Here is a 55947-nt window from a genome sequence, read left to right on the forward strand (position 1 = left end):
CTGCGTTTTGCGCCCGAATCCATTGCACCCTCCTGATAAGAAGCCAGAAGGTGTAAACCTTATTCAGGACGAGACACGGACAAAAAAAAAGCCCGACCAAAAGGTCGGGCTCTTTATAAGTGAAGCAGCCGGATTAGACCAGCTTCTCCAGCTCGGGTACGGCTTCGAACAGATCCGCCACCAGGCCGTAATCGGCCACCTGGAAGATCGGCGCTTCTTCGTCCTTATTGATCGCAACGATCACTTTGGAGTCTTTCATGCCGGCCAGGTGCTGGATCGCGCCGGAGATACCGACCGCGATGTACAGCTGTGGCGCAACGATCTTGCCGGTCTGACCGACCTGCATGTCGTTCGGTACGAAACCTGCGTCGACCGCGGCGCGGGAAGCACCGACGGCAGCGCCCAGCTTGTCGGCCAGGGCGTACAGGTGTTTGAAGTTGTCGCCGTTCTGCATGCCGCGGCCGCCGGAAACGACGATCTTGGCAGCGGTCAGCTCAGGACGATCGGACTTGGCCAGCTCTTCGCTGACGAAGCTGGAAGTGCCAGCGTTGTGAGCAGCGGCAACCGATTCAACGGCAGCCGATCCACCTTCAGCGGCGACCGGGTCGAAACCGGTGGCACGCACGGTGATCACTTTGATCGCAGCGGTCGATTGCACGGTAGCGATGGCGTTACCGGCGTAGATCGGGCGCTTGAAGGTGTCAGCGCTTTCTACCGAGATGATCTCGGAGATCTGGTCAACGTCCAGCTGGGCAGCAACGCGCGGCAGGATGTTTTTGCCGTTGGAAGTAGCGGCAGCCAGGATGTGGCTGTAGCCAGCTCCCAGTTCGGCCACCAGCGGAGCAACGTTTTCCGGCAACTGATGCGCGTAAGCGGCAGTATCAGCATTCAGGACTTTGCTCACGCCCGCGATTTTCGCAGCGGCTTCAGCCACGGCGCCAGCGCCCTGGCCGGCAACCAGAACGTGGATGTCGCCGCCGATTTTGGCAGCGGCAGCCACGGTGTTCAGGGTGGCCGGAGCCAGCACCTTGTTGTCGTGTTCGGCGATTACCAAGATAGTCATGATCAGATTACCTTCGCTTCGTTTTTCAGTTTCTCGACCAGTTCAGCCACCGACTTGACCTTGATGCCCGCGCTGCGTGCAGCCGGCGCTTCGACTTTCAGGGTCTTGTTGGTGGAGGCGGTGGAAACGCCCAAAGCGTCCGGAGTCAGCGTCTCGAGAGGCTTCTTCTTGGCTTTCATGATGTTTGGCAGGGACGCGTAGCGCGGCTCGTTCAAACGCAGGTCGGTGGTGACGATCGCCGGCAGTTTCAGCGAAACGGTCTGCGCGCCGCCGTCGATTTCGCGGGTCACGGCAACGCTGTCGCCGGAGACTTCGACTTTCGAGGCGAAAGTGCCCTGACCGTAGCCGCTCAGTGCAGCGAGCATCTGGCCGGTCTGGTTGTTGTCGCTGTCGATGGCCTGTTTGCCCAGGATCACCAGCTGAGGCTGTTCCTTGTCGACCACGGCCTTGAGCAGCTTGGCCACGGCCAGGGAAGTCAGGTCTTCAGCGGATTCGACGAGGATGGCGCGGTCGGCACCCAGAGCCAGTGCGGTACGCAGCTGTTCCTGAGCGGTGGACGGGCCGATGGAGACGACGACGATTTCAGTCGCAACGCCTTTTTCTTTCAGGCGTACGGCTTCTTCCACTGCGATTTCGCAGAACGGGTTCATCGACATCTTGACGTTGGCGAGGTCTACGCCGGAATTGTCCGCCTTGACGCGAACCTTGACGTTGTAATCCACAACGCGTTTGACAGCTACAAGAACCTTCATGGATTCCTCGTTACTCTCCGGTGAAAAGAAAGTCGCCTAGGCGAACCTGGCGGTTGATGCTCATCGGGCACAAGGGCACCTCTAAAAACGCCGGCTGAGCGGGATGACCGTTCGTCAGTCGTGACCGACGAGTCATGCCGCTTCGCGGTGTGTAAACTGCGCGCCGAACCTGCGCTGCGCATCACCGGTTACCGCCTACGCCCTGTCTTTAGAGGTGCTCTTGAAACCACCATTCAGCCTACGGCGAGCGCAAAACCGCCCGTATCTTGACCGGAACGCCCATTCTGGTCAATACGCCAAAATGCCCTGTCATAAGCCGCGCTTCTTTGATTTCTCTGGGCTGGAGCCGATTCAAACAAACGTTTGTATTGGACGCTAAGAGTGGTGTAGATATAATGCGCCGCCTAGAGAGAAAGGTGGTTTGCCCATTATTACCCTTGACGTTAACGTAAAGGCAATAACGGATACGACACCGAACCTCCAAATTAGAAAAAAAACTGTTGAGCCTTGAGTAGGAGATAGCCTGTGGAACGCGAATACATGGAATTCGACGTGGTCATCGTCGGTGCCGGCCCCGCTGGCCTGTCCGCCGCCTGCCGTCTGAAGCAGAAGGCCGCCGAAGCCGGTAAGGAAATCAGCGTCTGCGTGGTCGAAAAAGGCTCCGAAGTCGGCGCACACATCCTGTCCGGTGCCGTATTCGAACCACGGGCCCTGAACGAACTGTTCCCGGACTGGAAAGAACTCGGCGCCCCGCTGAACACGCCCGTCACCCGCGATGACATCTTCGTGCTGAAAAACGCCGAAAGCGCGCAAAAAATCCCTGATTTCTTTGTGCCCAAGACCATGCACAACGAAGGCAACTACATTATTTCCCTCGGCAACCTGTGCCGCTGGCTCGCTCAGCAGGCCGAGAACCTGGGCGTGGAAATCTACCCGGGCTTCGCCGCTCAGGAAGCGCTGATCGATGAAAACGGCGTGGTACGCGGGATCATCACCGGCGACCTCGGTGTCGACCGCGAAGGTCATCCGAAAGAAGGCCTGTACACTCCGGGCATGGAACTGCGTGGCAAATACACGCTGTTCGCCGAAGGTTGCCGTGGCCATATCGGCAAGCAACTGATCAAGCGCTATAACCTGGACAGCGAAGCCGACGCCCAGCACTACGGCATCGGCCTGAAGGAAATCTGGGAAATCGACCCGGCCAAACACCAGCCAGGCCTGGTGGTCCACACCGCCGGTTGGCCGATGGACATCATGGGCACCGAGAACACCGGCGGCTCCTTCCTCTATCACTTGGAAAACAACCAGGTGGTGGTCGGTCTGATCGTCGATCTTTCCTACAGCAACACCTACCTGTCGCCGTTCGACGAATTCCAGCGCCTCAAGCATCACCCGGTGCTCAAGCAATATCTGGAAGGCGGCAAGCGCATCAGCTACGGCGCGCGCGCGATCTGCAAGGGTGGCCTGAACTCGCTGCCGAAAATGGTCTTCAAGGGCGGCGCGTTGATCGGTTGTGACCTTGGCACCCTGAACTTCGCCAAGATCAAGGGCAGCCACACCGCGATGAAGTCCGGCATGCTCGCCGCTGAATCCGTGGCTGACGCGCTGTTCGCAGAAAAGGACGGCACCGAAGAACTGACCACCTACGTCGACGCCTTCAAGAAGAGCTGGCTCTACGAGGAGCTGTTCGCCAGCCGCAACTTCGGCCCGGCGATCCACAAGTTCGGCGCCATCGTCGGCGGCGGTTTCAACTGGCTGGACCAGAACATCTTCGGCGGCAAACTGCCGTTCACCCTGCACGACACCAAGCCGGACTACGCCTGCCTCAAGCTCGCGGCCGACTGCAAGAAGATCGACTACCCGAAACCCGACGGCAAGATCAGCTTCGACAAGCTGAGCTCGGTGTTCATCTCCGGTACCAACCATGAAGAAGAACAACCGTGCCACCTGAAACTGACCGACCCGACCATCCCGCTGAGCAAGAACCTGCCGCTGTACGACGAACCTGCACAGCGCTATTGCCCGGCCGGTGTATATGAAGTGATCACCAAGGAAGACGGCGAGAAGCGCTTCCAGATCAACGCCCAGAACTGCGTGCACTGCAAGACCTGTGACATCAAGGACCCTTCGCAGAACATCACTTGGGTTGCGCCGGAAGGCGCCGGCGGTCCGACCTACCCGAACATGTAAGTCGATCCGCTGAACATCAAGGCTCCCTTTATGGGGGCCTTTTTGTTGCCCGCGATTTGTACAGGATCAAGCCGCGCGCTCATCCCCCGGACTGCGTTCGAAATAACGTTTGTACTCGCGGCTGAACTGCGACGTGCTCTGATACCCCACCCGATGCGCCACCTGCGCCACTCCCAGTCCTTCGGCGATCAACAACGTCTGCGCCTTCAACAAACGCAAACGCTTCAGATACTGCACCGGCGACAGCAACGTGCTGCGTTTGAAATGCTCATGAAAGGTCGACACGCTCATGTTCGCGCAACTGGCCAGCGTCTCGACGTTCAACGGTTCGGTGTAATGCGCATGCAGATGACTGATCGAAGCCGCGACCCGCGCGAACTGCCCCTGCTGCTCGACCAGCGCGCGCAGCACATCAGCCTGAGGTCCGCGCAACGCGACGAACAACAACTCCCGCACCCGCGCCGGGCCGAGAATCTGGCATTCCAGCGGATCGTGCAGACAACGTAGCAAGCGTTCGACACAACCACGCATGTCATCGTCGAGCACCACCGAGGTCATCGACTCCGGTGTCTGCGCCGGAATATGTCGCCCCGGCGCCAGCCCCATGGCCAGCACCAGTTCACCGAGCAGCACCCGGTCGATCGCCACCGACACGCCGAGCAACGGCGCGTCCAGCAACGCATAGGTTTCGCACTCGAACGGCACCGGCAAGGCCTGGATCAGGTAATGCCCGGCGCCGTACTCCATGGTGCGCGGCCCCAGATACGCCAGTTTGCTGCCCTGGGCGATGATCATCAGGCTCGGCTCATAAATGTGCGGGCCACGGGCGACGTCGCAACTGGCGCGCAACACCTGCACGCCCGGCAGCCCGGTCTGGCTGTAACCATCGCGCAGCGCCAGCGGTTCGATCAGCGAAACCAGGGTGGCGTTGGCATCAAGGTGACGGGTCAATTGCATCGGGTGGCTCTTCAAAAAAAATCACGAAAAAAGGGATGAAAGCATCATCGCAGATCCTTTTGCCAATGCGACCGATCAACCCCGCATGCCGGAGGATTAGGCATGACACCCGGAGGAATCGCCATGGCCGGACAAGCGTACGGCGCCCAGAATGCGCCGCCTCACTTGTCACTGCTTTTGCGAGGTTTCACATGTACACCGCCATCGGCTATGCCGCTCAAACGGCCACCACGCCCCTCGCCCCGATGAAGTTCGAACGCCGCAGCCCTCGGGCCGACGACGTCGCCATCGAAATCCTGTACTGCGGCGTCTGCCACTCCGACATCCACCAGGCGCGCAACGAATGGGGCATCGCCGTTTACCCGTTGATGCCCGGCCACGAGATCGTCGGAAAAGTCACCGCCGTTGGTGCGAATGTCACTAAACACAAGGTAGGCGATCTGGTTGGCGTCGGTTGCATGGTCGACTCCTGCCGCACCTGCGAAGCCTGCCAGTCGAACCTCGAGCAATACTGCCTCGAAGGCCCGACCATGACCTATGCCACCCCGGACCGGGTCGATGGAACAAACACCATGGGCGGTTATTCGGACAGCATCGTGGTCAGCGAACACTTCGTGGTGCGCATTCCCGAGAAGCTGAACCTGGCGGCCGCTGCACCGATTCTCTGCGCCGGCATCACCACCTACTCGCCGCTCAAGCACTACGGCGTGAAGGCCGGCGACAAGGTCGGGATTCTCGGCATGGGCGGCCTCGGCCACATGGGCATCAAGTTCGCCAAGGCCATGGGCGCCGAAGTGACGCTGTTCACCCGTTCGGCAAGCAAGGCCGAGGAAGGTCGTCGTCAGGGCGCCGATCACGTGATCGTCTCCACCGACGAAGAGCAGATGAAAGCCGCTGCCGGTCGTTTCGACTTCCTGCTCGACACGATTCCGGTGCAGCACGATCTGAATCCGTACCTCGACACCCTGCGCTTCGACGGTGTGCACATACTGGTGGGGCTGATCGAACCGATCGATCCGCCGGTCCACGCCGCCAAGTTGGTATTGGGTCGCCGGGTACTGGCCGGCTCGTTGATCGGTGGCGTTGCCGAAACCCAGGAAGTCCTGGATTTCTGCGCTGAGCACAACATCAGCTGCGACATCGAAATGCTCGACATCCGCCAGATCAACGAAGCCTACGCCCGCATGATCGCCGGTGATGTGAAGTATCGCTTCGTCATCGACATGGCGACTCTGAAGCTCTGATTCCTCAGACCTTCAAGCCAAGTTCTGCCGAGAGCCGGGCCGTGACCCCTTTGATCAGGGGAATCAGCTCGGCCATTTTTTCCAGCGGCATGTACGGCACGGTGCTGGCGATGCTGATCGCTGCGACGATGCGCTTGCTCGCGTCGCGGATCGGCGCCGCCACGCAGCGGATCGACGGTTCGTTGTCTTCCAGATCGAACGCGTAGCCGCCGGCCACGTACTCGGTCATCCGCTGCTCCATCTGCTCCCACGACTGCTGGGGATGCTGCGGCCAGAACTGACTTTTCCCACCCGCCGGCAGGCTGATGTCGTACAGGCGCTGCCAGTCCTGCGGCGCGTCATCCAGCATCAAGGCTTTGCCGATCCCGGTCCGCGCCAACGGCATGCGATGGCCGACCCGCGAACGCATTTCCGGACCGTTGCGCCCCGGATTCTTCAACAGGTACAGCACCTCGTCGCCTTCGCGAATCCCCAGGTGAACGGTGTCGCCGGTCAGCGCCGACAACTCGTCCAGATACGGCCCGGCCAGGGTCACCAGCGGCAATTCTTCACGCGCCTGAAAACCCAGTTCGATCAACTTCGGCCCCAGCAGATAACCGACTTGCGGCACGACGCGCAGGTAGCGCTCATCCACCAGACAACTGGCCAGACGATGGGTGGTGCTGCGCGTGGTACCGATCAGGCGGGCAATCTCTTTGAGATCACGGGCGCCACTGGCGACGGCCTGCACCACACCCAACCCGCGAAGCAGGGTCTGGGTGCCGGTCGGCGCGGCGTCCTTGGCGGTTTTTGGGGCGTCTTCCTGCATATCCAGCCTTTAGCGTTGAGCGAGGGAACGGGCGGCATTATGGTCGCCCGACATAGCCGACTACAACTTGATGCGCTCGACCTTGCCTACCAGCAGCACGTAGGACAAAGCACCGATCAATGCCAGAACCGCGATGTAGGTGATCGCCGGGGCGAACGAATCACCGCTGGCGAGGAAGCCGATGACAATCGGCGTGGCAATCGCCGACAGGTTGCCGATGAAGTTGAACACCCCGCCGGTCAAACCCAGCAATCGCGCCGGCGCCAGTGTCGAGACCAGCGACCAGGTAATCGACGCCAATCCGTTGCCGAAAAACGCCAGGGCCAAAAAGGCAATCACCAGCGGCGTCGATTCAACGAAGTTGGCGCCGATGATCGAGGTGGAGATCAACAGCCCGCCAATGATCGGCAACTTGCGCGCAAACCCGACGGTGCAGCCGCGACGGATCAGGAAGTCGGAAAAGAACCCGGAACACAGCACGCCGATGAACGCGGCGAGAAACGGCAGCGACGCCAGCAGACCGGACTTGATGAAGTCCATGCCGCGGTATTTCACCAGGTAGGTCGGGAACCACGTCAGGAAAAACCACAGCGTCGAGTTCAGGCAGAACTGGCCGAGGTAGATCCCCCACAGCTTGCGTTTGCTGAGGACAATGCCGAGATCGGTCCAGCTGAATTTCGCCTTCACCTCGGCGGTTTCGGCGGCGATGTCCACCAACCCGCCGCCCTCGCGGATCAGGTCGATTTCCGCTTCGTTGGCGCCTTTGAAATCACGCGGTTCGCGATACACCGCGTACCAGATCGCCGCCCAGATGATGCCCACCGCGCCGGTCGCGACAAATACCATGTGCCAGCCAAATTCATGTTGCAGCCACGCCAGCACCGGGGTCAGGAACGCCAGCCCGACAAACTGCCCGGAGGTGTAGAACCCGATGGCCGTGGCCCGCTCACGCTCGGGGAACCAGGTCGTCACCACGCGGCTGTTGATCGGATACGCCGGCGCTTCCAGCGCACCGACCGCCATGCGCAGTACGAACAGCGCGATGAAACTGGCGGCGAAACCGAGCATCACCGTGGCCAGCGACCACAGCAACAGTGCGACGCTATAAAGGATGCGCGGCGGCACCCGGTCCACCAGCCAGCCGCCGGGGATTTGCATGGCGGCGTAAGTCCAGCCGAAGGCCGAGAAGATCAGCCCGACGTGCACCGGATCGATGCCCAGATCCGTCGTCAGTGCAGGGGCGGCAATCGACAGGTTGCTGCGGTCGAGGTAGTTGATGACCACGGTGATGAACAGCAACACCATGATGAAAAATCGCTTGCGGCTGGGCGTGACTAACGTCGCTTGCCCGGTGAGGGTTTGCGGTGGCATGGGGAGCGCCTCTTCTTATGTTTATTGAGGTCGAGGGTTGTTGGCGAGATCGTTCCCACGCTCCGCGTGGGAATGCAGCCCGGGACGCTCTGCGTCCCAAGAGCGGACGCAGAGCGTCCATTGAGGCATTCCCACGCGGAGCGTGGGAACGATCGCTTAGAAGGAAATCAGCGACTCACCACTCGGCAAAACTGCCATCGGCATGACGCCAGATCGGGTTGCGCCAGCGGTGGCCGACCGCCGCGCGTTCGATCACGTATTCCTCGTTGATCTCGATCCCCAGGCCCGGGCCGTTGGGGATCTTCACGAAGCCTTTGTCGTAATCGAACACCCGTGGATCCTTCACATAGTCGAGCAGGTCATTGCTCTCGTTGTAATGGATGCCCAGGCTCTGCTCCTGGATAAACGCGTTGTAACAAGCGGCGTCCAGTTGCAGACACGCCGCCAGTGCAATCGGCCCCAGCGGGCAGTGCAGTGCCAGCGCCACGTCGTAGGCTTCGGCCATGTTGGCGATTTTGCGAGTCTCGGTGATGCCACCGGCGTGGGACGCATCCGGCTGGATGATGTCGACGTAACCTTCGCTCAACACACGTTTAAAGTCCCACCGCGAAAACAGCCGCTCGCCGAGGGCAATCGGGGTGCTGGTCAGCGGAGCCAGTTCCTTCAGCGCTTCATAGTTTTCGCTGAGCACCGGCTCTTCGATGAACATCAGTTTGTACGGGTCGAGTTCCTTCATCAGGACCTTGGCCATCGGTTTGTGCACCCGGCCATGGAAGTCGACACCGATGCCGACGTTCGGCCCCACCGCATCGCGCACGGCGGCAACGTTGGCCAGCGCCAGATCGACTTTTTCGAAGGTATCGAGAAACTGCAGCTCCTCGGTGCCGTTCATTTTCACCGCTGTAAAACCACGACCCACCGCTTCTTTCGCCGCCCGCGCAGTGTCCGCCGGACGGTCGCCGCCGATCCACGAATACACACGGATCTTGTCCCGCACCTGACCGCCGAGCAGATCGCTGACCGACACGCCCAGCGCCTTGCCCTTGATATCCCACAGCGCCTGATCGATGCCGGCCAGCGCGCTCATATGGATCGCGCCGCCCCGGTAGAAGCCGCCGCGGTACAGCACGGTCCAGATGTCTTCGATATTGCGTGGGTCTTTGCCGATCAGGTAGTCGGACAATTCCTCGACCGCTGCAGCAACCGTGTGGGCCCGGCCCTCGACCACGGGCTCGCCCCAACCGGTCACGCCCTCGTCGGTTTCGACTTTCAGGAAGCACCAGCGCGGCGGGACGATGAAGGTGGTGAGTTTGGTGATTTTCATCTGCTTGTCTCTCTTGTTAGATGCAGCGCACGCAGCGCCGGAAAAGTCTTAGCGAAGGGCTTTCCAGGCCGCCACGTAGGCCTTGGCATTGGCCGCCACTTGCTCAGTCGTCATGCCCGGCTTGAACAGCCCAGACCCGAGGCCGAAGCCTTTGACGCCGGCGTCGATGAACGCCTGCATGTTGTCCGGCGTGATGCCGCCGACCGGGGCCAGAATCGTCCCGACCGGCAACACCGCCAGCCAGGCTTTCACCACTGCCGGGCCCATCTGTTCGGCCGGGAACAGCTTGAGAATGTCCGCCCCCTCCTCCAGCGCCGCAAAGGCTTCGGTCGGCGTGGCGACGCCCGGCGACAGGTACAGCCCCGCCGCTTTCGCGGCCCGCAGCACCTTGGCATCGCTGTGGGGCATGACGATCACCTGGCCGCCGGCCTCTTTCACCCGTTCGACCTGTTCCGGGGTCAGCACCGTGCCGGCACCGATCAGGCAATCGGCAGGCAAGGTCTTACGCAGGATACGAATGCTTTCGTACGGCGCGGGGGAATTGAGCGGTACTTCGATGACGCGAAATCCGGCCGCGTACAGGACTTCTCCGACAGATGCGGCTTCCTGCGGATGCAGGCCGCGCAGGATCGCGATCAGACCGTTTTGCGCCAGTGCTTGCTTGAGCATGTCAGGCCTCCAGTCAGGGTTAACGGGATGAGGAATCGATCAGTCCGGCGGCGAGCGCCAGTTGCCACAGACCACGCTCGGTGGCTTGCTCGGCCAGGGTCACCTGGGCGAAACCGCAGGCGTCGAGGGCCCGGCTGTAACGGGCGCACAACTGCGCGTTGCCGATGAGGATGATCGAAGGAAGATGTTTGCTGTTGCGCCGGCGTCGTTGCACGGCGGCCAATGCTGTCAGCTCGTGGCCGATCAGCAGGCCGGACAGATAGTCCGGTTGCGCGGTGGCGCTGAGTTCGCCGGTCAGGCCCAGGCTGCGGGCGCTGAACAGGGTCGACAGCACGCCGATCTCGCCCTCCGCCGATAACGCCACCTGCACGCCGCGCTCGAAGGCATCGGCGTCGAACGTCGCGCTGTGCTGTTGGGTACGGCCGAGAATGCTGTGCTCGCTGAGCACGGCGAACACTTCGCCGGTCATGAAGGTGTCGAAGCGGGTGATGCAGCCATCGGCCACTTCCACCCATTTCGAATGACTGCCGGGCAGGCCGATCAGCAGATCATTGCCCGCCTCGACCGGCAGCTTCTGCAGGACGCCGAGGACCTGGGTTTCCTCGCCGCGCATCACGTTCGGCAGCGTCGAGCGCTGAATCACACCCGGCACGATGTGCACATCGACACCGCGAAGACTGCGTACGGTTTGCAGGGATTTTCCGAGATCGGCGACGTTGGCCGGCGTATCGCGGTAGGACGCTTCGCGCCAGCCCTGGGCGCTGCCAACCATGCCGCAGGCAATCACCGGCAAGCCGGGTTGCGCGTCGAGCCAGTCGCCGCACGCCTCGTCGAACGCCAGTTCAAAACCCTCGGCGCATTCGCGACCGTTGATGACCCGTGGCGTCTTCGGCAACTGCATGATCCCGAACGACAGCGAACGCTGCGCCAGCACCTGCCCGCCCGCCGCGAGTTTGTAAGCACGTAGTGAGGTCGTCCCCCAATCGAGCGCGATCAATTGCGCCAGCATCGCTTCACCTGTTTTGTTATTGGCAGTGAGTGAGCTGGACTATAGACCTCTCAGGCTGGAAATCTCAATATGTAATTTTGCATCCCATATTTTGGGATTCGAATTCCTAAAAAATCGGACAGCTCGCTGAGCAGCAATCGCAGCCCGTTTAAAATTTATCGATCTCTCTTAATAGATCTGCCGTTGGAACCTTCATGTCCTCCGACAAATATATTTTATAGGAGTAGGAATTAATTCTGACCTTACAGACAATAGACTCTCGGCCCACTAATAAAGACCTCAATGCCTCACCCGCAATGATTTTTTCACTGGTATCGTTTTTTCTTTCGAAAAATAAAACATCCGCTCTGAATATCGGCCCGGCACTTGAAATTTCAGGCTCGATAAAACCCTCTCCATATCTACCCGCAGAGTGAGGTGCCGAAAAATCAAAATCGCCCTCAAAAGAGCACAGCAGCGTCTGGCTTATTCTTGATTTGAAAAGATTGACAACATCAACATCGGACGAGAAACGCACCTGATAAATGCCCCTATCCAAATAACGTTCAACACCAACGTATTGTAAATGAGCAATGGGCTTATCATGATTCATCGCACAGGAAGTGCAAAGCAAGAAAGCCATGCATAAAATTATATTACGCACATTTCCGTCCTTTAAAATGAGTAACAACAACCTGCATCAAAGCGTCTCTGGCCGATATCCCACTTTGCAGGGCTGATGTGTAGATAACCCAGGCATCGGCGTGATTCACATTCACTCGACCGTTCATATTGGGCCCATTTTTCATATCCCATTGCTCTCCAAAATCGGCTACGAGATCGGAAAAATTCCAGTCTTTGGCATCGGCTCTGACGTTAACCCAATATTCCGCCTTCGGCTTCGGCTCTTGACGGTAGATGTTAGAAACCCCCCACACGATTTTTCCTTCGCCAACCGGATCGAGTGTAACCAGACACGGAATTCGATACCCCTTATCAGTCAATACAGCTGACAGGTGCGCACCATTCCATCCGCCCAAGCTATGCCCAATGATATATACAGGCGTGGTCACATCAGTAATTTTCTCCAACACATTCTTTTTCAGATCATCATCACTAATAAAATAGTTATAACCAATATGGTGGGCGTCATAATTATCAGAACAAATACCCTCAGCCTCCATATCCCTGAAAAACACCTTCATGACGTCAGCAACGTTATTATTGGGGCCTGTGCCGTAATAACTTTCTTTATCACCCGCACCACCCACAAAAAACAGAACAATCTTTTTGGGAGTGATCGTGGCCTGCTTGACTGTTCCGTCCGTTTTGCAGGTCAGATCGTGGGTCACGACCAGTCTTTTACACCCTTTCAGAGCAGGATTTTCAGCGGTCATATATTCCTACTCCACGAACAGCTTGATCGACTCAGGCAAATGCGAACTCACCGTATGGGTGAAGCCCGCGTCATTGGTTACGCCGTGCTCCACGCTCCCATCAGCGCGTTGAATCGCGTAAGGGTGATTTGGCATAGGCTCACCAGTAATTTCGTTAATCACCTGCATCCGATCATTGAAATGCACCGGCATCGGCAGCAACCCACTAAACGCAGCCCCTCCCCCGCTCTGGCCAATAATCACCGTCCCCGACCCACCGACCACGACATTGCCATGTCCACCGGTGCTGTCGAGCATCGCCGCATTCAGGCCGTTGATGAAGACCGTGGCGGAAACACCGCCGGTAATCGGGCTGCCGCACGCCGATTTATCGGTCATGCGCGCAGCGGGGAGTCCGTCGAAGAACACGTCCGGCGAACCAGAGACGATCGGGTTGTTGCCGTGGCCCGGCAGTGGGCAGGCGGTTGGGTCGGTGACGCGTGCAGCGGGTTTACCACTCAATTCAAAGCTCCTTGCTTCAGAGGTTTCGGATGAGGCTGATAGAGGTCGACGTCGGTCGCGGCGAAACGCCAGCGGTTGTCGACCGAATCAAACAGCGCGTGACAATGCTCGCGGCTGTTCGGGGGGGTGAGGGTTTGCAGTTGTTGCCAGGCTTCGTCGGCAAACCAGTTCAACTCGGCAGTTGTGGCGTCATCGAGTTGGTTGAGCCAGGTGTTGTAGCCGGTCAGTCGATGCTGGTCGTAGGTGGTTTGCAGCAGCTCGGCCATTTGCGGGCCGAAATCCAGATAGCGCTCGGCTGTCCAGCGGCCGGTTTCCGAATAGACATACCAGCCCATCGGCGACAGCACGCCTTGGTGGAAAATCGATTGCCCCGCAGGCGCGACAAAACCGCAGCATACGTGCAGGGTCAGCCAGCCTTGATGGGCATCGATGAATCCGTTCGGATCGAACGTGCGCAGCGGTATCACCCGGTAGTTTTCGTAGCCCGCACTGCGTGTCATCAGCTCGGCATCGAGGCGCGAGACAAACGCACGGATGGCTGTGCCCCCCAAGCGGTTGACGGTGCAGAGGATGTCCACCGGTTGGCGGTTCGGGTTGTCGCTTGAGCCGAGGTTTTTGATCAGGCCATACAGGCGGATCGACGCCCGTAGTCCGCTCATCGCCGGTCACTCGTTGACGCAGCGAAGGCTCCACGGGCGTGGAGAAAGAGTGCCAGAGGCATTGCAGGTGTCGTCCGTGAGCGCGCAAAAATGGCGCGTAGAATGCCGGACCAGAGCGGTTTGGACAATCGAATCAGCAATCAGATTGCCACTATTTGTTCAGCCCTCGGCAAACTCGCGCAATACCTTGCCATCCATGCGGTAACGCACCCACTCTTCCTGCGGCTGGGCGCCGAGGGATTTGTAGAATTCGATGGCCGGGGTGTTCCAGTCCAGCACGCTCCATTCGAAGCGGCCGCAGTCGTTGGCGCAGGCGATTTTCGCGAGGTGGCGCAGCAGGGTTTTGCCGGCGCCACCGCCCCGTTGTTCCGGGGTGATGTAGAGGTCTTCGAGGTACAGGCAGTTGCTGCCCAGCCAGGTCGAATAGCTGAAGAAGAACACCGCAAAACCGATTGGCAAGCCGTCGCGCAGGCAAATCAGGCCATGGGCCGTGGCGCCTTCGCTGAACAGGCTGCGCTCGATGTCGGCGACGCTGGCGATGACTTCGTGACGGGCCTTTTCGAAGTCTGCAAGTTCAGTGATGAACGCGAGGATTTGCGGTGCATCGCTGGGGGTCGCCGGGCGGATTTCGATCGTCATGGACGGGCCTTGTCGGAAAAAGGAAAACGCCATACTAAGGCGGCGCGCGGCGCTCGTCACATGGCAAAGCAAACACTACCCTCCCACAGGGATTTCTGACTGGTCTGAAGGATATTCATGAACGCATTCGAACCACTGGCCTCACTCGCCGGCGAACTGCTGCCCCACGCGCTGGAACCGTCGGAAGACGGCGCTCATGATCTGTCGCATCTGCAACGGGTCTGGCACAACGCGCGCACCTTGCAGGCCGACGAAGGCGGCGACCTTGAAGTGCTGCTCGCGGCCGTGCTGCTGCACGATTGTGTGGCGGTGGAAAAGAACTCGCCGCTGCGCTCACAGGCATCGCGTCTGGCAGCGGAAAAAGCCTCGAAGGTGCTGGCGGACATGCATTGGCCCGAAGCCAAAATCCACGCCGTCACCCACGCCATCGAGGCCCACAGCTTTTCCGCCAACATCACCCCGCTTACCCTCGAAGCGCGACTGATGCACGACGCCGACCGTCTCGATTCCCTCGGCATGCTCGGCGTCGCCCGCACCTTTTACACCGCCGGACGCATGGGCAGCGCGCTGTACGACCCGCAAGATCCCGAGGCCCGGGAAAGGGACTACGACGACAAGAGATTCTGCCTCGACCATTTCCAGACCAAACTGCTGCACCTTGCCGACGGTTTCCACACCGCTGCCGGCCAACGTCTGGCACAGCTCCGTCATCAACGCCTGAAAGGTTTCATGGAGCAATTCAAGGAAGAGATCGGCCTCGAAAGCACTCAGCCCTTCTGAACCGTTCGTCGATCATCAGGCACCAATCTTTCACGAGGACAGACCAAAAGGAGGTAAGGATTTCAATCACTGGAGACACTCTATGATCTCGTCAAGGTTGACTGCGCTCGTATTCGCTACCCTCCTCAGCCCGGCGGTATTCGCCGCCTCGACTACCGCTGCCGGTACCGGGCCGACCGATCCGGTTACCCAGCCAAGAGCCCCCGCCATCAACAGTGCCCCCGGTATGAATACCGACGGTTCGGGTGTACCGCTGATCAATCAGCCACCCGCGACGGGAACCGATCCTCGCACCCAGGGCAGCGATCCCGGTCGCCAGGGCGGCATGAACACCCCCGACGCTCCGGCCGCCCCCGACAACGCCGGTCCCGGCGTCGGCTCGAAAACCACCACGGGTGGTTCGGGCTCTGAAGGCGCAGGACAGTGATCCGTGCTTCATCCACGCAACGTGTCTTATCCACTTCCCTGAAGAGGTAACCATGAACGTCGATAAAAACCTGGAAAAAGAAGTCCTCACCCGCCTGTTGCATGCCCACCCGAGCGGCCTCGGCAAAGAGGTTCTGGACAATTATCGCGGCGAGAAAGTCGTGGCCAGTGCCCTCGCCGCCCTGCAGGAGCGTGGACTGATTCACCACGGACACATCACTTGCAATGAAGCGGGAGAGCATTCGCTGAATCTGCCGATCAAGCTCAGCGCTGCGGGTGTGGAAGCGGCGCGTAAACTCGATACCTGACGCTTGCGGTCACTGGCGCAGGCAGTGGTTGAATGCGCCGCCTGCGCCAGACCTCATGCAGAGATTCATCCAGCCACCAGGAGACTCGCCATGCCTCGTGGAAGCAAAGCCAAATACACTGAAGAACAGAAGCGCAAAGCCGAACACATCGAAGACAGCTATCAGAACAAAGGGATGTCCAAGGACGAAGCCGAGGCCCGCGCTTGGGCGACAGTGAACAAACAGTCCGGCGGCGGCGAGAAGGCCGGAGGTTCCGGGCGTCGGAAACCGGCCAGCGCCAAGGCCGAGGATCGCAAGGAATCAGCGCGGCGCGCGGCGGTGAGTCGTGAGGGACATTCGCGCGACAGCAAGGCTTCACGCGAAGTGCAGACGGTCGACAGCCTGCGCAAGGAGGCCCGGGAGCGGAAAATCCCCGGGCGTTCGTCGATGCGTAAAGATGAGTTGATTGCGGCGTTGCGCAGAGCCGGCTAGGTCCAGACTGGATGTAACGGCTGAAGGCCTTATCGCTGGCAAGCCAGCTCCCACAGAAATCAAAGGGCTCGCAAAAACTGCGCCCCCTACTGAAACCTGTGGGAGCTGGCTTGCCAGCGAGTGCGATCGTTCAGTCAGTGCATTTTTTGCTGATCAGCAAATCAACCTCGGCAGTGCCAGGAGCGGTCGCCGGGCCCCAGCGAGTGACCGCTAACGCAGCCGCAGCGTTGGCGCGCCTTGCGGCTTCGTGAGCGGCCAGTCCTTGCGCCAGCCCGGCGACGAATACGCCGGCATGCGCATCGCCCGCGCCGTTGCTGTCAACTGCCTGCACCTTGAAACCCGGCACATGCTGACGCTCGCCGCGCTGATGAATCCAGCAACCTTGCGGACCGTCGCGCACGACCATCAGCACTTTCTGTGGCAGGTGCACGGCCAAGCGGTCCAACGCGGTTTCGATGTCAGCCGCGCCCGTGAAACGCAGCGCCTCGACGCTGTTGCTGGTCCACACATCGATGCGCGGCAGCAACGCCTGCATCATCGGTGAGTCCGGCGATTCCACCAGCGGGCCCGGATCGAACACCACATTGATCGTCTTCGGCAGCGCCAGCGTCCAGTCCAGCAACGCCTGGGCCTTGCCGCTGTGCAGCAGGCTGTAGCCGCTGACGTAGACGTAGTCCCCCGCCTCGGCGGCAACGCTGTTCAGTTCCGCCGCCGTGACTTCACCTTCGGCGCCGATGTAGGAAATGAAGCTGCGTTCCGCCGACGCATCGGTCAGCGCCACGCAGATGCCGGTGTCGCGTTCTGCAGGCTGTTCGATGCCGATACGGATGCCTTCGGCATTCATCGCCTGCCGCGCCAGATCACCGAAACGACCATTGCCGTGGCGACCCAGATAGACCACCGGCAAGCCGTTGCGCGCGGCGGCAGCCATCACATTGAAGCCGCCGCCGGCTTCGAAACTGGCGGACTGCGCCAGCACGTCGCCGCCGATCTGCGGCAGCGCATCCACGGCCATGACCAGGTCGATGATGACCTGGCCGGTGTGCAACATCTTAGGCATGAGCATTCTCGGATTGCGCAGCGCGGCGATCTCTTGCCCCGCCGAGTACAAAGTAAATGCCGCCGGCGACCACGAACGTCACGATCCAACCGAGGCCGTTGTGGCCCAGCCAGGAGTCGGATAGGAAACCCTTGAACCAGACATTTTCAGCCGTGGTGCCGATGGTGGTGAAACTGAAGCCCAGCACGATGGCGATCGCCCACGCGCCGAATGCGCGCCACTCGATGCCGCCGCTGTACCAGTAGGCGCTGCTCGGGCTGACGTCGAGCAGGTCTTTCGGGCTGTAGTAGTGACGGTGAATCAGGTCGACCACGAAGATCCCGACCCACGCAGTGATCGGCACCGCCAGCAGGGAAATGAAGGTAATGAACGGGCCGTAGAAACTGTCGGCGATCAGCATGAAGTAGATCGAACCGGCGAAGATCGCCACGATGTCGACCACCACCGCGTACACGCGCTTGACCTTCAGGCCGAGGGTCAGCGTGGTCAAACCGGCGGAGTACACCGACAGGTTGTTCGACAACAGCAGACCGCCGAACGCGGTGATCAGATACGGCACGGCCATCCAGGTCGGCAGCATGTCGCGGATCGCCACGATCGGATCAGTCGCCGATGCCAGGTCGTTGTTGCCCACCGAGAGCAGGCCGCCGAGGGTGATCAGCAGCACCAGCGGAATCCCCGCGCCGAACGCCGCCGAAGCCACCAGGCGCACGGCTTTGACGCTGCGATGCTGATAGCGCGACATGTCGGCGCCGGCATTCGCCCAGCCGATCCCGGTGCCGGCGGCCATGGTGCCGATGCCGATGATCATCGCGCTGATCGGCGCCGGCGTGGCGTTGAACACCGCGCTCCAGTCGATGGTCGCGCAGAGGAAGCCGCCCACCAGAATGTTCAGCGCACCGAACACGTAGGTGGCCCACTTCTGGATCACCAGCAACGTGGCGTGGCCGAGGCCGGATACCGACAGGGTCAGCAGCACGAAAATCGCGATGAAGATCAGGGTCAGCACCGGCGCGCTTTTGGCTTCCACCGGCGAGCCGAACAGGATAGAGCAAAGCGACAGCAGCACGAACGCGGCGGTGGTGGTGTTGACGGTTTCCCAGCCCAGGCGCGACATCAGCGACACCAGCGTCGGGCCGATATTGCCGCGTACACCGAAGATTGCCCGCGACAAAGTCAGACTCGGCGCACGACCGCGACGGCCAGCAATCGAGATGATCCCCACCACCGCGAACGAACCGGCAGCGCCGAGGATCGCGACGATGATCGCCTGCCAGATCGCCAGGCCGCGAAACGCAACCAGCGTGGCGCCCAGCGGCAGGCCGAGGATGGAAATGTTGGCAGCAAACCAGACCCAGAACAGTTGCAGCGGATGGCCGTTGCACTCACCTTCCGGCACCGGTTCGATGCCCCGGGTTTCCAGTTGCCCGGCGCTTTGTCCGGCGGTCGATGAACTCATGAGAAATGCTCCTGTTTGCCTTTATTGTGATTGTGGCAATGACGCAGAACGAAAAGACATCCCGCCCTTCCTGGGCCTGTCTGCGCGATCCATTGCGGGTGAATATTCAGGGTTTGCGATGGCGTCAGTCCAATCAGCGCAAGGCCAACAGCCCTGTCACCAACGGTTCCAGCTCCAGACCATTGACGGCCTTCACCGTCTCGATCATCGGCGCCGGCCAGCTCTGCAGGCCCAGGCAGGCCCCGAGCATGGCACCGAGAATCGCGGCGATGGTGTCGGTGTCGCCACCCAGGCTCGCGGCCATGCACAGCGCATCGAACGGCGTCATTTCACCGACCGCGACTTGCTGCGCGAGGGCGAATGACACCACTACCGACTCCTGCGAGGCCACCGAGGTGCCGATCACGTCGTACAGCAGATCCGCGAGCAACACCGGGTCGCTCTCGACACTGATGCTGCGCGCCCAACTGATCCGCGAGGCGATGCGCCCGCCGGCCACCCAGTGCCCGTGAGACTCCGCTTGCTGGGCGATTTGCTGGCCGAGGTTCAGCGCCTCACCCAGATCCAGACCGTTGATGCCGGCCGAGACCACCGCCGCCACCGCCGCCGCGCTGGAAATCCCCAGCGTGGTGTTGTGAGTGACCTGACAGGCCTGCACCACCGCCGCAATGAAGCGCCCGGGGTCGGCGACATCCGCCGCGATGCCCACCGGGGTGATGCGCATCGCGGCGCCGTTGGTGGTGCCGTAGCGCCCGGCCTCTTCCGGCGAGTGGCCGGCGAGAATCATTTCAATCGCACGCTTGGTCGACGGGCCGAGCAAGTCCTGCGAACCCTTGGCCTGCATCTCGGCTTCCCATTCGATCAGCCGTTGCGCGAGCACCGCCGGTTCGATCCGGCCCTTGCCTGCGACCAGTAACTCGCCGACCAGAATCGCCTGTTCGGTGTCATCGGTGATCGAGCCCTTGGGCATGTTCGCGGCAATCGGCTGCAAGGGGCCGGCGTCCTGCAGATCGGTGATCTGGCCGAAGCGCTGCTTGATGGTTTCGCGGTTCAGGGATTGGGTCGGCATGCCCAGCGCGTCGCCCAGTGCCAGGCCGTAAAACGCGCCCAGGGCACGGTCGAGGGCGGTCATTTCGATTCTCCAAATTGCAGGTGCAGACGGAAATGCACCGGGTCGAGCAGGCTTTCGACCTGTTCCATGAAACGGTTTTGCCGGTCGTAGGTGGTGCGCAATGCCTTGAGGAACACCGTGCCCTCCGGACGGCCGAGCAGTTCGGCGTCCACGGCGTTGAGCGGCTCGGCACCGATCCACTGATCGCCGCGCTGGCCGATGTAACCGTAGGCGGCCAGGGTGATGGTCAGGGAGTTGTCGATCAGGCCGACCCGCGGCAGGCTTTCCAGGCCTCCGCTGGCGGGCATCAGAGAGCGTTCAAGGGACACCGCCGTGCCATCGTTGGAACGGCGGCGACGTTCGAGAAGAATGAATTGATCGGAGCCGAAACGTGCAAGCAGATCCGCACGGGTCACGGCCTCCAGACGCAGCACGTCGGTATTGATCATCGCCCCGCTGTCAGCCAGGGCCTGGGCCCAGCCGCTGCGCTGGTCGAGCACTACCCCGTCAAACGTGACGATGGAACCGACTCCGCTTTGCGTAGCGATGTATTTGCGCCGTTTCAGTTCGGCCAGCGCTTCGCGCAACGTGCCACGGCTGACGTTGAATTCCTGAGCCAACTGATGCTCGCCGGGCAACAGAAAGCCGTCCTCCATGAGGCCGCTTTCGATGCGTCGGACGAGCTCGTCGACCACCCGTTGTTTCTTGTCAAATCGTACCTGTCTAATCATGTACAAAGTGATAACCGAAACGGGTTGAGACGGGCAAGGGAAATTTTGGGTGGGGTGACGGAAGGCGGGAAGATCAAGAGCGCCCTCATCGGAACGCCGCCCGCCTAGCCCTCTCCCGGAGGGAGAGGGAACTGAATGGGGGATATTTGGGAGATACGCCGACCTGAGCCCGCTCGCTGAATCCATAATCGACTGAATTCTTCAGGTCAATGTAGAGCGCAAGACACCTCGGTCAGCTCCCTCTCCCTCCGAGAGAGGGCGGGGGGGTGAGGGAGCTTTTGATCTCAGCGCTGTTTCAGACGGTCAATGACAACAGCCAACAACAAAATCGACCCACGAATCACATACTGATAAAACGTGTCGATATTCTTCAGATTCATCGCATTCTCGATAATCGCCAGAATCAAAACCCCGGCAATCACATGCCGGATCATCCCGATCCCACCACTCAGCGACACCCCGCCCAGCACGCAGGCCGAAATCACCGTCAGCTCAAAACCTTGGCCAATCATCGGCTGACCCGAAGTCATCCGCGATGCCAGAATCACCCCTGCCAGTGCACCAATCACCCCATGCACCGCGAAGATGATGATCTTGGTTCGATCAACATTCACCCCCGCCAGCAACGCTGCTTCCTGGTTGCCGCCGATTGCCATGGTGTTGCGCCCGTAGGTCGTGTAATTCAGCAGCCAGCCGAAAAACAGGAAGCAGACGATGGTGATCAGGATCGGCACCGGTACGCCGAACAACTGACCATTACCAAAGACGAAAAACGACTCCTGCGAGACGCCCACCGCTTTGCCGTTGGCAAAGATGTAAGCCAGGCCACGGACGATCTGCATGGTCGCCAGCGTCGTGATCAACGCGTTGACCCGCAACTTGGCGATCACGATGCCGTTGATTAAGCCGACGATCAGGCCCATCACCAGCGCCGCGCTGACACCGAGAAACACGCTGTTGGTGTCGCGCATGACCACCGCCGCAACCACCCCGGCGCAGGCAATCACCGAACCCACCGACAAGTCGAAATGCCCCGACGCCAGGCAATACAACATGGTGCACGCGGCGATCCCGGTAGTGGAGATCGCCAGACCCAGGCCACGCATGTTCAGCGGCGAAAGGAAGTTGTCGATCAGCAGGGTGCAGGCGACAAAAATGCCCACCGCCGCCAGCAGCATCACCCAGTCATCGAGGAAGCGCCGCATATCCAGAGGTTTGCGCTCGGTCGGCAGGGTTTCGTTTTGGGTTGTCATCATAGTCACCTCTCAGTTCGCCACGCCGTCAGCGCGTTGGCGCGGCAAAGCCAGTTGCAGCAGGTTGGATTCGTTGGCCTGGTCGCGGCTGACTTCGCCACGCAGGGCGCCCTCGCACAGCACCAGAATGCGGTCGGAAATACCCATGACTTCCATCAGATCGCTGGACACCACGATCACCGAAATACCGTCGGCGGCCAGGTTATGGATGATCTGGTAGATCTCGGCCTTGGCACCGATGTCGATGCCCCGGGTCGGCTCGTCGAGCAGCAGGACTTTCATCGGCATCGACAGCCAGCGGCCGAGAATGGCTTTCTGCTGATTGCCGCCGGACAGGAACTTGATCTGTTGCCCGGCATGGGGCGTTTTCACTTTCAGGGCCTTGATCTGTTTCTCGGCGTTGCCCTTTTCCCAGATCCCGCGCAGCAGGCAGCCGAGCCCGGAATGCGCACCGCGCGCACTGATGTTGATGTTCTCGGCGACGCTGGCGAGCGGGATGATGCCTTCCTTCTTGCGGTCTTCCGGGCACAACAGAATCCCGGCAGCAATCGCATCGCGGGGCGAACGCAGTTTCAGTTCATGGCCGCGCAATTCCAGGCGTCCGGCGGTGTTGCGCTCCAGACCGCTGAGCAGCCGGAACAGCTCGGTGCGCCCGGCCCCGACCAGTCCGAACAGGCCCAGAATCTCGCCTTTGTGCGCATCGAAACTGATCGGCTCACGCAGGCCCGGGCCGAGCAAGCCATCGACTCTCAGCGCCACGGCACCGCGCGGGCGACCGCGATAATCGTAGATGTCCTGAATGTCGCGCCCGACCATGCAGGTCACCAGTTGATCGTGGGTCAGCTGGCTCATGTCGTCGAAGGTGCGCACGTAGCGACCATCCTTGAACACCGTCACCGCGTCGCAGATGCGGAACACTTCTTCCATGCGGTGGGAGACGTAGAGCACCACTTTGCCCTCGTCGCGCAGCCGACCGATGATCGCCATCAACCGGTCGATTTCCCGCGCCGAGAGGCTGCTGGTCGGTTCGTCAAAAGCAATCACATGGGCGCCACGGGACAGCGCCTTGGCGATTTCCACCAGTTGCCGCTGACCGAGGGACAGGCGTCCGACCTTGGTCTGCGGGTCGATTTCATCGGCCAGGCCTTTGAGGCATGCCAATGCCTGCTGGCGCAGCGCGCCGCGATTGATCAGGCCGAAGCTGGCCGGCAGGTGACCGAGGAACAGGTTCTCGGCCACGGTCATTTCCGGCACCAGATGCAACTCCTGGTGAATCACCGCCACGCCGCTGCCGATGCTGTCGGCGGTGGACTTGAACGCCATCGTCCGCTCGCCGATCTGCAGCTCGCCGCTGCTCGGAATGTAGGCGCCGCCGAGGATTTTCAGCAGGGTCGATTTGCCGGCGCCGTTCTCGCCCATCAAGGCGTGAACCTGTCCGGGGTGAGCGACGAAACTGATGCCGTCCAGCGCCTTCACGCCCGGGAAGGTCTTGCCGATCCCGTTGAAACGCAGGCTGCCGCTGGCGCTGTGTTCTTGTGTCTGTACTTGCGCGTGCATTTAAGCCACCTCATCACACCGTTCAAGCGGCCCGGCTGCCCGGGCCGCCGCTGCCGTCAGTTCCACAGGCCGATCTTCTCCAGCTCCTGCTTGAAGTTGTCGCGGGTGATCAGGGTGACGTCGTCCATCGCGGTGTACTTCGGCGGTTCCTTGCCGGTGGTGACCCACTCGTACATCATCTCGGCGGTCTTGTAGCCTTCGATGTGCGGGCTCGGCAGCATCGAACCGTAGAAGCCACTGTTGGGCTTTTTCAGTTCGCCGATGGCGTCGGTGCCGTTGATGCCGATACCGATCACGTTGGTCGCGGCAAACCCGGCGGCTTCGGTGGCGCGCACGCCGCCGAGCACGGTGTTGTCGTTCATGCCGCCGATGATCAGGTTCTTCGCCGCGCCCGGCAGCTTGACCAGCGCCGAGTTGGTGGCGTCCATGCTGCCCGGTACGTCGAGGGTTTTCAGAGCGGCAGTCAGAATGTGATCTTTCGGCATGCCCGCATCTTCCAGCGCCTTCATCGAGCCGTCGGTGCGCTTCTTGCCGGTGTCGAGTTCGTTGTAGGTGTTGACCACCGCGTAGGTGTCTTTCCAGTCTCAGTTACGCTTTTTCGCCTCGGCGGCCATGGCGGCGCCCTGCTTCTGGCCGACTTCGAAGGCAGCCATGCCGAGGTACGGCACGTCTTCCATGAATTTGCCATTGGCATCGACGAAGCGGTCGTCGACGGCGATCACTTTCAGGTCATTGAGCTTGGCCTTGGCCATGATCGCCGGGCCGAGCGATACGTCCGGCGGGCAGATGACGAAGCCCTTGGCGCCGTTGGCCGCGAGGCTATCGATGGCAGAAAGGGTTTTCTCGCCGTCCGGCACGGCGATCTTGATCAGTTCGAAGCCTTTGTCCTTGGCAGCTTTCTCGGCGAAGGCCCATTCAGTCTGGAACCATGGCTCTTCGGCTTGTTTGACCAGAAAACCGATCTTCACGGCTTCGGCGGCCAGCAGCGAACTGCTCAGGCTGAACGCAGTAACCGCCAGCGCGGTACTGCACAGGGTACGAATCCCGAAACGACGTTTCATAAGCAGACTCCTTGTTATTTTTCTTGAGCGTTATTTGAAAAACGTTAAAGCGGTCGAAGCGTTTCCTGCTAATCATGACGACAATAGTCATATCGTATGATGATTGGATTTCAGGCGGACCTTTCCACCTGAAACCCGCTTTTGTCAGTCGTGGTACATGACCGAGCGACCACCATCGATAGTGATGCACGAGGCGTTGATGAACGGCGCTTCATCACTGGCCAGGAATACAGCAGTCATTGCCACTTCGATCGGTTGGCCGATGCGTTTCGGTGGGTGCAGATCGAAGGCGCGCTGACGTTCGGCGTGTGGGTCGGCGAAGCCGTTCCAGTAATCGACGTTGAGCTGGGTTTCGATGTAGCCCGGCGCAATCGCGTTGACCCGAATACCCTTCGGCGCGTACTCGATGCCCAGCGCGCGGGTCAGGCCGAGCAGGCCATGCTTGGCCACCGGGTACGGGAAGCAGCCGGGAATGATGTTCGTCGAATGGGTCGAGGCGATGTTGATGATGCTGCCGACACCCTGTTCGATCATCTGCGGCAGCACGGCCTTGCAGCCATACCAGGCGCCGTCGAGGTCGATGGCGAAGCAGCGTTTCCAGTCTTCTTCGGTCATTTCCAGCGGATCACGGAATACGTTGACCCCGGCGCAATTCACCAGCACATCGATGCGACCGTGCAGCTCGATGGCCAGTTTGGCCATGGCATGCAGATCCTGCTGACGCGATACATCGGCCTTGATCGCTTGTACATCGGCGCCCTGCTCGCGCCAGTGGGCGGCGACTTTCTCGACCTTTTCGGCCTGGATATCGCTGATCACCAGTTTGGCCTGCTGCGAGGCGAAGGTCGCGACGATTGCTTCGCCGATGCCTTGGGCGGCGCCGGTCAGCAGCACAACCTTGTTTTTCAGACGCTCGCCCTTTGGCGGTGCAGGCACCGGCGGCAAGGAAAGGGGTTCAGCCATGAATCAGGACTCCTGTTCGAAAGCATAAAAAAACCGGGCATCTGACGATGTCCGGTCTGGAAGGCTTATGGAACAAAACAGGCGCGCGCACGCCGCGGTACCGAAACGGCCCGAAGCGCTGACTCCGCTGTGGAGTGCGATGAAAATTCGCTGCATCACTTCACCTGTTTTGTTCTTTTTAAGTGTGAGTGCGTGTTACTGCTGGAGCCGACTATAAACCCGACCGCCAAATAATCTCAATATATAATTTTGCATCCCATATTTTGGGATTTAACTGGCGAATCGCGTACAGAGCTTTCCGGCGACATCCACTTGCAGTGACAGTACGGCGCCGTCCAGCGGATGATTCAGCGGACTTTTGGCGCTGGTGATGTACAGGGTTTTCAGGTCGGCGCCGCCGAATACGCAACTGGTCGGACGACTGATCGGCAGGTCGATCTTGCGGTCAATCTGGCCATCCGGCGTCAGGCGCAGCAGGCAGCTGCCGTCCCAGCGGGCGTTCCACACGCAGCCTTCGGCGTCCATCGCCGAACCGTCCGGGCCGCCGTTCTGATCGGCGCTGTACCAGGGCTGGGCGGTGTCGAGGTTGCCGTCGGTGTGAATAAAATAGCGGTACAAGGTGCTGTCGAGGCTGTCGCCGAACAGCAGCGTGGTGCCGTCGTCGCTCCAGAGCAGCGTGTTGGGAATGCCCAGGCCGCGCAGCAATGGCGTGACCCTCTTATCCGGATCAATCCGGAACAGACCGCCGGAACGACGGGTGATCGGCAGATCCTCGCCCTGCTCGCCGATATTGTTTTGCATGGTGCCGAGCCACAAGCGGCCCTGGCCGTCGCAACGTGCCTCGTTGGCGCGGTTGCCCGGTTGCGGGTCGGCGACGCAGAACAGCGTCAGTCGCGGCTCAAGTCCGGGGGAATCCAGATCGAGCCGGTAGACGCCGCTGCTCAGGGTCACCAGCGCGTCGCCGCTGGCGCAGGGAATGAACGCCGAGACGTGCTCCGGCATCTGCCAGATCTGCACGTTCTGCCCGATCAGCCGCAGCGCCTGCCTGCCGGCGATGTCCACCCAGTACAGCGCCTGGGTTGGCGCGTCCCAGAACGGGCCTTCACCCAGTTGCGCCCGATGTTCTGTCACCGCAGTCCACGTCATGCAACCTCCTGTCTTGTTGTTTTTGTCAGCTGGCTTTCTTGTCGGCCATCACCTGCGGGTAAAACCGCTTGATGGCCAGGTCGGCATTGTCGATCAGGGTCATGCAGGCCCACACCCCGCGCGCGGCATCCCGGGCGGCAATGGCGTCGGCCATGTCTTTGTGAATGGGCAGTGTGCGGCGCAATTCGTCGGGATCAGCCGCCGAGACTTCGAAGGACACGGCGAGCAGCGCACCGAGGGCCGGCACCATTTGCTCGATGAATTGATTGTGGCTGGCGGCGAGAATGCATTCGTGGAAGAACTGGTCGGCGCGGTTGTAATCGATGCCGCTGTCGACCGCCCGTTCCAGCGCGTTGTAGGCCTGCTGCACGGCTTGCACCTGTTCAACGGTCGCCCGCTCGCAGGCCCAGCGCACCGCCATCGGTTCGATGGTGCGGCGCAGGTCGAGCAGGTCATCGACGAAGTTTTCCGGCAGGCCGCTGCGCGACAGCCAGCCCACGACTTGCGGATCGAACAGGTTCCAGCGCTTGATCGGCAGCACCCGCGTGCCAACTTTCGGCCCGACTTCGAGCATGCCTTTGGCGACCAGGGTCTTGATGGCTTCGCGGATCACGGTGCGGCTGACCCCGAGCTGCTCGCCCAGATCGGCCTCGACCTTGATCGCCTGCCCCGGTTTCACCTGGCCGGCAGCAATCCAGGCGCCCAGCCAGTCAACCGTTGATGCGTGAAAACTGCTCGACATGGACACCCCGAAGCCGTTCGCTGTGGGTGCCTACGCTAATCATCATACGATTGAGAGTCAACGACAAAAAACCGCAGCCTGCTTTCACAGACTGCGGCTTTTTTAAGGTTCGAGGCCGATGCGGAAGAACTCGCCGCCGCTCCAGACGCCCAGCCAGCGCTGACCATCGATTTCACGGCTGACTGCCATCTCGACCAATTGGTAGAAAACATTGCGATGGATCAGCGCTTCGAGATTGGTGCGTACATGCACGTAAGGCGCAGGTTCCTGCGTCGCTGGATCGATCTCGACCCGGATCGGATGCTCCGGGCCGGCTTCCGTTGTTTCATCGACGTTGGTGGTAAAGCGCAGCACTTGCGTTTCACCCTCGCCTTCCACCTCGACGGCAATCGCCACGAATGGCGCGTCATCCACTTTGATCCCGACCTTCTCAACCGGGGTAATCAGGAAATAGTCATCGCCATCGCGGCGGATGATGGTGGAGAACAGCTTGACCATCGGCTTGCGCCCGATCGGCGTACCCAAGTAGTACCAGGTGCCGTCGCGGGCGATGCGCATGTCGATGTCGCCGCAGAAATCCGGGTTCCACAAGTGCACCGGCGGCAAGCCTTTGGTTTTGGGGATTTGCCCCAGCAGGTCATTGGCTTTTTGCGGGCCACTCATGGCGTACTCCTTGAATTACTGGTCCCCGACGCCCAGCAGGCTGCGCGCGTACTGCGCAAGCGGTGGGCCGATCAGGTCTTCGGGCTTGTTGTCGTGGAACGTCAGTAAACCGCCACGACTCTTGATCCGTGCAGTATCAATCAAATACTGGGTGCTGGTCTCGATCAACATGATCTGAATCACGCCACCGTCGATACCGAGACGATCCACAGCTTCCTGATCCAGCCATTCATCGGAGTTGCCGATGCGGTCGTCGGCCTTGGCGAAACGGGTGTACAGCAGGTAGTGGGCACCGGCGTCGCGCGCTTCGCCCATTGCCTGGTCGAGGCCTTCCGGCGCGCGTGCGCGGCGGACCATCGGGAAATATTCGACGAAACCCTTGAAGGCCTCTTCGGCGACGACGTTGGGACGCGGGTAAGAACCACCCGGCGGCGCGAACGAGCCTTGCGCGATGTAGATGAACGAATCCGGCTGAATGCGGAAATTGTTTACGCGACGGCTGTCGCTATGATCCAGCAAGCCCGCGTCGCTCATCTGGTAGCGAGTCCCTTCGGCCATGTCACTGACAGTCATACAGCCGCCCAGCGCCAAAACGGCCAGCAGCAAAACCAGGCTACGCATCCTAATCCTCCAGAAGCCGGTGACGGAAAACCGGCGAATGGCCGTAGGATGCAGCTTTTGCGCCAGTCCTTGGAAATGTGCAGGTATCCGCTTTGAAACAGGACTTTTTGTGGCGGGATGCTTAGCCGCCGATGATCTTCATGACGGTCGCGCCGCCGGAGAACGCGACCTCCTGCTTGTCGCCCAGCGCCTTGACCAGCAGTCGCTGCAACGCCGGCAGCGCCTCATGACGTGGTTTGTCGAGCAGGTCTCCGACGTAGTGGCGGTTGCTCGACGACAGGCAGCCATGCAGCCATCCGGTGGACGACAGGCGCAGGCGCGAACAGGTTCGGCAGAACGGCACGCTTTCGTTGGCGATCACGCCGAAATTGCCCAGACCGGGAATCGCATAGCGAACTGCCGTGGCATCCACCGGAGCGTCGGTTTGCGCGTACTCGTAATGTTCGCCGATCAGGCTCAGCAGCTGTTGCAGACTGACGAACTGCTGCAGAAAGGCGTTGGAATCAGTGGCCAGGTGGCCCATGCGCATCAGCTCGATGAAGCGCAGCTCAAAGCCGCGTTCAAGGCAGTAATCGAGCAGCGGCAGCACCTGGTCGAGGTTCTGCCCGCGTAACGGCACCATGTTGACCTTGATCTTCATCCCCGCCGCTGCCGCCTGATCCATGCCATCCAGCACGGTGGCCAGATCGCCGCCACGGGCGATGCTGCGGAACGCGCCGGCGTCCAGGGTATCGAGGGAAACGTTGATGCGCCGCAGGCCGGCATCGACCAGCAGCGGAAGTTTTTTCGCCAGGAGCTGGCCGTTGGTGGTCAGGCTGATGTCTTCCAGGCCCATCCTGCCGACGGCGCTCATGAAAGATTCGAGTTTGGGGCTGACCAGCGGCTCGCCGCCGGTGATGCGCAGACGCTCGATGCCCGCGGCTTCGATCAGATAGGCTACGCCACGCGCCATGGCCTCGGCCGACAGTTCATCCTGCGCAGCCACCAGCCGCTTGCCGTTGGGCACGCAGTAGGTACAGGCGTAATTGCAGGCTGAAGTCAGACTGATCCGCAAATTGCGAAAACGCCTGCCTTGACGGTCAACGATCATGAAGCACTCCGGCGATGGAAAATCGAGCGGCTAAAACTTGACTCACAATTCAAGTTTTAGCAAGCCCTATGCCTGAGTATATTCCTGCGGTACTGCGCCATGTAGCGAAAAACACGGCGCATAAGGCAACTGAATGATTCAGCTGCTTGGCGTTTCAGGGTCGCGCTTGCGCTTGTTGCCCATGCGCACGCCGATATCCATCAGGAACTGGAAGAAACCTTCCTGATCTTCCAGCACATTGCTCCAGAACGGCGAGTGATACAGCGCCACCGCGCCGTGCACCAGCGCCCAGGATGCGCAGTAGTGGAAGTACGGCGGCACGTCTTCGAGCTTGCCTTCACTGATGCGGCCCTTGATGAGCAGCGTCAGGCGTTCGAAGTTCGAGGCACGGATCTTGTGCAACTCCTCGACCATCTCGGGCACCTGATTGCCCTTGACCACCTTCTCTTCCAGGCGATCGAACAGGCGATAGCGCTGCGGGTCGCGCATGCGGAATTCAAAGTAGGCACGGGACAGCGCTTCCTTGTCCTTGTCGACATCGGCCGAGTGCAACAGCTCGTTCAAGTCGCGCTCGTAATCGAGCATCAGGCGCAGATAGATTTCGGCCTTGGACTTGAAGTGCTTGTAGATCGTGCCTTTGCCGATACCCACGGCATCAGCAATCATCTCGACGGTGACACTGTCTTCACCTTGTTCGAGGAACAGCTTGAGCGCGGTATCGAGAATTTCTTGCTCGCGGCGACGAAACTCACGGACCTTACGAGGTTCTTTGTGCATAAGAAAAGGTCTGTAGGGGTCAAAATTCGAAGCCGCGTATTATGCCTAACTTGCGCAAAAATGCACGGATCATCCGACCATATCTGTGTTTCTTGTTCATTTCACGAACGTTTCGAGGGGAATGAGAACATAACCGAAGCGAACGTATTCCAAATTTGTTTAAAAACCCCGGCCAGCCAACTGGACTCGGCGCCAGACTGATCAATACTTGAACTGTCGGGCGACATCTCCCCCAAGTGTCGCGCCGGTAAAGGTACCAAGGGACCGCGTGCCTTTGTTTTACTCCTAATGGTCTTAACCCGGATTCACCCCCCAGAACCCGGGTTTTTTTTGCCTGCGATTCAGGCTTTTACATTCGCCATTGGAAACAGTCGCTTGAAGTTCTCGGTAGTCTGCTCGGCAAAACGCTCGTAGTTCTCGCCGCGCAGCATCGCCAGAAACTCTGCCACTTCCCGCACGTATTGCGGCAGGTTCGGCTTGCCGCGATACGGGATCGGCGCCAGGTACGGTGAATCGGTTTCCACCAGCAGGCGATCGACCGGAACCTTGCTCGCTACATCGCGCAACGCATCGGCATTGCGGAAGGTGACGATGCCCGACAGGGAAATGTAATAACCCATGTCCAGCGCTGCCTTGGCCATGTCCCAGTCTTCGGTGAAGCAATGCAGCACACCGGCCTGGGGCAACGCGGCTTCGCGCAACAACTCGAGCGTGTCGGCACGGGCGCCACGGGTGTGGATGATCACCGGTTTGCCGGTCTGCTGCGCGGCTTGCAGGTGCAGACGGAACGATTCCTGCTGTAACTCGGCGGCTTCCGGCTCGTAGTGATAGTCCAGACCGGTTTCACCGATCGCCACCACTTTCGGGTGATTGAGCTCATGCAGCAGCCAGTCCAGCGCCGGCGCCGCGCCCGGCTGCACATCCAGCGGATGCACGCCGACCGAACAATCGACATCGTCGTAACGCTCGGCCAGGGCTTTGACGTCGGCCGCGTTGTCGGCGCTGACGCCGATGCACAGGAAATGCCCGACGCCGCGTTCGCGGGCCGCATCCAGCGCGGCATCCAGGGAACCGTCGTGAGCGGCGAGGTCGAGGCGATCAAGGTGACAATGGGAATCTACGAGCATAAAAAGGACTGCAACTTACATCGTATGAGTGGGACGGTCGGATTTCAGGGCTCCGGCCAGATGAGTTTCGATGCGACTGCGGGCGGTGTTGTCGCCATCGTTGAATTGCACGCCGACGCCGGCCGCGCGGTTGCCCTGCGCGCCTTTGGGGGTGATCCAGGCGACTTTGCCGGCCACCGGAATCTTCTCCGCCTCGTCCATCAGGTTCAGCAGCATGAACACCTCGTCGCCCAACTTGTAGTTCTTGTTGGTCGGGATGAACAGGCCGCCGTTCTTGATGAACGGCATGTAGGCGGCGTAGAGGACCGACTTGTCCTTGATGGTCAGGGACAAGATGCCGTTGCGCGGCCCCGGGCTGACAGGTTCATTCATGTTGACCTCCACTGCTGATGCTCAGAGTCTAGGTACACATTCTTATCTTTGACCAGGCAAGCTCGCCCATTGCACCAACAACGCTTCCAGCAGCAACGCCGCATTGAGGTTGGCCTTGCTCAGGACTTTCTGGCGCTGGGCGAGAATCCAGTCCTGAATATCCAGCACTTTAGCCTGGGCACTTTTCTGCGCCAGATACTGCACGACCTTGCGCATGTCGGTCAGGCCGAGACCCGATTCATCCTGGGTCAACTGATAGCGCAGGATCAGGCTCGACCAGTCGCAGAACCAGTCGAACAGACGCAGCATCGGAATGTTTTTCCACTCCTCGGCCAGTTGCGTCGGCGATTGTTGCTGCTTGAGCAGCTTCTTCACGCCTTCCACCACCTGCGCGCGCTGTTCACGCACGCCCTGCCCCTGCAACGTGACGGCGGCCAACGGCGAACCGGCGGCCAGGGTCAACAGTTCGACACGTTCGTCTTCGGAGCATTCCGGCAGTGCCTGAGCCAGCCACTGCAGACTCATGGATTCGCTCGGCAGCGGGCAGGCCTGCTGCACGCAGCGGCTTTTGATGGTCGGCAACAACCGGCTCGGCTGGTGGCTGACCAATAACAGCACGGTATCGCCGGACGGCTCTTCAAGGCTCTTGAGCAAGGCGTTGGCGGCGTTGATGTTCATCGACTCCACCGGCTCGATCAGCACCACCTTGCGCCCGCCCAGTTGCGCGGTCTGCACCACGAAACTGACCAGATCGCGCACCTGATCGACCTTGATCGCCTTGTCCGCTTCTTCCGGTTCGAGAATGTAATTGTCCGGGTGGCTGCCGGCCTTGAGCAGCAGGCAGGATTTGCACTCACCGCAGGCTTCAGGCGTCGGACGCTGGCACAGCAGACTGGCCATCAGTCGTTCGGCCAGCGCGCGCTTGCCGATCCCGGCCGGCCCGTGCAGCAGATACGCGTGAGCGTGCTGAGTGCGCCCGGCCAGTTGCTGCCAGAGGCTGTCCTGCCACGGATAGGCCTCAGCCACGGCTCAGCTCCAGCAAGTTCGGAATCAGGGTATCCAGCGATTGTTGAACCTTGGCCAACGGCTGACCGGCATCGATCCGCACGTAGCGCGCCGGATCGGCTTCCGCGCGCTTGAGGAATGCACTGCGCACGGCCTCGAAAAACTCACGGCCTTCCAGCTCGAAACGATCCAGACGACCCCGAGCGCTGGCGCGAGCGAGGCCGATTTCCACCGGCAGATCGAAAATCAGCGTCAGGTCGGGACGCAGGTCGCCCTGCACGAAAGTCTCCAGCGCCGCGATGCGCTCCAGCGACAAGCCGCGACCACCGCCCTGATAGGCGTAAGTCGAATCGGTGAAACGATCACACAACACCACCGCACCACGGGCCAGTGCCGGTCGAATGACTTCAGCCAGATGCTGGGCACGGGCGGCGAACACCAGCAACAGCTCGGTGTCCGGGTTCATCACTTCGTCGACCGGGGCCAGCAACACCTCACGAATGCGCTCGGCCAGCGGCGTACCGCCGGGCTCGCGGGTCAGCACCACTTCAATACCGGCGGCGCGCAGGCGCTCGGCGAGGTATTCGCGGTTGGTGCTTTTGCCGGCGCCTTCCGGGCCTTCCAGGGTAATAAACAAGCCAGTCACAGGCAGTCCTTAATCAAAGTCATTGCGTGTTTGGGGGAGCGGACGCTTCCGGTTCCGGCGTCGGCGCAGGCTCTTGAGCAGGCGGCTGCGGCAACGATTCCGGTGCGGTATCGGGTGAGGCGGCAGGTATCGCCTCCTCGGCTGGCGGCGCGGCCTCGGGCGCGGTCGCCGGCGCCGGGCTCGAGCGGTAATCCGCGCGCCGCTTGAGCTGATATTCGCGCACCGCGTTGTTGTGCGCGTCCAGATCATCGGAGAACACGTGGCTGCCATCGCCCCGGGCCACGAAGTAGAGGCTGGTGCCATCCACCGGATTGAGAGCCGCGTGAATGGCTTCACGTCCGACCATGGCGATCGGCGTCGGCGGCAGGCCGGGAATCATGTAGGTGTTGTACGGCGTGGCTTCCTTGAGATGAGCACGGGTCAGCTTGCCGTTGTAGCGGTCGCCCAGGCCGTAGATCACCGTCGGATCGGTCTGCAACTGCATGCCCAGCGCCATGCGACGTACGAAGACGCCAGCAATCTGGCCACGTTCCTGAGGCACGCCCGTTTCCTTTTCCACCAGCGACGCCATGATCAGCGCCTGATAGGGCTCGGTGTAAGGCACCTCGGCGGAGCGCTTTTCCCACTCCTTGGCCAGCACTTCGTCGAGGCGGTCGAAGGCCTTTTTCAGCAGTTCGGTATCAGTCACACCGCGCACGAAGCGGTAGGTGTCGGGGAAGAAGCGGCCTTCAGGGAACAGACCCTTGTGACCGATTTTGGCCATGACCTCGCTATCACTCAGACCATTGAGAGTCTGTTCGATCTTTTCATCCTTGGCCAGCGCGGCGCGCACTTGATGGAAATTCCAGCCTTCGACCAGCGTCAGGCTGTACTGAACCACATCGCCACGCTTCCACAGGTCGATCAGGCCGTTGACGGTCATGCCCGGTTGCATACGGTACTCGCCCGTATGAATCGGCGTGCCAGCGAGATTGAACCGCCAATAGACCCGCAGCCAGAACGCGTCCTTGATGACGCCATCGGCTTCGAGTCCAAGAAAAGTGCGGGTCGGGGTGGATCCCTTGGGCACATCCAGCAGTTCTTCCTGCGTAATGTTCAGGGGCTGTTCCAGTGCCGAATGAATCTTCCAGGCGCTGGCGCCCAACAGCAGCCCTGCCAGAACCAGTCCGGTTTCCAGCAGCAGCAAAAGTTTACGTCTCACGAATCAGGCATCCAGTAGCGCGCGGGCAATGGTTTGCAGTTTACGGGTGAGCGGGCCAACCGGCCAGCTCAGAGCAGCACAGGCGCGTACCGGCCAGACGCCATACACGCTGTTGCAGACAAAGACTTCATCAGCCCATTGCAGCTGTTCGAGGGGGATGTCGGTGATTTGCACGGGAATGCCCAGGGACTCGGCCTGAAACAATATTTCTGCGCGCATCACCCCGGCCACACCGCAGCGTTTCAGGTCCGCCGTAATCAGCACACCGTCACGTACCAGGAACAGATTGCTGAACACGCCTTCGATCACCCGACCGGCCTGGTCGAGCATCAAACCTTCGGCGTGCTCACTGTCCCGCCATTCGGCGCGGGCAATGACCTGTTCCAGTCGATTGAGGTGTTTGAGCCCGGCGAGCAACGGTTGTTTGGACAAACGCGTGCTGCACGGAAACAGGCGAACGCCCTGCTCGGCGTGGGCCGCTGGATAAGCGGCGGGAGGATTGCCTTGCAGAATACGTCGGCCCTGCGCCGAAGGATCCGGCGCATAACCGCGCAATCCGTCGCCACGGGTGAGGATGAGCTTGAGCACGCCCTCGCCCATCGCGGCAGCATAGGATTGCAGCTCATGGCGAATCAGCTCGACGTCCGTCGCAATGGCCAGACGTGTACAGCCGTCGGCCAGACGCGTCAGATGCCGATCCAGCAGCAACGGCTGGCCGCCTCGCACGGCGATGGTCTCGAACAGACCGTCGCCGTAAGCCAGGCCGCGATCTTTCAGCGACAGAGCGTCAGCCGGCAGACCGTCGACCCAGCAGTCCATCAGCCGGCGAACCGACGGAACGCCAACGTGCCGTTGGTGCCGCCAAATCCGAACGAGTTGGACAGCACGACATCGATGTCCATGTTGCGCGCGGTATGCGGCACGAAATCGAGGTCGCAGCCTTCGTCCGGCTCATCAAGGTTGATGGTTGGCGGCGCCACCTGGCTGTTGATCGCCAGCACGCTGAAGATCGCCTCGACCGCGCCCGCCGCACCCAGCAGGTGACCGGTCATGGACTTGGTGGAGCTGACAGCCAGCTTGTAGGCGTGATCACCGAACACCGACTTGATCGCGTTGGCTTCAGCGAGGTCGCCGGCCGGGGTCGAAGTGCCGTGGGCGTTGATGTATTGCACTTGATCGACGTTGATCTTCGCATCGCGCAGCGCGTTGGTGATGCAGCGTGCAGCACCGGCGCCGTCGGCGGGTGGCGAAGTCATGTGGAAGGCGTCGCCACTGGTGCCGAAGCCGATCAGCTCGGCGTAGATGGTTGCGCCACGGGCCTTGGCGTGCTCGAGTTCTTCGAGCACCAGGGCGCCGGCACCGTCGGACAGCACGAAGCCGTCACGGCCCTTGTCCCACGGACGGCTGGCGCGGGTCGGCTCGTCGTTGCGGGTCGACAGCGCACGGGAAGCACCAAAGCCGCCCATGCCCAGACCGCACGCGGCCATCTCGGCACCGCCGGCAATCATCACGTCGGCTTCGTCGTACATGATGTTGCGCGCCGCCATGCCGATGCAGTGCGTACCGGTGGTACACGCCGTGGCGATGGCGTAGTTAGGCCCCTGTGCACCCAAATGGATGGACAGGAAACCGGAAATCATATTGATGATCGAGCCAGGCACAAAGAACGGAGAAATCCGGCGCGGGCCGGTCTCGTGCAGGGTGCGGCTGGTTTCTTCGATGTTGGTCAGACCGCCGATACCCGAACCCATGGCCACGCCTATGCGTTCACGGTTGGCATCGGTGACTTCCAGACCGGCATTGCGTACGGCTTGAAAGCCGGCCGCCAGACCATACTGAATGAACAGGTCGAGCTTGCGCGCTTCCTTGACCGACAGGTATTCCTCGACATTGAAGCCCTTTACCGAGCCGCCAAAGCGGGTGGAATAGGCAGAAAGGTCGGTGTGTTCGATCAGACCAATGCCACTGCGGCCAGCCAGAATGCCCTGCCAACTGCTCGGCACATCCGTGCCCAGTGGCGACAACATACCCATACCGGTGACTACGACGCGTCTACGCGACACAGCACTCTCCTTTTTCAAATGACGACTTTGCATCAGGCCTAAAGAAAAAACCGCACGCCATGATGGCAGTGCGGTTTTTCCATGACAGCAAGCAACGATTACAAACTATTACGCCTGGTGGCTGGTAACGTAGTCGATTGCAGCTTGTACAGTAGTGATCTTCTCAGCTTCTTCGTCAGGGATTTCGGTCTCGAATTCCTCTTCCAGAGCCATCACCAGCTCAACGGTGTCAAGGGAGTCGGCACCCAGGTCTTCTACGAAGGAAGCGGTGTTGACCACTTCTTCTTCTTTAACACCCAGTTGCTCGGCAACGATTTTCTTGACGCGCTCTTCGATGGTGCTCATACCTTGTTTTCACTCCTAATGGACAAATTCAGGCAGCTGGCCAGTGGGTAAGTGTATAGAAAGACTTTTCAGCTTTTCAACTGAAAGCTTCACTCCTCAAACCCTGCGGCCCTCTGCCTATAAATAGATTGCAGCTTTATAACGGATTTTAGACAGCTCGTATGACATTTTTTTGAAGCAATCCGTCACATTTGAATTACATGTACATCCCGCCGTTAACCGGGATTGTAGCCCCGGTCACGTATGCCGCACCGTCGGATGCAAGAAAAGCGACCACGGACGCGATCTCTTGAGCTTGTCCCAGACGGCCCAGCGGAATCTGCGTCTGCAAGGCTTCACGCTGTGCTTCAGGCAGCTCGCGCGTCATATCGGTGTCGATGAACCCTGGGGTTACCGAGTTGACCGTAATCGAACGCGAACCGACTTCACGCGCCATGGCACGGCTGAAACCTTCCAGCCCGGCCTTGGCGGCTGCATAGTTTACTTGGCCAGCGTTGCCCATGGCACCCACCACCGAGCCAATACTGATAATTCGGCCCCAACGCGCCTTGGTCATGCCGCGCAGAACGCCCTTGGACAGGCGATACAGACTGTTCAGGTTGGTATCGATCACGTCGTACCACTCGTCGTCTTTCATGCGCATCATCAGGTTATCGCGGGTGATGCCGGCATTGTTGACCAGAATCGCTACCGGCGCACCGAACTGCTCCTGGATGCTCGCCAGCACCTTGGTAACCGATTCATCGCTGGTGACGTTCAGTTCGAAACCTGCGCCTTGAATGCCGTTTTCCTTCAGGGTCGCAGCAATACGCTCGGCGCCCGAAGCGGAAGTCGCGGTGCCAACAACGATGGCGCCCTGACGACCCAGTTCCAGTGCGATAGCCTGGCCGATGCCACGGCTTGCGCCGGTGACCAGTGCAACTTTACCTTGCAGACTCATGCAAGCTTCTCCTGATTCAGACAGCCGCTGCGCGAGCAGCAGCGAAAGCGTCTGGGGTATTGAGATTGGAAGTCGAAACGCCTTCGGCGCAACGTTTGTTCAGACCGGCCAGCACTTTGCCAGGGCCACATTCGACCAGGTTGGTCGCGCCTTTGGCGGCCAGGGTCTGGACCGATTCAACCCAGCGAACCGGCTTGTAGAGTTGCTCCAGCAGATCACGCTTGAGGGTTTCCAGATCCGCCGGCACCTGGGCGCTGACGTTCTGTACCACAGGGATCTGCGGCGCCTGCCAGTCGATGGCAGCGATGGACTCGGCGAAGCGCTCGGCAGCCGGGCGCATCAGTTCACAGTGCGACGGCACGCTGACCGGCAGCGGCATGGCGCGCTTGGCGCCACGGGCCTTGCAACCCTCGATGGCGCGTTCAACTGCCGCCTTGGCACCGGCGATCACTACCTGGCCCGGGGAGTTGAAGTTCACCGCGCTGACCACTTCGCCTTGCGCCGCTTCGGCACAGGCAGCGAGAACGTCAGCATCTTCCAGACCGAGGATGGCAGCCATGCCGCCCTGCCCGGCCGGTACGGCTTCCTGCATCAATTGGCCACGGCGCTCGACGAGCTTTACCGCGTCGGCCAGGCTAAGGCTGCCGGCAGCGACCAGCGCGCTGTATTCACCCAGGCTGTGACCGGCAACGAAGGCCGGACGCGCGCCACCTTCAGCCAGCCACAGACGCCACAGGGCGATCGAAGCGGTCAGAATGGCCGGTTGGGTTTTGTCGGTTTGATTGAGCAGCTCTTCCGGGCCCTGCTGGGTCAGTGCCCACAGGTCATAGCCCAGAGCATCGGATGCTTCTTTGAAAGTTTCAAGGATCAGCGGATGTTGCGCGCCCAGCTCGGCCAGCATGCCGAGGGACTGCGAACCCTGTCCTGGAAAGACGAATGCGAGGGAAGCAGACATGTAACAAGCCCCTAATGATCTTGTCGTCGGAAAAATGGCATCCCGCTAGAGGGACGCAAGAAACTGACAGTTGGATGGCCCTTTGAACCGGGCGGTCACATTTAAGCATTGTCCGACGAAAACGCCTAAGACAACAAATCCTCCAGACGGCCGTGCAGGCGCTCGGGAAGATTCTCCTGAATCTCAATCAGCGCTCGCTGAATCGCACTCTGAAACCCCTGAACCCCGGCCGAACCGTGACTTTTCACGACAATCCCCTGCAAGCCGAGGAAGCTTGCGCCGTTATGTCGCGCCGGCGCCAGATCAGCCTGCAGACGCTTCATCAATGGCAGCGCCAGAGCACCAACAGCACGGGAAGCGAGGTTTTTCTTGAACAAGGCCTCGATGCGCGCAGCGATCATCGTCGCCAGGCCTTCGCTGGACTTGAGCAGGATATTGCCGACAAAACCGTCGCACACCACCACATCCGCCTCGCCGCGATACAAGCCGTCACCTTCGATGAAACCGATGTAATTGATACCCCGCGCAGCCTGCAATAACGTCGCAGCCAGCTTGACCTGCTGATTACCCTTGATGTCTTCAGTGCCGATATTCAACAGCGCAACGCGCGGACGGGCAATGCCCAGCGTCTGCGCCGCCACGGACCCCATTACAGCAAACTGCAACAGATGCTCGGCACTGCAATCGACGTTGGCGCCGAGATCAAGCAACTGGCAGTAGCCTTTCTGAGTGGGGATCGCGGCGACCATGGCCGGACGATCAATCCCCGGCAGGGTCTTGAGCACGAATCGCGACAGGGCCATCAGTGCCCCTGTATTGCCGGCACTGACACAGGCCTGGACCTTGCCATCACGCAGCAACTCAAGGGCGACACGCATCGACGAGTCCGGCTTGCCACGCAGGGCCTGGGCAGGTTTTTCGTCCATGGTGATGACTTCGGACGCCGGAACAATTGTCAGGCGCGCACGATCGGCAGCCGATTGGCCGGTGATCAGTTCTTCAAGAAGGGAGGGTTGACCGACGAGGGTCAGGTGCAGCGAGGGTGTAGCAGAAAGGCAAGCGAGGCTGGCCTGAACAATGCTGCGGGGACCGAAGTCCCCGCCCATTGCGTCAATCGCGATGACTTGAGCGGACAAGTGATTACTCGTCAGCGCCCTTGTCGATCACTTTACGGCCACGGTATACGCCTTCTGGCGATACGTGGTGACGCAGGTGAACTTCACCAGTGGTTTTTTCTACAGACAGGGTGCTAGCCTCGAGAGCGTCGTGCGAACGGCGCATGTCACGGGCAGAGCGGGATTTTTTGTTCTGCTGAACAGCCATAATTGATTAACTCCTAAACGTTTGGGTCACGCTTTAACTGCGCCAATACACTGAACGGGTTGGACCGCGTTACCTCGTCCTCGCTCGGTTCGGGCTCATCTGCTCCCGCCGGCTGCTGGCATTCTTCCGGATGATGAGCAGGCACAATGGGCAAGGCGAGCAGAAGCTCCTCCTCGATCAGTGACTGCAGATCCAATGGATCTTCGCCCAGTTCCAGCACGTCATAACCTTTCGGCAACGACTGGGTATTCGCACCCTCCTTCACTACAGCGTAACTGCATTCGCTGTGGATCGGCAGGGTGACCAGCTCAAGACAACGCTGGCAAACCATTTTGACTTCGGTGTCGATAAAGCTGTGGATCACCACAGATTTACGTTCATCTCGTTCAAAAACGAATTTGGCCTGCACCGTACCGACATCGTCGGAAAGCGGGTCGCAGAGTCTCTTCAAATCGGCCAGCAGCAGTTCACCTTGGAGGGTGGTGCCACGGTCAGCCAATTTGCGCGGGTCAACGTGAGGTGGAATCGGGTCATTCAACATAGGCGCAGCATTATAGGGATGCACCCACCCATGTCAAAGGAAATTGTGCCCTGTCCGTCACTTGCGCGGCTCCGCTAGAATCTGCCGCCTGCCTCTGGAGATGCGAATGCTGCCTTTATTACTCGCTTCAAGCTCGACCTATCGTCGGGAATTGCTCAGCCGCCTGCGCCTGCCGTTCGCCTGCAGCTCGCCGGATATCGATGAAAGCCATCGCCCGGACGAGTCGGCAATCGAGCTGGTCAAGCGCCTCGCCGAACAGAAAGCCCGAGCCTTGGCCGACAGCCACCCTGCTCACCTGATCATCGGCTCCGATCAGGTTGCGGTACTCGGCGAGCGCATCATCGGCAAGCCGCACACCTTCGAAAATGCCCGCGAACAACTGATGGCCGCCAGCGGCGCCAGCGTGACCTTCCTCACCGGCCTGGCCCTGCTCAACAGCCAGACCGGCCACTGCCAGGTCGACTGCGTGCCTTTCACGGTGCACATGCGCGTACTGGATCAGGCCCGCGTCGAGCGCTATTTGCACGCCGAACAACCCTACGACTGCGCCGGCAGCTTCAAGGCCGAAGGCTTGGGTGTAAGCTTCTTCCAATCCACCGAAGGCCCGGACGCCACCAGCCTGATCGGCCTGCCACTGATTCGCCTAATCGACATGCTGTTGATCGAAGGCGTACAAATTCCCTGACCCACAAAAAACCGGCCCTCAGGCCGGTTTTTCCTTGCAGCAACCGATCAGCGCAACGACGGGCCGTTAAAACCCATCCACATTGCCAGTTTCTCGGCAACGCTGGCACCGAGCTTCTTCGAGAAGCGATCAAACGGCGATTCCTGAACGGTGAAGTCCACCAACTCCTTTTCGCCAATCACGTCACGCGCCACCGAGCTGGCATTGCCCAGACCATCGATCAGCCCCAATGGCAGCGCCTGCTCGCCAGACCAGACCAGCCCGGAGAACAGCTCCGGATGCTCCTTGTCCTTCAGGCGATCACCACGCCCCTGCTTGACGCTGTTGATGAACTGCTTGTGCGTGGTATCCAGCACACTCTGCCAGAACGCCGTTTCTTCCGGCTTCTGCGGCTGGAACGGATCAAGGAACGCCTTGTGCTCGCCGGAGGTGTAAGTGCGGCGCTCGACACCGAGCTTTTCCATGGTGCCGACAAAGCCGTAACCGGCTGCCGTCACACCAATGGAACCCACCAGACTGGCCTTGTCGGCATAAATCTGATCCGCCGCACTGGCAATGTAATAGGCACCGGAAGCGCCCAGGTCGGAAATCACCGCGTACAGCTTGGTGTCGGGATGCAGGCCGCGCAGGCGCTTGATCTCGTCATACACATAACCCGACTGCACCGGACTGCCGCCCGGACTGTTGATGCGCAGGATTACGCCCTTGACCTTCTTGTCCTCAAACGCCGCGCGCAGGCTGCCGACGATATTGTCGGCGCTGGCCGGTTCCTTGTCGGCAATCATGCCGGTGACGTCGATCAGTGCGGTGTAGTTACCACTGCGGGTGGCGCTTTTTTCCATGTCCATCAACGGCGTGAACAGGATCAGTGCAACAAACAGATAAACAAAGGTCAGCAACTTGAAGAAGATGCCCCAGCGCCGCGAACGACGCTGCTCCTGCACGCCGGCAAGCAAGGTCTTTTCCAGCAGCTTCCAGCTTTTCGCATCACCGTCGTCGGCAGTTGCCTTGGCCGGTGCTTTCCATTCGTCGGTCATGCCATCCACCCCAGCAAAAACGTATTAAGCCTGCTGCCCCAGCCAGGCGTGCAATTCGGAAAAATGGTCGATCGACAGTCGCGGCTCGAACTGTTGCAGTGATTCGATCGATTGCGCGCCATAACTGACCGCCACCGAATCCATCCCCGCATTGCGCGCCATCAACAGATCAAAGGACGAGTCACCGACCATCAGCGCTTGCTCGGCACGCACACCGCAATGCGCAAGGATCTGCTCCAGCATCAGAGGGTGCGGCTTGCTTGCAGTTTCATCGGCTGCGCGGGTGATATCGAAATAATCTTCCCAGCCATTGGCCTTGAGCACCCGATCCAGCCCGCGACGATTTTTGCCGGTCGCGACAGCCAGGTGATAGCCCTGCTCGCGAAAGGACGCCATCGACTCGACTACGCCTTCGAACAACGGCGAAGGCACGGCTTCTGCAGCGATGTAGTGATCCGCGTAATACTCGCGAAACAAGGTCATCTCGGCATCGCTGATTTCCGGATACAAGGTGCGGATCGCCTCGGGCAAGCCCAGACCGATGATGCCTTTAACGGCAAAATCATCACGCAACTCGAAACCTGAACGCCCGGACGCCGAGTGCATCGCCTCGACAATCCGATGAATGGAATCGGCCAGGGTGCCGTCCCAATCAAAAATCAGCAGCTTGTAATCAGATGGGCGCACTCAATCGCTCCACAGTCTTGGCCCACATTTCATCGACTGGTGCCTGCAACTTGAGTTCACCGCCATCGGGCAGCGGCACGGTCAGCATGTAGGCGTGCAGGAACAGGCGCTTGCCGCCCAGATCACGGATTTCCTTACTGAAACCGTCATCGCCGTATTTGGTGTCGCCGGCAATGCAGTGCCCGGCGTGCAACGTGTGGACGCGGATTTGGTGCGTGCGACCGGTGATCGGTTTGGCCTCGATCAAAGTGGCAAAATCGCCGAAGCGACGCAGGACCTTGAACACGGTCACAGACTCCTTGCCCTCCTCCTCGTCGACCTCGACCATGCGCTCACCGGAGCGCAGATTGCTCTTGCCGAGCGCCGCACGGACCTGCTTGATCGAGGTCGCCCAGTTGCCGCGAACCAGTGCCATGTAGCGCTTGTCGACACCGTCACCGCGCAACGCGGCATGCAAGTGACGCAACATGCTGCGTTTCTTGGCGATCATCAGCAGGCCGGAGGTGTCGCGATCGAGACGGTGAACCAGCTCGAGCTCCTTGGCATCGGGGCGCAACTGACGAAAGGCTTCGATAACGCCGTAATTCAGGCCGCTGCCACCGTGAACCGCAATGCCGGCGGGCTTGTTGATCACGATCAGGGCTTTGTCTTCGTAGACAATCGAGGCTTCCAGGCGCTGCAACAGGCCTTGGGCCAAAGGCACCGGTTCGTCACGCTCAGGCACGCGCACTGGCGGCACGCGCACGATATCGCCGGCCTGCAGCTTGTATTCGGGCTTGATCCGACCTTTGTTCACGCGCACTTCGCCCTTGCGCAAAATGCGGTAAATCAAGGTCTTGGGCACGCCTTTGAGCCGGGCGAGGAGGAAATTGTCGATTCGTTGGCCGGCATATTCCGGCGAGACCTCAAGCAGTTGAACGCCTGGGGTCGTAGGGGCAGTAGTCGTCATGGCGCGGATAATAACAATTTTTTATGGAATTGAAGCACTTAATCATTGCTGCTATAGTCGCGAACGCCGCCAAAAGCGGCCTGGACAGCGGAACCACGGTCAAAAACCGGCCCTGACCAACGCAATTCACCAGGACGCGAGGCCGTCCTACGGGGCTTTTGCTACGTAACGGTGGAGTTTGCAGCTGTAACAAGCGCAGGTGACATGAGGCCTGAATCACGCCGCAAAGCAGAGTTTTGACTCGCCACGCGAGCCATATTCACGGCCAGTTCACAAAGTGCAGTCAGCCGCGGATGACCCCGAGCGAAGACTCCGGAAACACCGCCTGAATTAGCCATGATGCGTGACCTCCCCTTTCGGAGCTCACGGTAAATGCCAACCCGCTGCGGATTCTGCGCGCGGCAGCACCCGAATTATCAGGGATACGTGTAGGGTGGAGATGCACAACCGCTGGACTGTGTAGCAACAGGTTTTATCAAGACGCTTCATCTCGTCCACAGCCACCGGTTGATTCCTCCTCCTGACTGAGTGCTTAAGTAGCCACAGCAAGCAGGACGCGTACGTCGCGATAACGGCCCAATTGGCCGGACATCGCTGGACACGGGAATGGCCAACCACTCCCGACGCACCTGACACCGACCGTGAGAAGTCGTGTGTGCCGAACGCCGTTTCCGGCAGCCCGGAAACCGACGGTACTACATGAAAAGAATGCTGATTAACGCAACTCAACCCGAAGAGTTGCGTGTTGCACTGGTAGATGGCCAGCGCCTCTACGACCTGGACATCGAATCCGGTGCACGCGAGCAGAAGAAGGCCAACATCTATAAAGGCCGCATCACTCGCATCGAACCAAGCCTTGAGGCTGCCTTTGTCGATTTCGGCTCCGAGCGCCACGGCTTCCTGCCCCTCAAAGAAATCTCCCGCGAATACTTCAAGAAAGCCCCTGAAGGCCGCGTCAACATCAAGGACGTCCTGAGCGAAGGCCAGGAAGTCATCGTTCAGGTCGAAAAAGAAGAACGTGGCAACAAGGGCGCAGCCCTGACCACCTTCATCAGCCTGGCCGGTCGTTACCTCGTTCTGATGCCGAACAACCCGCGTGCCGGCGGCATCTCCCGTCGCATCGAAGGCGAAGAGCGCAACGAACTGCGTGAAGCGCTGAACGGTCTGGTCGCTCCGGCCGACATGGGGCTGATCGTGCGCACTGCCGGCCTTGGCCGCAGCAGCGAAGAAATGCAGTGGGACCTCGATTACCTGCTGCAACTGTGGACCGCCATCAAAGAAGCCTCGCTGGATCGTTCCGCGCCGTTCCTGATCTACCAGGAAAGCAACGTGATCATCCGCGCCATCCGCGATTACCTGCGCCAGGACATCGGCGAAGTGCTGATCGACAGCGTTGAAGCCCAGGACGAAGCCCTGACCTTCATCCGCCAGGTGATGCCGCAGTACGCCAGCAAGATCAAGCTGTACGAAGACAGCGTTCCGCTGTTCAACCGTTTCCAGATCGAAAGCCAGATCGAGACCGCTTTCCAGCGCGTCGTCGAACTGCCATCCGGCGGCTCCATCGTCATCGATCCGACCGAAGCCCTGGTGTCCATCGACATCAACTCGGCGCGCGCCACCAAAGGTAGCGACATCGAAGAAACCGCCCTGCAGACCAACCTTGAAGCCGCCGAAGAAATCGCCCGTCAGTTGCGCCTGCGCGACATCGGCGGCCTGATCGTCATCGACTTCATCGACATGACCCCTGCCAAGAACCAGCGCGCCGTGGAAGAGAAAGTCCGCGAATGCCTGGAAGCCGACCGCGCCCGCGTGCAGATCGGCCGCATCTCGCGCTTCGGCCTGCTGGAAATGTCCCGTCAGCGCCTGCGTCCTTCGCTCGGCGAAAGCAGCGGCATCGTCTGCCCGCGCTGCAGCGGCACCGGCATCATCCGTGACGTCGAATCGCTGTCCCTGGCGATCCTGCGTCTGATCGAAGAAGAAGCCCTGAAAGACCGCACCGCCGAAGTTCGCGCTCAAGTGCCAATCCCGGTGGCCGCGTTCCTTCTCAATGAAAAACGCAACTCGATCACCAAGATCGAACTGCGCACCCGCGCCCGCATCGTCATCCTGCCGAACGATCACCTCGAAACCCCGCACTTCGAAGTTCAGCGCCTGCGTGACGACAGCCCGGAAGCCGCAACCAACCAGTCCAGCTACGAAATCGCTGCCGCTGCCGCCGATGTCGAAGACGTCCAGCCAGCCGCCGCGACCCGCACCCTGGTTCGCCAGGAAGCCGCGGTCAAGACCGCTCCGGCCCGCGCCAACGCTCCGGTTCCGACCGAAGTCGCCGCTCCGGCCCCGGCACCTGCTCCGGTTGCTGCGCCAGAGCCAAGCCTGTTCAAAGGCCTGGTGAAGTCGCTGGTCAGCCTGTTCGCCACCAAGGAAGAGCCGGTTGCTCCGGTCGTGGTTGAAAAACCAGCCACCGAGCGTCCGGCCCGCAACGAAGAGCGTCGCAACGGTCGTCAGCAGAGCCGCAACCGTAATGGTCGCCGCGATGAAGAGCGCAAGCCGCGCGAAGAGCGTGCACCGCGTGAAGAGCGCGCCCCACGTGAGCCGCGAGAAGAGCGTCAGCCGCGCGAACCACGTGAAGTCCGCGAGCCACGCGAATCCCGTGACGAAGCACCGGTAGCCCGCGAAGAACGCGCACCACGCGCCCCTCGTGAAGAACGTGCACCACGTGCTCCGCGCGAAGATCGCAAGCCGCGTGGCGAGCGTGAAGAACGCGTACGTGAACTGCGCGAGCCGCTGGATGCCGCTCCGGCCGTTGCTGCCGCCGCCACCGCTGAAGAGCGTCCTGCCCGTCAGCCACGTGAAGAGCGTGCGCCACGTCCTCCGCGTGAAGAGCGTCAACCGCGTGCCGAACAGGCCGCTGCTGCCGTCGCTGAAGAAGAAATCACCACCAACGAAGAGCAACTGCCGGAAGACGGTTCGGAGAACGCCGAAGGCGATCGTCCACGCCGCCGCTCCCGTGGTCAGCGTCGTCGCAGCAACCGTCGCGAGCGTCAGCGTGATGCCAACGGCAACGTGATCGAAGGTTCGGAAGAGTCCGAGTCCGGCGAAAACGCCCAGGCGCCAAGCACTGCCGATCTGGCCGCTGGCCTGGCTGTGACCGCTGCTGTTGCCAGCACCGTGATCAGCGCTCCAGCTGAAGCTCAGGCCCACGAGCAAGCTGAACGCGCTACCGCTGCAACACTGGAAACTGCTCCAGTAGAAGCGCCGGTTGTTGAAGCCACCACTCCGGTCGTAGCACCTGCTGCTCCGGAAGTCGAAGTAGCTCCGGCTCGCGAAGCTCAGCCTCAGGTTGAAGTCGCTGCCGAACCAGCTGTGTCCTTTGAAGCGCCAGCCGTCGCTGAACAGTCGGTTGTCGAAACCGTCGCTGAAACCGTGACCGAAACCGTGCGTGAAGTTCGCGAAGAACAGACCGCGTTCAACTGGGTCGCCGAGCCGGCTGTCACTGAAACACCAGCGCCAGTGGTTGAAGCGCCTGTTGTTGAAGAAGCCAAGGCTGCCAAGCCAGTAGTTGTTGCTGAACCGGCACCGGTCGTTGAAGCCCCTGTGGTTGAAGCGCCAGTAGTAGCCGAAGCACCAGCGCCAGTGGTTGAAGCTGCTCCGGTCAGCGCCCTGACCCCAAGCGGGCGCGCGCCGAACGACCCGCGCGAAGTGCGTCGTCGCAAGCGTGAAGAAGAGCGTCTGCAGAAGGAAGCCGAGCTGGCTGCCGCCGCTGCTGCTCCAGCTGCCGACGTGGTCGAGGCGGCTCCTGCCCCGGTCGCTGAGGAAGTTGCCGTTGAAGCCGTGATTGCCGAAGCACCACGCTCCGTTCAGGAAGCGGTCGAGCAACACGAAGAGGCCCAGGAAAAAGAACACGAGCCTAAACCCCTCGTCTGATTCCAAAAGCCACTAAAAAGCCCCGCTTGGTGATCCAGGCGGGGCTTTTTTATATCTCAAGGTTTTATCAGGATGGCGGGAACACCAGCGCATCCGGTACATCGATATCCCACACCACACCCGGGTCATCCACCGCGACTTCAATCACCCGTCCTTGGGCAAACAGCGGTCTGGCGCCCCGGTCACCGGACAAAGCCATCAGCCCTGCGGCGAACGAGCGGCCAAACCCGACCGGATGCCCATAATCACCGTTCAACGTCGGTACGCTGACCGCATCCTCGGCCATCGCCGCCACGACCCGCTCAATACTCGACGGCAGGATGAACGGCATGTCGCCCAGCACAATCAGCCAGCCATCGGCTTCCGGGCAAGCCGCCACACCCGCCGCGATGCTGTCGCCCATTCCCGTGGACTCGATCGAGATAATGTCACACCCGTAGGCCTGCGCCATGCGCATCGCCTGCGGTCGCGCCTGGGTCGTCACCAGCACTCGCTTGTCGAGACTCGCCGGCAGGTTCACCAACACCTGCTCGATCACCGAACGCACCGCGCCGTCGCGCCCGGTGCAATCGGCCAGCAGCTTGTCCTTGTCGGCACCCGCCACCTCGCGAAAGCGACTGCCCTCGCCCGCCGCCAGCACAATCACTCCGATGGATCGGCTCATACGCTCTCCACTGTCTTCTTCTGCTTGAGCTCGACACCATTCTTGATCGCGACGATTTCCGCCAACAGCGACAGGGCGATTTCCGCCGGTGAATGGCTGCCGATATGCAAACCGATCGGCCCGTGCAAACGGGCGATGGCCGCTTCCGACAAGCCTAGCTCAGCCAGGTTTTCCCGACGCTTGCGGCTGTTGACCCGTGAGCCGAGTGCGCCGACGTAGAACGCCTTGGAGTCGAGCGCCGTGAGCAACGCCATGTCATCCAGCCGTGGGTCGTGAGTCAGCGCGACAATCGCCGTGCGTTCATCGGTCTGGATATTCAGCACTGCTTCGTCCGGCATGCCGGGGACAAAACGTCCATGCTGCTCTTCCCAGCCATAGACGAACTCGGTGCGCGGATCACAGATCAGTACTTCGAAATCCAGCAATCGCGCCATCTCGGCCACATACCGCGACAACTGCCCGGCGCCGATCAACAGCAGGCGCCAGCGCGGGCCATAGATGGCGCGCAGGGTCTGGCCGTCGAAACTCAAGACATCGGTCTTGCCGGCCGGTCGCAACACCACCTCGCCAGTGCCGATGTTCAGCTCGCGCGCGACGATTTCGTGAGCCTCGCAGCGATCCAGCAGCTCGGCGACCCACGCCGGATCACCGACCCGTTCCTCGGTGAGGCGCAGGGTGCCGCCGCAAGGCAGGCCGAAGCGCGCCGCTTCTTCCTGCGTCACGCCGTAGGTGATCAACTGCACCGGCGGCCCGTTGGCGGGAATCCGTCCGTCGTGCAGCCGGGCGATCAGATCATCCTCGACGCAACCGCCGGACACCGAACCGATCACCACGCCATCTTCGCGCAGCGCCAGCATTGCGCCGGGTGCCCGGGGCGCGGTGCCCCAGGTCTGCACCACGCTGAACAACATTACCCGCTGTCCGGCGCGGCGCCATTCGAGCACACTACGCAGGACATTCAGATCGGCGCTGTCCATTACGCTTGCGCCTTCTGCCAGCCCTGCAACTGGTAACGCACCGGCAGGTTACGGATGCGCTGGCCGGTGGCGGCGAAGATCGCATTGCACAGCGCCGGCGCAATCGGCGGCACGCCCGGTTCGCCGACGCCACCCAGCGGCACCTCGCCCGGCGGCGTTACCAGATGCACCGCGACTTCCTTCGGCGCCAACGACATGCGCGCGACTTCATACATATGGAAGTTGTCCTGCTGCACCTTGCCGTCCTTGAAGCTGATTTCGCCCCACACGGCGTTGCCCAGGCCCATCACGCAGGCGCCTTCGAACTGCGAACGGATGCGCTCGGGGTTGATCTGCGGGCCGCAATCCACGGCGATATCGGCCTTGTGCACGATCAGCGTGCCGTCGTCCTTGACCTCGACTTCGATCACCGCCGCCACATAGGTGACGAAGCTGTAATGCACCGCCAATCCGAGACCACGACCCTTGGGCAATTGACGCCCCCACCCCGCCGCCTTGGCTGCCGTTTCGAGCACGGTGCGCATGCGCCCGGTGTCGATCGGATAACGCTCGGGGGATTCGCCGTAATTCCACTCTTCACTGAGCGTACGCGGGTCGATCTGCCGATCCGGGCCGAGCAACTTGATCTGGTACTTGAGCGGATCTTCCTTGGCTTTGTGCGCCAGTTCGTCGACGAAGCTCTGGATTGCGAAGCCATGGGGAATGTTCGACACCGAGCGATACCAGCCGACCCGCGTGTGCACCGTGGCCTCAGGGTTTTCCAGGCGCACGTTGGGAATCGCGTAGGCCATGTTGGTAAAGCCCATGCCCAGCTCGAACGCGGCTTCGTGATTCATGCCCGGCGCAAACAACGCGGTGATGCTCGGCGCCACCGTGCGGTGCAACCAGGCGGACGGCAAACCGTCCTTGCCCACACCGGCCTTGAGGTATTCGGCGGACACGGTGTGGAAATACGAATTGTGGATGTCGTCTTCCCGGGTCCACTGCACACGCACCGCTTTGCCGGGGAATTCCTTGGCGAGCACAGCAGCCTCAACGACGAAGTCCGGTTTGGACTTGCGCCCGAATCCACCGCCCAGCAGCGTGACATTGAAAGTGACGTTATCGAACGGTAGCCCCAGGCGTTCAGCGATCCGCTCGCGGGTGACCTGCGGCGCTTGGCTCGGTGCCCAGGCTTCGCAAGTGCCATCCTTGTAACGGGCGATGGCGACCATCGGCTCCATCGGTGCCTGGGCGAGATGCGGCAAGTAATAAGAGGCTTCGAGCGTGCTGGCGGCGCTGCCGATGGCTTTGTCGATGTCGCCGGTATTGCGCACCACTTTGCCCGGCTTCAGCGAAGCGGCTTCGATCTCCTTGCGATAGGCGACCGAGTCATAAGTGGCGTTCGGACCGTCGTCCCACTCGATTTTCAGCGCTTCACGGCCCTTCAATGCCGCCCAGGTGTTGCTGGCCACCACGGCCACGCCACCCAACGGCTGGAATTCCGAAGGCAATGGCCGGGGTTCGATCTGGATGACTTTCAGCACGCCCGGCACTTTCAGCGCGGCGCTGTCGTCCACCGACTTGACCTTGCCGCCGTACACCGCCGGACGCGCAATGACCGCGAACAGCATGCCGTCGAAATGCACGTCGGCCCCGTACACCGCGCGGCCATTGACGATGTCGGCACCGTCGATGGCTTTGGTGCCTTCCTTGCCGATGTAGCGGAATTCCGACGGTTGCTTGAGCCGCAGACTGTCACGGGCCGGCACCGTCAGCGCACTGGCCGCAGCGGCCAGCTCACCGTAACCCAGCTCACGCCCGGACGGTGTGTGAATGACTTTATGCAGTTGCGCGCGGCATTCGCCGACCGGCACCTTCCACTGCGCAGCGGCGGCTTGTTCCAGCATGGTACGGGCGGCGGCGCCGCAACGGCGCATCGGTTCGTACCAGTGCCGCATGCTGCGCGAGCCGTCGGTGTCCTGGTTGCCGAAGCGCACCTCATCACCCGGCGCCTGCTGAACCTTGACGTGCGCCCAGTCGGCTTCCAGTTCATCGGCGACCACCATGGTCAGGCTGGTGCGCACGCCCTGGCCCATTTCCGAACGGTTACAGACCACGGTCACCGTGCCGTCGGCGGCAATGCTGACGTAGACCTTCGGATCGTCGATCCAGCCGTTGGGCATGCCATCGGCGCCGAACTGCTTGGGCTTGTCTTCGGCCAGCGCATCCTGCCAGCCCCAGCTCGCCGCCAGCACCAGCGCACCCGTGGCGCCGACGCCCTTGAGGAAGCCCCGGCGACTCAGGTTGCTCAGGGCAAAATCGTTCGGTAGACGGCTCATGCCTTGGCCTCCTTCAGGTGAGTGGATGCCTGACGGATCGCGGTCTTGATCCGGTTATAGGTACCGCAGCGGCAAATGTTGCCGACCATCGCTTCTTCGATCTGCTCGTCGCTCGGGTTCGGGTTGGTCTTGAGCAACGCGGTGGCGGACATGATCTGGCCGCCCTGGCAGTAACCGCATTGGGCCACAGCGGTGTCGAGCCAGGCTTGCTGGACGATCTGACCGACCGGGTCGGCATGCAGGTTGTCGATGGTGGTCACGTTCTGCCCGACCACCGAACCGATCGGGGTGATGCAACTGCGCGCCGGCGCGCCGTCGATATGAATGGTGCATGCACCGCACAGGCCCATGCCGCAGCCGAACTTGGTGCCGTTGTAACCGGCGACGTCGCGGATCGCCCACAACAGCGGCATGTCCTCGGTGACATCGAGTGGATGATCTTGACCATTGAGTTTCAGGGTAATCATGGGCACGCCCGCATATTCTTGGAGGTTATGGGGTCGAGCCATCTGCCACCGCAGGGACGGTAGTGGTTCGCGCAGATCGGCTCAGGCTAATCAGGCTCTCTTGTGCCGACGGGAATGTCTGCACCGGGCCTTTGGTGGAGCAAATGGTTGGTATCGTTAGCTGGCTACGTTAACCCGCGATTAACAAAAAAGCCCTGCACTTTTTAAATAAGTGCAGGGCTTTGGGTTCAGCCTTGAAAGCGTAGCCTCAATACCTGTTGGGCTCCATTTCCAGCTCGACATTGAAACGTTCTGAAATGTCTTTCTGGATCCGCTGTGCCAGATCGAGCAATTGCAGCCCGGTCGCCGCACCGTAGTTGACCAGCACCAGCGCCTGCAATTTATGCACGCCGGCATCGGCTTCACGGAAACCTTTCCAGCCGGCACGCTCGATCAACCAGCCGGCCGCCAGCTTCATCTGCCCGTCCGGTTGCGCGTAGGCCACCAGATCCGGATGCTGCGCCTTGATCTGTGCAACCACGGCCGCCGACACCAGCGGGTTCTTGAAGAAGCTGCCGGCATTGCCGAGCACCGCCGGGTCCGGCAGTTTTTCGCTGCGGATGCTGCAAATCGCGCGGCTGACATCCGTCGGCGTCGGTTGCTCGATGCCCTGCTCGGTCAGGCGCTGACGCACCGGGCCGTATTCCAGGTGCAGATGCGCGACTCGATCCAGCGCGAAGCGCACCCGCAGGATCAGCCAACGTCCCGGCTGCTGCTTGAACACGCTGTCGCGGTAGGCGAACCGGCATTCCTCCAGGCTGAAGTCGCGCAGCTCGCCGGTCTGGCGATCCAGCGCCGTCAGGCCGGCGAACACATCCTTGATCTCGACACCGTAGGCACCGATGTTCTGCATCGGCGCAGCACCGACAGTGCCGGGGATCAGGCTGAGATTCTCCAGCCCGGAAAAACCCTGCGCCAGCGTGTGCTGCACGAACGGGTGCCACGGCTCACCGGCTTCGGCTTCAATCACCACACGATTGCCGTCGTCGCTGATGACGCGGATGCCACGGCTGGCCATACGCAGCACCAGCGCCGGAATGTCCGCCGTGAGCAACAGATTGCTGCCGCCGCCAATCACCAGCAACGGCACATCATGGGCACTCGCATACGCCAGGGCTTCGCGCACATCGGCGTCACTGTGGGCTTCGGCAAACAGCTGTGCGCGCACATCAACGCCGAAGGTGTTGAAGGGCTTCAGGGAAACCTGCGGTTGTATCTGCAAACTCATAACCGCCCCTTCACTTCAATCAACAACTGATCGCAGGCACGCTCGATCAGATCCAGCACCTGCTCGAAGCCCTGATCGCCGTCGTAATACGGATCCGGCACCTCGTCGACTTCACCTTCATAACGGCGCAGGAACAAGTCCAGCTCGGCCTTGCCGGTGGACGGTTGCAGCGCCTTGAGATTGCGCAGGTTGCTGTTGTCCATTGCGAGGATCAGGTCGTAGCTGGCGAAATCGGCGCGGCTGACCTGCTGCGCGCGTTGCGCCGACAGGTCATAACCGCGCAGCTTGGCCGCCGCCTGGCTGCGCTTGTCCGGCGGATTGCCAACGTGCCAGTCGCCAGTGCCGGCAGAGGCCACTTCGACCTGATCCGCCAGCCCCGCTTCACGCAACTTGTGGCGCAACACGCCTTCGGCGGTGGGCGAACGGCAGATGTTGCCCAGGCACACGAACAGAACGCGCATCAGGCCTCCAGCAGGCGACGGACGCGCTCGAGGTCTTCGGCGGTGTCGACCCCGGTCGGCGGCGCGATCAACGCGTCAGCCACATGAATCCGCACGCCGTGCCACAGGGCACGCAGCTGTTCGAGGGATTCGGTGTTTTCCAGCCAGCACGGACCCCAGTTCACGAAGTCCTGAAGGAAGCCTGCGCGGTAGGCATAAATGCCGATGTGGCGACGATACGGCACGCCTTCCGGCAGCACGTCGCGGCTCTTGGCGAAAGCATCGCGGGCCCATGGCAGGGTCGCTCGACTGAAGGTCAGCGCCAGACCGTTGAGGTCGCTGACGACCTTGACCACGTTCGGGTTGAACAGGGTTTCGACGTCTTCGATCGGCTCGGCCAGGGTGGCCATGCGCGCTTCGGTGTGGGCCGCAAGATTCGCGGCGACCTGATCAATCACGCTCGGCGGGATCAGCGGTTCGTCACCCTGCACGTTGACCACGATGGCATCCGGCTCCAGACCCAGCTTCGCCGCCACTTCGGCCAGACGATCGGTGCCGGAGTTGTGATCTTCACGGGTCAGCACCACTTCAGCGCCGAAAGCCTTGCAGGCCTCGACGATACGCGCATCGTCGGTTGCCACGACCACGCGGCTGGCGCTGCTTTTGCTCGCCTGTTCCCAGACGTGCTGGATCATCGGCTTGCCGGCGATGTCCAGCAGCGGCTTGCCCGGCAGGCGGGTCGAGGCGTAGCGCGACGGGATGACAACAGTGAAGGCGGTGGTCATTTATCCAGACGCTCGTCGGTGGTCAGGGTGCGGGCTTCGCTTTCCAGCATGACCGGGATACCGTCGCGGATCGGGTACGCCAGACCGGCGCCCTTGCTGATCAGTTCGGTCTTGTCGGCGCTGAGCTTGAGCGGGCCTTTGCAGACCGGGCAGGCGAGGATGTCGAGCAATTTGGTGTCCATGAACATTCCCTGGATAAAAACGGATTAAGGCAAAAGACGATCCGGCAACAGGCGCATCAACTGCGTGTCGAACCAGGCCACGAAGGCCGGTGACGGCACAGCATCGACCGCCAGGTACCACCAGTCGGCAGCGGCGAAGGCACGGCACTTCACCGCGTCCTTTTCAGTCATCACTACTGGCAATGACGGCGTAAAACTCAAGGCCTGCACGCTGTATTCGGCGTGGTCGGCGAAGGCGTGGGGCACAGGCCGCCAGTCTAGCG

At 60.8% G+C, this 55947-nt stretch carries 59 protein-coding genes and 1 pseudogene (1 of these 60 only partly in view); 8 read left to right on the forward strand and 52 right to left on the reverse strand.

The window, feature by feature from the left end:
- Window positions 1-133: 133 nt before the first annotated feature.
- Together AC07Y2_RS22830 and AC07Y2_RS22835 are read right to left on the reverse strand one after the other, a co-directional pair.
- On the reverse strand, window positions 134-1063 hold the full coding sequence (locus AC07Y2_RS22830) for an electron transfer flavoprotein subunit alpha/FixB family protein (RefSeq protein ID WP_039770619.1): 930 nt from the start codon (window positions 1061-1063) through the stop codon (window positions 134-136).
- A gap of 2 nt (window positions 1064-1065) precedes the next feature.
- Window positions 1066-1815 (reverse strand): electron transfer flavoprotein subunit beta/FixA family protein, encoded by a 750-nt coding sequence (locus AC07Y2_RS22835; RefSeq protein ID WP_007950859.1) that lies wholly within the window; start codon window positions 1813-1815, stop codon window positions 1066-1068.
- 525 nt (window positions 1816-2340) lie between these two features.
- On the opposite strand from AC07Y2_RS22835, the gene AC07Y2_RS22840 reads away from it, so the two are divergent.
- Window positions 2341-4005: an electron transfer flavoprotein-ubiquinone oxidoreductase gene (locus tag AC07Y2_RS22840; RefSeq protein ID WP_039770620.1), complete on the forward strand. Its 1665-nt coding sequence runs from the start codon at window positions 2341-2343 to the stop codon at window positions 4003-4005.
- Window positions 4006-4071: 66 nt separating this feature from the next.
- Here AC07Y2_RS22840 and AC07Y2_RS22845 read toward each other — a convergent pair whose 3' ends face one another.
- Window positions 4072-4962: an AraC family transcriptional regulator gene (locus tag AC07Y2_RS22845; protein ID WP_103386980.1), complete on the reverse strand. Its 891-nt coding sequence runs from the start codon at window positions 4960-4962 to the stop codon at window positions 4072-4074.
- Between the two features lie 191 nt (window positions 4963-5153).
- On the opposite strand from AC07Y2_RS22845, the gene AC07Y2_RS22850 reads away from it, so the two are divergent.
- Window positions 5154-6206 carry an NAD(P)-dependent alcohol dehydrogenase gene (locus AC07Y2_RS22850; RefSeq protein ID WP_039770621.1) on the forward strand — a complete coding sequence of 351 codons (1053 nt, stop codon included), beginning with the start codon at window positions 5154-5156 and terminating at the stop codon, window positions 6204-6206.
- A gap of 4 nt (window positions 6207-6210) precedes the next feature.
- Here AC07Y2_RS22850 and AC07Y2_RS22855 read toward each other — a convergent pair whose 3' ends face one another.
- From AC07Y2_RS22855 to AC07Y2_RS22900, 10 genes are all read right to left on the reverse strand, one after another.
- The gene (locus AC07Y2_RS22855; RefSeq protein WP_039770626.1) at window positions 6211-7014 is read right to left on the reverse strand and encodes an IclR family transcriptional regulator; all 804 of its coding nucleotides are present in this window, start codon (window positions 7012-7014) and stop codon (window positions 6211-6213) included.
- A 60-nt stretch (window positions 7015-7074) separates the two neighbouring features.
- Window positions 7075-8385 carry an MFS transporter gene (locus AC07Y2_RS22860; RefSeq protein ID WP_039770627.1) on the reverse strand — a complete coding sequence of 437 codons (1311 nt, stop codon included), beginning with the start codon at window positions 8383-8385 and terminating at the stop codon, window positions 7075-7077.
- 175 nt (window positions 8386-8560) lie between these two features.
- The gene (dgoD, locus tag AC07Y2_RS22865) at window positions 8561-9709 is read right to left on the reverse strand and encodes a galactonate dehydratase (RefSeq protein ID WP_007950849.1); all 1149 of its coding nucleotides are present in this window, start codon (window positions 9707-9709) and stop codon (window positions 8561-8563) included.
- Between the two features lie 48 nt (window positions 9710-9757).
- Complete coding sequence (locus tag AC07Y2_RS22870) at window positions 9758-10378, reverse strand: 2-dehydro-3-deoxy-6-phosphogalactonate aldolase (protein ID WP_103386981.1); 621 nt, start codon at window positions 10376-10378, stop codon at window positions 9758-9760.
- A gap of 19 nt (window positions 10379-10397) precedes the next feature.
- Window positions 10398-11387, reverse strand: a complete 990-nt coding sequence (locus AC07Y2_RS22875; protein ID WP_103386982.1) for a 2-dehydro-3-deoxygalactonokinase — start codon at window positions 11385-11387, stop codon at window positions 10398-10400.
- 148 nt (window positions 11388-11535) lie between these two features.
- Window positions 11536-12030, reverse strand: a complete 495-nt coding sequence (locus AC07Y2_RS22880; RefSeq protein ID WP_146040494.1) for a hypothetical protein — start codon at window positions 12028-12030, stop codon at window positions 11536-11538.
- A complete protein-coding gene (locus tag AC07Y2_RS22885; RefSeq protein WP_074688081.1) occupies window positions 12023-12763 on the reverse strand; it encodes an alpha/beta hydrolase family protein in 741 nt (246 codons plus the stop codon). The genes AC07Y2_RS22880 and AC07Y2_RS22885 overlap by 8 nt, the downstream gene beginning before the upstream one ends.
- A 6-nt stretch (window positions 12764-12769) precedes the next feature.
- Complete coding sequence (locus tag AC07Y2_RS22890; RefSeq protein WP_074688083.1) at window positions 12770-13264, reverse strand: PAAR domain-containing protein; 495 nt, start codon at window positions 13262-13264, stop codon at window positions 12770-12772.
- Entirely contained in the window at window positions 13261-13923 is a 663-nt protein-coding gene (locus tag AC07Y2_RS22895; RefSeq protein ID WP_074688085.1) for a hypothetical protein, read from the reverse strand. The genes AC07Y2_RS22890 and AC07Y2_RS22895 overlap by 4 nt, the downstream gene beginning before the upstream one ends.
- A 159-nt stretch (window positions 13924-14082) precedes the next feature.
- A complete protein-coding gene (locus AC07Y2_RS22900) occupies window positions 14083-14562 on the reverse strand; it encodes a GNAT family N-acetyltransferase (RefSeq protein ID WP_041475599.1) in 480 nt (159 codons plus the stop codon).
- A gap of 117 nt (window positions 14563-14679) precedes the next feature.
- On the opposite strand from AC07Y2_RS22900, the gene AC07Y2_RS22905 reads away from it, so the two are divergent.
- From AC07Y2_RS22905 to AC07Y2_RS22920, 4 genes are all read left to right on the forward strand, one after another.
- Window positions 14680-15342 carry an HD domain-containing protein gene (locus AC07Y2_RS22905; RefSeq protein WP_103386984.1) on the forward strand — a complete coding sequence of 221 codons (663 nt, stop codon included), beginning with the start codon at window positions 14680-14682 and terminating at the stop codon, window positions 15340-15342.
- 82 nt (window positions 15343-15424) lie between these two features.
- Window positions 15425-15769 (forward strand): hypothetical protein, encoded by a 345-nt coding sequence (locus AC07Y2_RS22910; RefSeq protein WP_039770633.1) that lies wholly within the window; start codon window positions 15425-15427, stop codon window positions 15767-15769.
- Window positions 15770-15821: 52 nt separating this feature from the next.
- Window positions 15822-16076: a hypothetical protein gene (locus AC07Y2_RS22915; RefSeq protein WP_011335416.1), complete on the forward strand. Its 255-nt coding sequence runs from the start codon at window positions 15822-15824 to the stop codon at window positions 16074-16076.
- Window positions 16077-16166: 90 nt separating this feature from the next.
- Window positions 16167-16547 (forward strand): Rho termination factor N-terminal domain-containing protein, encoded by a 381-nt coding sequence (locus AC07Y2_RS22920; protein ID WP_074688089.1) that lies wholly within the window; start codon window positions 16167-16169, stop codon window positions 16545-16547.
- A 130-nt stretch (window positions 16548-16677) separates the two neighbouring features.
- Here AC07Y2_RS22920 and AC07Y2_RS22925 read toward each other — a convergent pair whose 3' ends face one another.
- The 27 genes and pseudogenes from AC07Y2_RS22925 to AC07Y2_RS23055 form a co-directional block, all read right to left on the reverse strand.
- Entirely contained in the window at window positions 16678-17607 is a 930-nt protein-coding gene (locus AC07Y2_RS22925) for a PfkB family carbohydrate kinase (RefSeq protein WP_039770635.1), read from the reverse strand.
- Window positions 17600-19066: a purine-cytosine permease family protein gene (locus AC07Y2_RS22930; protein WP_074688091.1), complete on the reverse strand. Its 1467-nt coding sequence runs from the start codon at window positions 19064-19066 to the stop codon at window positions 17600-17602. The genes AC07Y2_RS22925 and AC07Y2_RS22930 overlap by 8 nt, the downstream gene beginning before the upstream one ends.
- A 133-nt stretch (window positions 19067-19199) precedes the next feature.
- Window positions 19200-20198, reverse strand: a complete 999-nt coding sequence (locus tag AC07Y2_RS22935; RefSeq protein WP_074688093.1) for an ADP-ribosylglycohydrolase family protein — start codon at window positions 20196-20198, stop codon at window positions 19200-19202.
- The gene (locus AC07Y2_RS22940) at window positions 20195-20908 is read right to left on the reverse strand and encodes a GntR family transcriptional regulator (protein ID WP_103386985.1); all 714 of its coding nucleotides are present in this window, start codon (window positions 20906-20908) and stop codon (window positions 20195-20197) included. Before AC07Y2_RS22940 ends, AC07Y2_RS22935 begins: the two co-directional genes overlap by 4 nt.
- 284 nt (window positions 20909-21192) lie before the next feature.
- The gene (gene araH / locus AC07Y2_RS22945) at window positions 21193-22161 is read right to left on the reverse strand and encodes an L-arabinose ABC transporter permease AraH (protein WP_011335422.1); all 969 of its coding nucleotides are present in this window, start codon (window positions 22159-22161) and stop codon (window positions 21193-21195) included.
- A 12-nt stretch (window positions 22162-22173) separates the two neighbouring features.
- The gene (gene araG, locus AC07Y2_RS22950; protein ID WP_039770641.1) at window positions 22174-23718 is read right to left on the reverse strand and encodes an L-arabinose ABC transporter ATP-binding protein AraG; all 1545 of its coding nucleotides are present in this window, start codon (window positions 23716-23718) and stop codon (window positions 22174-22176) included.
- 56 nt (window positions 23719-23774) lie between these two features.
- Window positions 23775-24779, reverse strand: a pseudogene (locus AC07Y2_RS22955) (substrate-binding domain-containing protein).
- Window positions 24780-24923: 144 nt separating this feature from the next.
- A complete protein-coding gene (locus AC07Y2_RS22960; RefSeq protein WP_074688099.1) occupies window positions 24924-25742 on the reverse strand; it encodes an SDR family oxidoreductase in 819 nt (272 codons plus the stop codon).
- Window positions 25743-26012: 270 nt separating this feature from the next.
- Complete coding sequence (locus AC07Y2_RS22965) at window positions 26013-26888, reverse strand: SMP-30/gluconolactonase/LRE family protein (RefSeq protein WP_039770647.1); 876 nt, start codon at window positions 26886-26888, stop codon at window positions 26013-26015.
- 25 nt (window positions 26889-26913) lie between these two features.
- A complete protein-coding gene (locus tag AC07Y2_RS22970) occupies window positions 26914-27630 on the reverse strand; it encodes a FadR/GntR family transcriptional regulator (protein ID WP_007950814.1) in 717 nt (238 codons plus the stop codon).
- 102 nt (window positions 27631-27732) lie between these two features.
- Window positions 27733-28293 (reverse strand): DUF1285 domain-containing protein, encoded by a 561-nt coding sequence (locus AC07Y2_RS22975; protein WP_085668026.1) that lies wholly within the window; start codon window positions 28291-28293, stop codon window positions 27733-27735.
- A 15-nt stretch (window positions 28294-28308) separates the two neighbouring features.
- Complete coding sequence (locus AC07Y2_RS22980; protein WP_007950810.1) at window positions 28309-28914, reverse strand: DUF4823 domain-containing protein; 606 nt, start codon at window positions 28912-28914, stop codon at window positions 28309-28311.
- Between the two features lie 121 nt (window positions 28915-29035).
- Window positions 29036-30004 (reverse strand): GTP 3',8-cyclase MoaA, encoded by a 969-nt coding sequence (locus tag AC07Y2_RS22985; protein WP_039770652.1) that lies wholly within the window; start codon window positions 30002-30004, stop codon window positions 29036-29038.
- Between the two features lie 138 nt (window positions 30005-30142).
- Entirely contained in the window at window positions 30143-30781 is a 639-nt protein-coding gene (locus AC07Y2_RS22990; RefSeq protein ID WP_007950805.1) for a TetR/AcrR family transcriptional regulator, read from the reverse strand.
- A gap of 341 nt (window positions 30782-31122) precedes the next feature.
- Entirely contained in the window at window positions 31123-31908 is a 786-nt protein-coding gene (locus AC07Y2_RS22995; protein WP_039770654.1) for a TatD family hydrolase, read from the reverse strand.
- Between the two features lie 15 nt (window positions 31909-31923).
- A complete protein-coding gene (locus AC07Y2_RS23000; RefSeq protein ID WP_039770657.1) occupies window positions 31924-32280 on the reverse strand; it encodes a PilZ domain-containing protein in 357 nt (118 codons plus the stop codon).
- A 42-nt stretch (window positions 32281-32322) separates the two neighbouring features.
- A complete protein-coding gene (locus AC07Y2_RS23005; RefSeq protein WP_039770660.1) occupies window positions 32323-33306 on the reverse strand; it encodes a DNA polymerase III subunit delta' in 984 nt (327 codons plus the stop codon).
- A complete protein-coding gene (tmk, locus tag AC07Y2_RS23010; RefSeq protein WP_007950797.1) occupies window positions 33299-33931 on the reverse strand; it encodes a dTMP kinase in 633 nt (210 codons plus the stop codon). Before tmk ends, AC07Y2_RS23005 begins: the two co-directional genes overlap by 8 nt.
- A 19-nt stretch (window positions 33932-33950) precedes the next feature.
- Window positions 33951-35132 carry an endolytic transglycosylase MltG gene (mltG, locus tag AC07Y2_RS23015; RefSeq protein ID WP_103386986.1) on the reverse strand — a complete coding sequence of 394 codons (1182 nt, stop codon included), beginning with the start codon at window positions 35130-35132 and terminating at the stop codon, window positions 33951-33953.
- A gap of 3 nt (window positions 35133-35135) precedes the next feature.
- On the reverse strand, window positions 35136-35951 hold the full coding sequence (gene pabC, locus AC07Y2_RS23020; RefSeq protein ID WP_103386987.1) for an aminodeoxychorismate lyase: 816 nt from the start codon (window positions 35949-35951) through the stop codon (window positions 35136-35138).
- Window positions 35951-37195, reverse strand: coding sequence for a beta-ketoacyl-ACP synthase II (fabF, locus tag AC07Y2_RS23025; RefSeq protein ID WP_007908259.1), 1245 nt, complete (start codon window positions 37193-37195; stop codon window positions 35951-35953). The genes pabC and fabF overlap by 1 nt, the downstream gene beginning before the upstream one ends.
- A gap of 108 nt (window positions 37196-37303) precedes the next feature.
- Complete coding sequence (gene acpP, locus AC07Y2_RS23030; protein WP_003175607.1) at window positions 37304-37540, reverse strand: acyl carrier protein; 237 nt, start codon at window positions 37538-37540, stop codon at window positions 37304-37306.
- Between the two features lie 196 nt (window positions 37541-37736).
- Complete coding sequence (gene fabG, locus AC07Y2_RS23035) at window positions 37737-38480, reverse strand: 3-oxoacyl-ACP reductase FabG (protein WP_007950790.1); 744 nt, start codon at window positions 38478-38480, stop codon at window positions 37737-37739.
- Window positions 38481-38496: 16 nt separating this feature from the next.
- Entirely contained in the window at window positions 38497-39435 is a 939-nt protein-coding gene (fabD, locus tag AC07Y2_RS23040; protein WP_007950787.1) for an ACP S-malonyltransferase, read from the reverse strand.
- 125 nt (window positions 39436-39560) lie between these two features.
- Window positions 39561-40571: a phosphate acyltransferase PlsX gene (gene plsX / locus AC07Y2_RS23045; RefSeq protein WP_074688106.1), complete on the reverse strand. Its 1011-nt coding sequence runs from the start codon at window positions 40569-40571 to the stop codon at window positions 39561-39563.
- A gap of 4 nt (window positions 40572-40575) precedes the next feature.
- Window positions 40576-40758 (reverse strand): 50S ribosomal protein L32, encoded by a 183-nt coding sequence (gene rpmF / locus AC07Y2_RS23050; RefSeq protein WP_003179396.1) that lies wholly within the window; start codon window positions 40756-40758, stop codon window positions 40576-40578.
- A 13-nt stretch (window positions 40759-40771) separates the two neighbouring features.
- Window positions 40772-41299, reverse strand: a complete 528-nt coding sequence (locus AC07Y2_RS23055; protein WP_003204262.1) for a YceD family protein — start codon at window positions 41297-41299, stop codon at window positions 40772-40774.
- 106 nt (window positions 41300-41405) lie between these two features.
- Between AC07Y2_RS23055 and AC07Y2_RS23060 the strand changes: the two genes are divergently transcribed.
- Complete coding sequence (locus AC07Y2_RS23060; RefSeq protein ID WP_103386988.1) at window positions 41406-41984, forward strand: Maf family protein; 579 nt, start codon at window positions 41406-41408, stop codon at window positions 41982-41984.
- Window positions 41985-42031: 47 nt separating this feature from the next.
- Here the strand turns inward: AC07Y2_RS23060 and sppA are convergent, their stop codons facing one another.
- From sppA to rluC, 3 genes are read right to left on the reverse strand one after another with little or no spacing between them, the layout of a single operon-like run.
- The gene (gene sppA, locus AC07Y2_RS23065) at window positions 42032-43021 is read right to left on the reverse strand and encodes a signal peptide peptidase SppA (RefSeq protein WP_039770673.1); all 990 of its coding nucleotides are present in this window, start codon (window positions 43019-43021) and stop codon (window positions 42032-42034) included.
- Between the two features lie 24 nt (window positions 43022-43045).
- Window positions 43046-43708, reverse strand: coding sequence for an HAD-IA family hydrolase (locus AC07Y2_RS23070; protein WP_085607333.1), 663 nt, complete (start codon window positions 43706-43708; stop codon window positions 43046-43048).
- Window positions 43695-44657 carry a 23S rRNA pseudouridine(955/2504/2580) synthase RluC gene (gene rluC, locus AC07Y2_RS23075; protein ID WP_039770677.1) on the reverse strand — a complete coding sequence of 321 codons (963 nt, stop codon included), beginning with the start codon at window positions 44655-44657 and terminating at the stop codon, window positions 43695-43697. Before rluC ends, AC07Y2_RS23070 begins: the two co-directional genes overlap by 14 nt.
- A gap of 699 nt (window positions 44658-45356) precedes the next feature.
- On the opposite strand from rluC, the gene rne reads away from it, so the two are divergent.
- Window positions 45357-48581 carry a ribonuclease E gene (gene rne, locus AC07Y2_RS23080; RefSeq protein WP_103386989.1) on the forward strand — a complete coding sequence of 1075 codons (3225 nt, stop codon included), beginning with the start codon at window positions 45357-45359 and terminating at the stop codon, window positions 48579-48581.
- A gap of 67 nt (window positions 48582-48648) precedes the next feature.
- Here the strand turns inward: rne and AC07Y2_RS23085 are convergent, their stop codons facing one another.
- The 9 genes from AC07Y2_RS23085 to lpxK all read right to left on the reverse strand — a co-directional run.
- Window positions 48649-49245 carry a nucleotidyltransferase family protein gene (locus AC07Y2_RS23085; RefSeq protein WP_103386990.1) on the reverse strand — a complete coding sequence of 199 codons (597 nt, stop codon included), beginning with the start codon at window positions 49243-49245 and terminating at the stop codon, window positions 48649-48651.
- Window positions 49242-50222 (reverse strand): XdhC family protein, encoded by a 981-nt coding sequence (locus tag AC07Y2_RS23090; RefSeq protein ID WP_085647438.1) that lies wholly within the window; start codon window positions 50220-50222, stop codon window positions 49242-49244. Before AC07Y2_RS23090 ends, AC07Y2_RS23085 begins: the two co-directional genes overlap by 4 nt.
- Window positions 50222-52543 (reverse strand): xanthine dehydrogenase family protein molybdopterin-binding subunit, encoded by a 2322-nt coding sequence (locus AC07Y2_RS23095; protein ID WP_007950775.1) that lies wholly within the window; start codon window positions 52541-52543, stop codon window positions 50222-50224. The genes AC07Y2_RS23090 and AC07Y2_RS23095 overlap by 1 nt, the downstream gene beginning before the upstream one ends.
- Window positions 52540-53010, reverse strand: coding sequence for a (2Fe-2S)-binding protein (locus AC07Y2_RS23100; protein ID WP_039770687.1), 471 nt, complete (start codon window positions 53008-53010; stop codon window positions 52540-52542). The genes AC07Y2_RS23095 and AC07Y2_RS23100 overlap by 4 nt, the downstream gene beginning before the upstream one ends.
- A gap of 247 nt (window positions 53011-53257) precedes the next feature.
- Window positions 53258-54277 (reverse strand): UDP-N-acetylmuramate dehydrogenase, encoded by a 1020-nt coding sequence (gene murB / locus AC07Y2_RS23105; RefSeq protein WP_074688118.1) that lies wholly within the window; start codon window positions 54275-54277, stop codon window positions 53258-53260.
- Window positions 54274-54738, reverse strand: coding sequence for a low molecular weight protein-tyrosine-phosphatase (locus AC07Y2_RS23110; protein WP_064598568.1), 465 nt, complete (start codon window positions 54736-54738; stop codon window positions 54274-54276). Before AC07Y2_RS23110 ends, murB begins: the two co-directional genes overlap by 4 nt.
- Window positions 54738-55502, reverse strand: a complete 765-nt coding sequence (gene kdsB, locus AC07Y2_RS23115) for a 3-deoxy-manno-octulosonate cytidylyltransferase (RefSeq protein WP_074688122.1) — start codon at window positions 55500-55502, stop codon at window positions 54738-54740. The genes AC07Y2_RS23110 and kdsB overlap by 1 nt, the downstream gene beginning before the upstream one ends.
- Window positions 55499-55684, reverse strand: coding sequence for a Trm112 family protein (locus AC07Y2_RS23120; RefSeq protein ID WP_003179363.1), 186 nt, complete (start codon window positions 55682-55684; stop codon window positions 55499-55501). The genes kdsB and AC07Y2_RS23120 overlap by 4 nt, the downstream gene beginning before the upstream one ends.
- A gap of 24 nt (window positions 55685-55708) precedes the next feature.
- Window positions 55709-55947 carry the 3' portion of a tetraacyldisaccharide 4'-kinase gene (gene lpxK, locus AC07Y2_RS23125; RefSeq protein WP_103386991.1) on the reverse strand. 772 nt of this gene lie beyond the right edge of the window, so only the last 239 of its 1011 coding nucleotides appear in the window; its start codon lies beyond the right edge, outside the window; the stop codon is at window positions 55709-55711.

It is taken from the genome of Pseudomonas sp. GW456-12-1-14-TSB6 (genome assembly GCF_059424205.1).

What these genes read in the sequence shown, in the direction of transcription:
- rne (WP_103386989.1), top strand. Translation starts at nt 45,357, where the DNA reads ATGAAAAGAATGCTGATTAACGCAACTCAACCCGAAGAGTTGCGTGTT.
- AC07Y2_RS22870 (WP_103386981.1), bottom strand. Translation starts at nt 10,378, where the DNA reads ATGCTCAAGCAAGCACTGGCGCAAAACGGTCTGATCGCGATCCTGCGC.
- AC07Y2_RS23055 (WP_003204262.1), bottom strand. Translation starts at nt 41,299, where the DNA reads ATGTTGAATGACCCGATTCCACCTCACGTTGACCCGCGCAAATTGGCT.
- AC07Y2_RS22835 (WP_007950859.1), bottom strand. Translation starts at nt 1,815, where the DNA reads ATGAAGGTTCTTGTAGCTGTCAAACGCGTTGTGGATTACAACGTCAAG.
- AC07Y2_RS22995 (WP_039770654.1), bottom strand. Translation starts at nt 31,908, where the DNA reads ATGCTCGTAGATTCCCATTGTCACCTTGATCGCCTCGACCTCGCCGCT.
- AC07Y2_RS22830 (WP_039770619.1), bottom strand. Translation starts at nt 1,063, where the DNA reads ATGACTATCTTGGTAATCGCCGAACACGACAACAAGGTGCTGGCTCCG.
- AC07Y2_RS23100 (WP_039770687.1), bottom strand. Translation starts at nt 53,010, where the DNA reads ATGATTACCCTGAAACTCAATGGTCAAGATCATCCACTCGATGTCACC.
- AC07Y2_RS22930 (WP_074688091.1), bottom strand. Translation starts at nt 19,066, where the DNA reads ATGAGTTCATCGACCGCCGGACAAAGCGCCGGGCAACTGGAAACCCGG.
- AC07Y2_RS22855 (WP_039770626.1), bottom strand. Translation starts at nt 7,014, where the DNA reads ATGCAGGAAGACGCCCCAAAAACCGCCAAGGACGCCGCGCCGACCGGC.
- araH (WP_011335422.1), bottom strand. Translation starts at nt 22,161, where the DNA reads ATGACAACCCAAAACGAAACCCTGCCGACCGAGCGCAAACCTCTGGAT.
- AC07Y2_RS22885 (WP_074688081.1), bottom strand. Translation starts at nt 12,763, where the DNA reads ATGACCGCTGAAAATCCTGCTCTGAAAGGGTGTAAAAGACTGGTCGTG.
- pabC (WP_103386987.1), bottom strand. Translation starts at nt 35,951, where the DNA reads ATGGACTGCTGGGTCGACGGTCTGCCGGCTGACGCTCTGTCGCTGAAA.
- AC07Y2_RS22925 (WP_039770635.1), bottom strand. Translation starts at nt 17,607, where the DNA reads ATGCCTAAGATGTTGCACACCGGCCAGGTCATCATCGACCTGGTCATG.
- fabD (WP_007950787.1), bottom strand. Translation starts at nt 39,435, where the DNA reads ATGTCTGCTTCCCTCGCATTCGTCTTTCCAGGACAGGGTTCGCAGTCC.
- sppA (WP_039770673.1), bottom strand. Translation starts at nt 43,021, where the DNA reads ATGACCGACGAATGGAAAGCACCGGCCAAGGCAACTGCCGACGACGGT.
- AC07Y2_RS22980 (WP_007950810.1), bottom strand. Translation starts at nt 28,914, where the DNA reads ATGCGTAGCCTGGTTTTGCTGCTGGCCGTTTTGGCGCTGGGCGGCTGT.
- AC07Y2_RS22850 (WP_039770621.1), top strand. Translation starts at nt 5,154, where the DNA reads ATGTACACCGCCATCGGCTATGCCGCTCAAACGGCCACCACGCCCCTC.
- AC07Y2_RS22940 (WP_103386985.1), bottom strand. Translation starts at nt 20,908, where the DNA reads ATGATTAGACAGGTACGATTTGACAAGAAACAACGGGTGGTCGACGAG.
- AC07Y2_RS23120 (WP_003179363.1), bottom strand. Translation starts at nt 55,684, where the DNA reads ATGGACACCAAATTGCTCGACATCCTCGCCTGCCCGGTCTGCAAAGGC.
- rluC (WP_039770677.1), bottom strand. Translation starts at nt 44,657, where the DNA reads ATGACGACTACTGCCCCTACGACCCCAGGCGTTCAACTGCTTGAGGTC.
- murB (WP_074688118.1), bottom strand. Translation starts at nt 54,277, where the DNA reads ATGAGTTTGCAGATACAACCGCAGGTTTCCCTGAAGCCCTTCAACACC.
- kdsB (WP_074688122.1), bottom strand. Translation starts at nt 55,502, where the DNA reads ATGACCACCGCCTTCACTGTTGTCATCCCGTCGCGCTACGCCTCGACC.
- AC07Y2_RS22990 (WP_007950805.1), bottom strand. Translation starts at nt 30,781, where the DNA reads ATGCACAAAGAACCTCGTAAGGTCCGTGAGTTTCGTCGCCGCGAGCAA.
- AC07Y2_RS22860 (WP_039770627.1), bottom strand. Translation starts at nt 8,385, where the DNA reads ATGCCACCGCAAACCCTCACCGGGCAAGCGACGTTAGTCACGCCCAGC.
- AC07Y2_RS22975 (WP_085668026.1), bottom strand. Translation starts at nt 28,293, where the DNA reads ATGAGTGGCCCGCAAAAAGCCAATGACCTGCTGGGGCAAATCCCCAAA.
- AC07Y2_RS23085 (WP_103386990.1), bottom strand. Translation starts at nt 49,245, where the DNA reads ATGAGCCGATCCATCGGAGTGATTGTGCTGGCGGCGGGCGAGGGCAGT.
- AC07Y2_RS23110 (WP_064598568.1), bottom strand. Translation starts at nt 54,738, where the DNA reads ATGCGCGTTCTGTTCGTGTGCCTGGGCAACATCTGCCGTTCGCCCACC.
- AC07Y2_RS22965 (WP_039770647.1), bottom strand. Translation starts at nt 26,888, where the DNA reads ATGACGTGGACTGCGGTGACAGAACATCGGGCGCAACTGGGTGAAGGC.
- araG (WP_039770641.1), bottom strand. Translation starts at nt 23,718, where the DNA reads ATGCACGCGCAAGTACAGACACAAGAACACAGCGCCAGCGGCAGCCTG.
- AC07Y2_RS22985 (WP_039770652.1), bottom strand. Translation starts at nt 30,004, where the DNA reads ATGATCGTTGACCGTCAAGGCAGGCGTTTTCGCAATTTGCGGATCAGT.
- AC07Y2_RS22910 (WP_039770633.1), top strand. Translation starts at nt 15,425, where the DNA reads ATGATCTCGTCAAGGTTGACTGCGCTCGTATTCGCTACCCTCCTCAGC.
- AC07Y2_RS22845 (WP_103386980.1), bottom strand. Translation starts at nt 4,962, where the DNA reads ATGCAATTGACCCGTCACCTTGATGCCAACGCCACCCTGGTTTCGCTG.
- acpP (WP_003175607.1), bottom strand. Translation starts at nt 37,540, where the DNA reads ATGAGCACCATCGAAGAGCGCGTCAAGAAAATCGTTGCCGAGCAACTG.
- AC07Y2_RS22905 (WP_103386984.1), top strand. Translation starts at nt 14,680, where the DNA reads ATGAACGCATTCGAACCACTGGCCTCACTCGCCGGCGAACTGCTGCCC.
- AC07Y2_RS22895 (WP_074688085.1), bottom strand. Translation starts at nt 13,923, where the DNA reads ATGAGCGGACTACGGGCGTCGATCCGCCTGTATGGCCTGATCAAAAAC.
- dgoD (WP_007950849.1), bottom strand. Translation starts at nt 9,709, where the DNA reads ATGAAAATCACCAAACTCACCACCTTCATCGTCCCGCCGCGCTGGTGC.
- AC07Y2_RS23060 (WP_103386988.1), top strand. Translation starts at nt 41,406, where the DNA reads ATGCTGCCTTTATTACTCGCTTCAAGCTCGACCTATCGTCGGGAATTG.
- AC07Y2_RS22915 (WP_011335416.1), top strand. Translation starts at nt 15,822, where the DNA reads ATGAACGTCGATAAAAACCTGGAAAAAGAAGTCCTCACCCGCCTGTTG.
- rpmF (WP_003179396.1), bottom strand. Translation starts at nt 40,758, where the DNA reads ATGGCTGTTCAGCAGAACAAAAAATCCCGCTCTGCCCGTGACATGCGC.
- AC07Y2_RS23000 (WP_039770657.1), bottom strand. Translation starts at nt 32,280, where the DNA reads ATGAATGAACCTGTCAGCCCGGGGCCGCGCAACGGCATCTTGTCCCTG.
- fabG (WP_007950790.1), bottom strand. Translation starts at nt 38,480, where the DNA reads ATGAGTCTGCAAGGTAAAGTTGCACTGGTCACCGGCGCAAGCCGTGGC.
- AC07Y2_RS22920 (WP_074688089.1), top strand. Translation starts at nt 16,167, where the DNA reads ATGCCTCGTGGAAGCAAAGCCAAATACACTGAAGAACAGAAGCGCAAA.
- AC07Y2_RS23090 (WP_085647438.1), bottom strand. Translation starts at nt 50,222, where the DNA reads ATGGACAGCGCCGATCTGAATGTCCTGCGTAGTGTGCTCGAATGGCGC.
- AC07Y2_RS22875 (WP_103386982.1), bottom strand. Translation starts at nt 11,387, where the DNA reads ATGCTGGCGCAATTGATCGCGCTCGATTGGGGGACGACCTCACTACGT.
- AC07Y2_RS22960 (WP_074688099.1), bottom strand. Translation starts at nt 25,742, where the DNA reads ATGGCTGAACCCCTTTCCTTGCCGCCGGTGCCTGCACCGCCAAAGGGC.
- AC07Y2_RS22900 (WP_041475599.1), bottom strand. Translation starts at nt 14,562, where the DNA reads ATGACGATCGAAATCCGCCCGGCGACCCCCAGCGATGCACCGCAAATC.
- AC07Y2_RS23095 (WP_007950775.1), bottom strand. Translation starts at nt 52,543, where the DNA reads ATGAGCCGTCTACCGAACGATTTTGCCCTGAGCAACCTGAGTCGCCGG.
- AC07Y2_RS22970 (WP_007950814.1), bottom strand. Translation starts at nt 27,630, where the DNA reads ATGTCGAGCAGTTTTCACGCATCAACGGTTGACTGGCTGGGCGCCTGG.
- AC07Y2_RS22935 (WP_074688093.1), bottom strand. Translation starts at nt 20,198, where the DNA reads ATGACCGCCCTCGACCGTGCCCTGGGCGCGTTTTACGGCCTGGCACTG.